Here is a 55777-nt window from a genome sequence, read left to right as displayed (position 1 = left end):
TCTATATGTGCGGGATCGTCGGCTATATCGGCAAACGCGATGTTGCTCCGCTGCTCCTCGAGGGGCTGCAGCGTCTGGAGTACCGCGGCTACGACTCGGCGGGCATCGCCATCCACGCCGGCGGCGCCGGCAAGGCCGCGGGCCTGAAGACCGCCAAGGCCAAGGGCCGGGTCCGTGAGCTGGAGTCCCGGCTGCCCAAGCGGTTCGCGGGCACCACCGGCATCGCGCACACCCGCTGGGCCACCCACGGCGCGCCCACCGACGAGAACGCCCACCCGCACCAGGACGTCACCGGCAAGGTCGCGGTCGTCCACAACGGCATCATCGACAACGCCGCCGAGCTGCGCGCCCGGCTGACCGCCGACGGGGTGGAGTTCGCCTCCGAGACCGACACCGAGGTCCTGGCCCATCTGATCGGCCGCTCGAAGGCCGAGAAGCTGGAGGAGAAGGTCCGCGACGCGCTGCGGCACATCGAGGGCACCTACGGCATCGCCGTCCTGCACGCCGACTTCACCGACCGCATCGTCGTCGCCCGCAACGGCTCCCCGGTCGTCCTCGGCATCGGCGAGCACGAGATGTTCGTCTCCTCCGACGTCGCGGCGCTGGTCTCGCACACCCGCCAGGTCGTCACCCTGGACGACGGCGAGATGGCCACCCTCAAGGCCGACGACTACCGCACGTACACCACCGAGGGCTCCCGTACGACGGCGACGCCGGAGACCGTCGAGTACGCGGCCGAGTCGTACGACCTGGGCGGCCACGACACGTACATGCACAAGGAGATCTCCGAGCAGGCGGACGCGGTGGACCGCGCGCTGCGCGGGCGGATCGACGACCGCTTCTCCACCGTGCACCTGGGCGGCCTGAACCTCGACGCCCGCGAGGCGCGCGGGGTGCGCCGGGTGAAGATCCTGGGCTGCGGCACGTCGTACCACGCGGGCCAGATCGGCGCGCAGATGATCGAGGAGCTGGCCCGGATCCCCTCGGACGCCGAGCCGGCCTCCGAGTTCCGCTACCGCAACCCGGTCGTGGACCCCGACACGCTCTACGTCGCCGTCTCCCAGTCCGGTGAGACCTACGACGTGCTGGCGGCCGTCCAGGAGCTCAAGCGCAAGGGCGCGCGGGTACTGGGCCTGGTGAACGTGGTCGGCTCGGCGATCGCCCGGGAGACCGACGGCGGCATCTACGTGCACGCCGGCCCCGAGGTCTGCGTGGTCTCCACCAAGTGCTTCACCAACATGGTGGTCTCCTTCGCGCTGCTGGCCCTGCACCTGGGCCGGATCCGCGACCTCTCGGTCGCGGACGGCAAGCGGATCATCGAGGGCCTGCGCAAGCTGCCCGGCCAGATCGACGAGATCCTCAAGAGCGAGGAGGACATCAAGAAGCTGGCGAAGCAGTACGCGGACGCCAAGTCGATGATGTTCATCGGCCGGGTGCGCGGTTACCCGGTGGCGCGCGAGGCCTCGCTGAAGCTCAAGGAGGTCTCGTACATCCACGCCGAGGCCTACCCGGCCTCCGAGCTCAAGCACGGCCCGCTGGCGCTCATCGAGCCCGCGATGCCGACCGTGGCGATCGTCCCCGACGACGACCTGCTGGAGAAGAACCGCGCCGCGCTGGAGGAGATCAAGGCCCGCCACGGCCGCATCCTGGCGGTCGCGCACCAGGAGCAGGAGAAGGCCGACCACACCATCGTGGTCCCGAAGAACGAGCCCGAGCTGGACCCGATCCTGATGGGCATTCCGCTCCAGCTCCTCGCCTACCACACGGCGTTGGCACTGGGCCGGGACATCGACAAGCCCCGGAACCTGGCAAAGTCGGTCACGGTCGAATAATTCCGCCCGTTCGACCGAAGCGGTAATTGAGCAACCCCCGCGGCGAGCAACCACCTCCGCGAAAGCGGCGCCGGTTCAGGCGCAAAAGCAGCTGCGTCGCGTGCGTGCCACCTTACGCACGCGACGCCGCTGCCTCCCCTGTGCCGGCGTTGCCCATACGCCGGCGGGATGCCGCCACCCCGGAGACCGTCACCTCCCGGTGGGCAGCACGTCGGTGCCGCGAACCATGTGACGGTCTTTTACCCCTCACCCGGGTGCAATCCACCTCTGCGGGCCGCCGGCCGTGCGGGCTGCCCACAATCCTCATGACGCCCCCTCAACTGTGCGCAAGCCGAGGAGAAGCGATCAGGGGATGACGATCACCGGGCGCTGCGCACGCCGCGCCAGCCGGCCCGCCACCGAGCCGAAGATCCGGCCGACGAGGCCATGGGTGGACCCGACCACGATGGCGTCGGCCTCGTACTCCCGGCCGACCTCCTCCAGCTCGTGGCAGATGTCCCCGCCGCGCTCGACGAGGATCCAGGGGACCTCGGAGAGGTGGTCGGCGCAGGCGAGCTCCAGCCCCAGCACCTCGGTGCGGTGATCGGGGACGTCGACGAAGACCGGGGGCTCGCAGCCCGCCCAGACGGTCGTCGGCAGCCGGTTGGCCACGTGGACGATGATCAGCCCGGAGCCGAAGCGCCGCGTCATACCGATTGCATACGCCAACGCGCGTTCGCTCGACATGGAACCGTCGAAGCCGACCACGACGCCGTGGCGGAACGCGGGGTCGCAGGAGCGTCGGGTCTCTTCCGCCGCTTCGAGGTCCGCCATCGGATCGGCGACCTGCTTGCGGTCCGCGGGTTCGGGGAATTCGTGACCGGCCATTGGTGTCTCGGCGAGGACGTCCTCTTGCGGAGGGGCGAACGGGGAACGGCGATTGACTTGATCCGGCAGTTGACTGAGCTGGCTCGATCGCGGAGCGGGAGCCATAGTTCAATGAGGAACGATACGACTGGGAATCATCTTCCCAAGCCGATACCCCAAGAGTACGGCGCCACTCCTCCGCTGCCCAGATCCCGCCGCAGGCGCGGGGCGCCCGCCGAGGGGGGTCAAGGGCCTCGAACGTTCCCCGGAGCATGCCGGAGCGTGGCGCCGATGGCAATGCCCCGCCCTGCCCCCGTACGTACCCATCGCGGTGACCCATGATCGCCCGCGGCGTTGTAGTACCTGCCCGCCGGAAGGGAGCCCGCGATGCCCGCGCCGTCCAAGAGATCACCCGACTCAGTGAGCGATGTGGTGCGCTGGGGCGCGTTCAGCTGTGTCGTGGTGCCGTGCGTACTGATCATGAGCGGCGGCTCGGTCGGCGGCGCGGCCGGCGCGGCCGCCGGTCTCGCGGCGGTGACCTGTGCCTCCCGCGCACTGCTGCGGCAATCCGAACGGACCGCCGCCAGAGTCCGGGTCCGCGAGGTCGGACGGCACCGGGACAGAAGCGGACGTATGGGACCTGGGGCGCACGGAAGCGGTCGCCACTGCGACCGGCGTACGCCGGTCAATTGAGACGCCCGCAAGTGTGCGCGCGACCGTTTTCAGCCAACTTCTAGCCGGGATCCACCCCTTGCCCCCACCACCCCCCAACCTGGGTGTGAGCAGGGAGGAAAGGACCGCTGGGCATGGTTGTGCCCTACTGCGAACGGGCAGAGCCGAGACGCGTACTTCCCATGCAGGCCTGACGAGTGGAACGCTTCGTGATCGAATGCTTCGCGCCAAGTTGCCATATCGACATACCAGCGGGTGGTGAACTTGGCACTCCATCCTCACGGGACACAGTAGATTCGATCTTGGTAGCTATGGCGGGGGAACTGTGCAGGACCGCGAGGGCGAGACGACCGAGGGGGGCTTAAGTGCCATGAGCCAGGACTCCGCTGCCGTACCAGATGCCGCACGCAAGCTCGCCGCACGACGACGCCGCGAAATAGTCGCGGTGCTCCTCTTCAGCGGCGGCCCCATTTTCGAGAGCTCCATTCCGCTCTCGGTCTTCGGCATCGACCGACAGGACGCCGGCGTTCCGAGGTACCGGCTGCTTGTGTGCGCCGGCGAAGATGCGCCTTTGCGCACGACCGGGGGGCTCGAACTATCCGCGCCTTACGGGCTGGAGGCGATCGCCCGCGCCGGGACGGTCGTCGTACCGGCCTGGCGATCCATCACCCAGGCCCCGCCGCCCGCCGCGCTCGACGCGCTGCGGCGCGCGCATGAAGAAGGGGCCAGAATCGTCGGGCTGTGCACGGGGGCGTTCGTCCTCGCCGCGGCCGGACTGCTCGACGGCCGTCCGGCCACCACTCATTGGATGTACGCGCCGACGCTCGCCAAGCGTTATCCGTCCGTCCATGTGGATCCCCGTGAGCTCTTCGTCGACGACGGCGATGTGCTCACCTCCGCGGGGACGGCGGCCGGTATCGACCTGTGTCTGCACATCGTGCGGACCGACCACGGCGCCGACGCGGCCAACGCGCTGGCCCGCCGACTCGTCGTACCACCGCGCCGTACCGCCTCCGATATGGGGCACCAGCGCTACCTGGACCGGTCTTTACCAGAAGAGATCGGCGCCGACCCGCTGGCCGAGGTCGTCGCCTGGGCGCTGGAGCACCTCCACGAGCAGTTCGACGTGGAGACCCTGGCCGCGCGCGCCTATATGAGCCGCCGCACCTTCGACCGGCGCTTCCGTTCCCTTACGGGCAGCGCTCCGCTGCAGTGGCTGATCACCCAGCGGGTGCTCCAGGCGCAGCGGCTGCTGGAGACCTCCGACTATTCGGTGGACGAGGTCGCCGGGCGCTGCGGATTCCGGTCGCCGGTCGCGCTGCGCGGCCACTTCCGACGGCAGCTGGGGGCCTCGCCCGCGGCCTACCGTGCGGCCTACCGCGCGCGCCGGCCGCAGGGCGGTGCTCCCGAGCCCGCGCTGCGCCCGGAACGGAGCGAGCGGCCGGAGCGGCCGGGGCCGGTGGCCGGGGGCCCGGAGCGGTTCGCCGCGATGGCCGGTCACGGCGCGGCAGCGGCGCTGGCCGCCGCCGCGGAGGCGGGCGACGCCGGGAAACCGACGTCGGACGCGTTCGCCGCCCGGCTCCCGGAGGCGCCGGTCCCGCGCGGTGCGGGCCGCCCCGTGCTGCCCAGCCAGCGGGAACGCCCCGTAGGGTGAGACGCATGAACGATCGCATGGTGTGGATCGACTGCGAGATGACCGGACTCTCGCTGGCGAATGACGCACTCATCGAGGTGGCCGCGCTGGTCACCGACTCGGAGCTGAATGTGCTGGGCGACGGGGTGGATGTGGTGATCCGCCCTCCGGCCGAGGCACTGACCACCATGCCGGAGGTGGTGCGCGCCATGCACACCGCCTCCGGCCTGCTGGACGAGCTGGACCGGGGTACGACGCTCGAGGACGCCGAGGCGCAGGTGCTCGCGTACATCAGGCAGCATGTGCCGGAGCCTGGGAAGGCCCCGCTGTGCGGGAACTCCGTCGGCACCGACCGCGGCTTTCTGCTGCGCGACATGCCGACGCTGGAAAACTATCTCCACTACCGGATCGTCGATGTGTCGTCCGTGAAGGAGCTGGCCCGGCGCTGGTATCCGCGGGCCTACTTCAACAGTCCGGACAAGAGCGGCAATCACCGGGCGCTGGCCGACATCCGCGAATCCATCGCGGAATTGCGGTACTACCGGGAGGCGGTCTTCGTGCCGCAGCCGGGCCCGGACTCCGACACCGCCAGGGCGATCGCGGCGAAGCACGTCCTGCCTGCCGAACCGCAGGCCACACCGGAGTGACGCAGCTCGCTCCCGGGCCCGCGAAACCCGGGAGCGAGCACCCCTCAAGACCCTGTACACTTTTTCTCAGCCGGTGGGGAAAAAGAACCACACAGCACCGGTCATGGTGGGTATAGCTCAGCTGGTAGAGCACCTGGTTGTGGTCCAGGATGTCGCGGGTTCAAGTCCCGTTACTCACCCCACTGTCAAGGCCCCCGACCTCAGGTCGGGGGCCTTGAGTGTTCTCCGGGTGCGTTCAGTAGCCGACGGTGAAGCGCTCGCCCACGTGCTGCGGCCGCTCGATCTCGTCGACGACCGCAACGGCGTAGTCCTCGGCGGAGATCCGGCTGGCGCCCTCGGCGTCGATGATCAGGTCCTCGGTGGCGGTGCGGTAGCTGCCGGTGCGCTCGCCGGGCTCGATGGTGGCGGCCGGGCTGAGGTTGGTCCAGCGGACGTCGGAGACGGTGCGGTAGTAGTCCAGGGCGTCGCCGTGGGCGTGCATGATCCCCAGCAGGAACTCGGGCAGCCCCTCCTTGTCCCAGACCTGCTTGCCGTCAGGAGTGCGCAGCGAGCCGGCGCCGCCGACGGAGATCAGCCGGGGTGCCGCGTCGCCGAGCCCGCGCAGCGCCTCGACCAGCGACTCGGCGGCGGGCCTGATGGTGGCGACATGGCCCTCGGCGCCCCCGCCGCCGACCGCGCTGACCACCACGTCCCGGCCCTTGGCCACCGCGGCGACGGACGCCGCGTCGAGGACGTCGCCGGTGGTGACGGTCAGGTTCGGGTGGGTCGTGGTGATCTTCGCGGGGTCGCGGACGACCGCGGTGACCTGGTGACCGCGGCTCAGGGCCTCGTCCAGGATGCGGCTGCCGATGGTGCCGTTGGCCCCGAAGAGAGCGATCGTGGTGGACATGGGGGTCTCCCAGCTGTGGTGTACGTCCGGCGCTCGGAGCTACCGGACTTCCGCTTTCCGTCAGCGGTTGTGCTGACGTCTTCTACGCTAGGGGCAGGAGCGGGGCATTCCGGGGTAGCAAGGAGACCGGCGATGGTCAAAAAGCGACAGGAACGGCAGGAGGGTGGACGGGCCGTACCGGAGATCCGGGAGGTGGCATTCTCCGCGCCCGCGGGACGGCCCGCCGGTGTCGAGGTACTGACCCTCGCCGAGCTGCGCGACCGCGCGGACGCCTGCCGGCTGTCCACGCCGCACCGCCCCGGCTTCCACCACCTGCTGCTCCTGGACAGCGGGCGGCTGGTGCACTGCGTCGACTTCCGCGAGCACGTCCTCGCCCCCGGCGATCTGTTGTGGTCGCGCCCGGGGCAGGTGCAGCACTTCGGCGATCTGACCGGCGCGGAGGGGCGGCTGGTGCTCTTCGAGGCCGGTTTCCTGGACGCGGCGACCGCCGCTGCGGCCCGGGTGGAGGACTGGTACGGACCGGCCGTACGCCATCCCGAGGGCGCGGCGGCGCGGGCGGTGGACGCCGCGATGCGCGCCCTGCACCAGGAATTCGGCGAGCTGGGCGGGCTGCCGCTCGAGATCCATCTCGAGGTGCTGCGGCATCTGCTGGCCGTGCTCGTCCTGCGGGCCGCGCATCCGGGCGGGCAGCCGGGCGGCGGCGACGGGACCTGTGAGGGGAACGCGACGTATGTGCGTTTCCGGGACGCGGTGGAGCGGGACTTCACCCACAGCCGCCGGGTCGCCGACTACGCCCGTTCGCTGGGCTATGCGCCCCGTACCCTCTCCCGGGCCACCGAGGTCGGGGCCGGGGTCGGTGCGAAGGAGTTCATCGACCGCCGGGTCGTCCTCGAGGCCAAGCGCCTCCTGGCGCACGGCGACCAGTCCGCGGCCCGTATCGCGGACCGCCTGGGCTTCGCCGACGCCACCAACTTCAGCAAGTTCTTCCAGCGGCGGGCCGGGACGACGCCGATCGCGTTCCGGGAGGCCGTACGGGGCGGGGCCGGCGGCGCTGGGTGAGGACCGGGGCGAGGGCGGTGCGCAGATCCCCGACGCCGCGGAAGTGCACGCCCGTCATGCCGAGCGCGGCCGCGGCGTCGACGTTCTCCTGCCGGTCGTCCACGAAGAGGCAGCGGCCGGGGACGGCACCGGCGCGTTCGGCGGCGATCTCGTAGATGCGGTGGTCCGGCTTGGCGATGCCCACCCGGGAGCTGTTGACGACGTGGTCGGCGAGGCCGTCGAGGCCGAGCGCGGCCAGGTCCTCGTCCAGCCATACCGGGGCGTTGGTGACAAGGACGAGCGGGCAGTGCCCACGGACCCGGCGCAGCAGGTCCACGACCGGCTCGTCGGCCCGGAAGCCCGCGTGGCTGAAGGCGTGGGCCAGGGCCTGGGCGCGGTGCAGCGGCACGCGCGGGGTGAGGCCGCGGACGATCGACGCCGCCCACTCGCGCCGGGTGATCCTGCCGAGCAGCAGCGGCAGATCGTTCTCCGGGGCGTAGCCCACCGCCGCGGTGCTGCCGGGCGGCAGCCCGGCCGCCTGTTCCAGGCGCGTCACTTCCGTCATGTCGTAGAAGCGGATCACCCCGTCGAGGTCGCAGAGCACGGCATCGAACGACCGCTCGCGGGGGTGTGGCGGGGATGCTGGCGGGGGCTTCGGCACACCGCACAGCGTAGGAGGCGGGGCGCAGCGGGTGGGGGGTAGGCGCTGCGCCCCGCCGGGGGACGGTGGTCCGGGACCGCCGGTGGCCGGACCGCCGGTGGGGGTCAGCCGGTGTAGGCGCCGAAGGCCGCGGTGAAGGCCAGCGGCTTCTGGTCGATGGAACTGCAGGTGGGCTGGGCGGAGTTGCCGCCGCCGGCGCAGGGCTTGTCGCGGGTGGCGGACCACATCGACAGCCAGCCCAGGTGCTTGGCCCGCGCGAACTTCACCAGCTCGGTGGCGTCATCGACCTTGAAGACCTCGTTCTGCACGTCGTTGACGCCGATCATGGGGGTGACGGCAACGGTCTTCCACGCCGCCGCGTCGCTCAGCCCCAGAGCCTTCTTGACCTGGCCCTGAGTGGCGGTGGCCGCCTTGGTGGCGTACGTACCCATGTCGCCGTCGTAGGAGGCCCCGTAGTCCATCGCCATGATGTTGACGGCGGAGACCTTGACGCCGTTCTTCTTGGCGTCGGCGACGAGATTCACCCCGTCCTGGGTCAGGCCTTCGGGCATGACGGGCAGGGTGAAGGAGACGTCCAGCTTCGGGTGCTTCTTCTGGAGCTGGGCGATGGCCTGGGCGCGGCGGGTGTTGGCCTCGGTGTTGGGCAGCGCGCCGCCCTCGATGTCGAAGTCGACCTTGGTGAGCTTGAACTGGTCGATGACCTTGCCGTACGCGGCGGCCAGCTGGTCCGCCGACGTACAGGCCAGGCCGAGCTCGGAGCCGTTGGCGCCGCCGAAGGAGACCCGGACGTCGCCGCCGGCCTTGCGCAGACCGGGTATCTGCTTGGCCACCGGGTCGTTGCCCAGCTCGCCGGAGCCGCCCCACTTGGGCTCGCAGCCGCCTCCGGAGGTGACGAAGGCGAGGTTGAAGGTCTTCACGCCGGTCTTGTGGGCGGTATCCACCAGGTCGTACGCGGGGGTGAGGGAGGTGTCGACGTACGGGGAGAATCCCGCTCCGGCCTTCGCGGCGGCGCCGCCGGTCTGCGGTGCCTTGCCCGGTGCCTTGTTCGCCATGGCGGAACCGGCGATGGCGAACGCACCGCCGGCCGCAACGGCAACGGCGGCGCCGGTCACGATCAGCTTGGTGGTACGGCTCTTGCGCCGACGGTGTGCCGAGGGGGTCATGGGTGCCTGCCTGTCGTCACGTGGGGGGCTGGGTGCATGGGTGCACTGGGGGTGCATCCGGGTGTGTCCCGCACGCTAGCGGCCCGGAAACGGACAATTGCCGGTATTGGGGCGGTGGTTGGCGGAATTATGGGTGGCTTAAGGACGCGGAAGGGGATGGTTAAGCCCGGGTGGCGGGTGAAGCGCCGGTTCGGGTGCGGCTGGGCAACTCGCCGAACCAGCGGGCGAGTTCGTCCGGCACACCCATGAGGACACCGCCGAGCTGTTCGCGGTGCCCCGCGGCGTCGAACGCTGCACGGTGGCCTACGGGGAGACCGCCGTTCTGCCGCTGGAACCGGCCGGGGCCCGCGACACGGGCGCCTACGCGCCCCCGGCCCGTACGGCCCGCCGCCCCCGGCCGCCGAGCCTGCGCCGCAGCCGGTGGCCGCGGCGGACGCCGTGCTCGGACCGGGCGTCGCCCAGCGCGAGCCAGACACGGACCTCGGTGCCGCCCAGTACGGAACGGCCGATACGGACGTCGCCGCCGGTGGATTCGGCCAGCCGGCGGACGATGTCCAGGCCGAGGCCGGTGGAGCCGTCCCCGCCGCCGCTGTGGCCGCGGCGCAGCGCCGCGTCGGGGTCGGCGATGCCCGGCCCGGCGTCCGAGACCAGCACGATGACGGCCTCCTCGGCGTTGTGGACATCGACGGCGAAGGCGGTGCCCTCGGGGGTGTGGCGGAAGACGTTGCCGAGCATCGCGTCGAGGGCGGCGGCGAGTTCGGGGCGGGCGACGGGGAGGCGTACGGGGCGGTCGGCGCCCGCGATGCGGACCGTACGGCCCTCGTCCTCGGCGAGCGCCGACCAGAAGGCCATCCGGTCGCGGATCACCTCGGCCGCATCGCAGCCCGCCGCGGCGGCCGCCTGCCGGGCGTGGGCCTTCTGCTCGCGGGCGGTGCGGATGATCTGGTCGACCTCGCGCTCCAGTTGGGCGACGGCGGCGCGGGTCTGGTCGGCGGCGGGGGTGTCGCCGAGCGAGGCGGCGTTGAGGCGGAGGACGGTGAGGGGGGTGCGCAGGCGGTGCGAGAGGTCGGCGGCGAGTTCGCGTTCGTTGGCGAGGAGCTGGACGACCTGGTCGGCCATGGAGTTGAAGGCGATGGCGGCGGAGCGCAGTTCCTTGGGGCCGTCCTCGGGGACGCGTACGCCGAGTTGGCCCTTGCCCAGGTCGTGCGCGGCACCCGCCAGCCGTTCGGCGGGGCGGACCATGCGGGTGCCGAGGCGGTCGGCGACGGCGACCGAGCCGATGATGAGCGCGAGGCCGACACCGGCCAGCACCACCCAGGAGGTGGTGACGCCGTTGGTGAGCGCCGCCTCGGGGACGAAGACCTCGACGACGGCGATGCCGGAGGCGACGGCGGTGGGCTGGAGGAGGGAGGAGCCGCCGGGGACCGGCGAGATGGAGGCCCGGCCGAGCTTGACGGCGGCGGCCACGTCCTGCGGTGCGGCCCGCCGGGTGCCGATCTCGGCGGGGTGGGTGCGCTTGCCGCTCGCCGGGACATGGACGCCGATCCGGCCGCCGGAGCCGGTCTCGGCGCTGGCGACGGCGCGTTCGAGCTGCGTGCGGTCGGTGGTGATGGCGAGGACCGGGCCGATGGTTGCGGCCTGGCGCTCGGCGTTGGAGAAGGCGCGGTCGCGGGCCATCTCCTTGACGACGAGGCCCAGCGGTATCGCGAAGGCGACCACGACCATCACGGTGACCGCCAGCGCCACCTTGACCAGGGCCCATCTCACCGCGGTGGCTCCAGTTTCACGCCCACACCCCGAAGGGTGTGCAGATACCGGGGCTTGGCGGCGGTTTCGCCCAGTTTACGGCGGAGCCAGGAGAGATGGACGTCGATGGTCTGGTCGTCCCCGTACGACTGCTGCCAGACCTCGGCGAGCAGTTCCTTGCGGGCCACGACGACGCCCGGCCGCTCCGCGAGGAAGGCCAGCAGGTCGAATTCCCGGCGGGTGAGATCGAGGGCCGCACCGTCCAGTTCCGCCTGGCGGCGCAGCGGATCGATGGACAGGCCGCCCACGCGCATCACCCGGGAGGGCGGTTCCGCACCGGCGCCGCTCGCACGGGAACGGCGCAGTACGGCCGCCATCCGGGCCGAGAGGTGCTCGACGGAGAAGGGCTTGGTGAGGTAGTCGTCGGCGCCGTCGTTCAGCAGCCGTACGATTTCGGCCTCGTCGTCCCGGGCCGTGGCGATGATCACCGGGACATCGGTGATACCGCGCAGCATCTTCAGCGCCTCGGAACCGTCCAGATCCGGCAGCCCCAGGTCGAGAATGACGACGTCGAAGCCGACATGCGCCACCTCGCGCAGCGCCTCCAGGGCGGTGCCGACGCTGCGTACCGTGTGGGAGGCATCGGTCAGATGCCGGATGAGGGCCGAGCGTACGAACTGATCGTCCTCGACGACGAGCACACGTGCCATGGGCGGCACCGTACGCCATACGGGCCGTTTTCTTTACCCGAGGTTGACGCCGGGCGAGGGTGGCGGGCGTCATGAGCGGGCTGCAACGGGGCGGGCCGGTGGTGCAGTATGAGCCAAATGCAACGAGGACTGGTTCACGCTCTGGCCTGGACGCTGGCGACGGGCGCCGCGGTCACCTTGTCGTGGTTCGGCGTGCACACGGTGCTGTCCGGTACGGCCTATGACGCGCCGCGGGCGCTGCCGCTCGCCGACCAGGCGGCCGCGTCGGGGGCCCGGGCGGATGCCTCGCCCCGGGTCTCCTCCACCCACCGGCCCAAGCCGTCCGCGTCCCCCTCCGACACCTCGCAGCCGTCCGCGCCGTCCGGCACCGGCGGCACACAGTCCCAGCGCCCCTCCCCCGCCCCGCCGGCCAACTCCTCGGCGACCGACGGCCGGATCAGGAGCTACGCCACGGCGGGCGGCCGGGTCGTCTTCGACATGGGCGCGCAGTCCGCCGAACTGGTGTCGGCGACGCCCAACTCGGGGTGGGAGATGCAGGTGTGGAAGCAGGACGGGTGGATCCGGGTGGACTTCACCGGCGGCGCGGCGCGTACGTCGGTGATCTGCACATGGAACGGGCATCCGCCGATGGTGCAGAGGAGTGATCACGCCACCTAGGCCCTGGCGATGCCGAGTGGCCGGGCGGGGCCCGGGCGCTGGGGGCGCCGCCCGGACGGGCCTCAGTGCACGCAGAACTCGTTGCCCTCCGGGTCCGTCATCACCACCCACTCGCCGCCCGGTCCCTTGACGTGGTTCCGGACCCGGGCGCCGAGGGCGCAAAGGCGCTCAACCTCCGTGTCCTGCTTGCCCGCAGGGCCGTGCAGGTCGATGTGCAGGCGGTTCTTGGCCGTCTTGCGCTCCGGCTCCGGCACCCGGTTGAAGAGCAGCCGGCGCCCCAGTCCGGCGCCGCTCTCCGCGTCGTACGGGTCGTCGGGATGGCGTACCGCCGCCGCGTCCCGCCAGGCGCGCCGGCCGTGGTGGTCGGTGAGGATCTCGGGCGGGACGGTGCCGAGGCCGAGCAGCTTGCCGATGAGGACGCCGTGGTCCTCCACCTCGTAGCCGAGGGCGGCCGCCCAGAAGTCGGCCTGGGCGTGCGGGTCGTGGGCGTCGACGACGAGCTTCCAATGCAGGGGAGTTGAGGTCATGGTCACCACTCATAGCCCACCGCACTGACACACGGGGACCACGTGGCCGCGGATGCCGGGGTGTCCCCGCCCCGTCAGTCGAACGCCCCGTCCGGCGGAGCCGGTGACGCGATCGCCGTGGCGTCGGTGACCGGGGTCGCGCCGCCGGTGAAGTCCAGCAGCGCCCGGCCGTGTTCGACCCGGCCCGCGTGGGGGTCGCCGGCCGCCCGGCGGGTCAGTTCGGCGACCGGCAGGGTCCGGTCGGAGGCGAGCAGTACGGCGTTGCCGAAGCGTCTGCCCCGCAGGACGGCCGGGTCGGCGGTCAGGCACAGCTCGGGGAAGACCGTACGGACGGTGGCGATCTGGCCGCGCAGAAAGCGCAGCGGCGGCCCGTCGGCGAGGTTGGCCGCGTAGCAGCCGCCGGGCCGCAGCGCGCGGCGTACCTCCGCCACGAATTCGGTGCTGGTCAGATGCGCGGGCGTGCGGGCCCCGCCGAACACATCCGCGATGATCAGGTCCGCCCAGCCGTCCGGGATCTTCGCCAGCCCCGCGCGGGCGTCCGCGCCGCGCACCCGGATGCGCCAGCCGCTCTCCAACGGAAGCCGGCTGCGGACCAGTTGGACGAGCGGTGCGTCGATCTCCACCACCTGCTGGGTGGAGCGCGGCCGGGTCGCGGCGATATAGCGTGCCATGGTCAGCGCGCCGCCGCCGAGATGGACGGCCTGCAGCGGCTTGCCGGGCGGCGCGGCCAGATCGGCGATATGGCCCAGGCGGCGCTGGTAGGAGAACTCCAGGTACGCCGGGTCGTCGAGGTCCACATGCGACTGCGGGGCGCCGTCGATCAGCAGCGTCCAGCCGCGCGGCCGGTCCCGGTCGGGGCGCAGCTCGGCGACGCCGCCGGCCACCGTCTGCGTGACGGATTCCGGGCCGCCGCGCCCCCGCCTGCTCTTTGCCATGCCACAAGTATCGGGCGGGCACCGCACCTCCGGGCGCGGGCCCCCTGTCCACGGCGCAGCGGCAGGCCGCCCCGGACCGATGTCCGGGGGACCTGCCGCAGCACACCATGACCCGTGCCGGCCCGATGCCCTTCCGGGCCGGCGCACCGGTCACTTGTTGATGCAGATGTTCCCGAAGGCCGGGTTCAGCACCGCAATGAAAATGTCGACGGTGTTGCCGCACACATTGATCGGAATGTTGATCGGCACCTGGACGACATTGCCGCTGAGAACGCCCGGGGAGTGCACGGCAAAGCCCTTCGCCTTCGCACCGTGACCGTGGCCGTGGCCGCCCTGCATCTTGTAGTGACCGCCCTGGGTCTTGAAGTGACCGGGGCGGCTGGGGTGGCTCATCTCGCCCCCGCCCTGCGCCGCGGAGACACCCGCACTGCCCAGAACCATGGTGCAGCTGACCGCGGCAAGGGCGGTGTTCTTGACGAACCGCTTCATCACCTTTCTCCTTTCAGTTCGCGAATGGGGCATCGGTCACAACGAGCGAATTGGTTCAGGGATGCGGTCGTTCCGCCTTCCGGGAAAACATTCGCCCGTCCGGGACTTCTTCCGCAGCTCAGCGCGGCGCGGTATTCCGCTGATCGGCACAGCCGGGCCGCCGACCGGCGTGCCTGCCGGGATTTCCTACAGGCTTTCTGTCAGAGTGCTCTCCGGTTTGACCGATGGAAGTCCGTAGAGACCGGGGCCCGGAGCGACTGCTGGAATCGGAGAGGGCGGCATGCGGAAGTCGAGGGATCGCAGCGGGCGCGCCGCCGTATGTGCTCCGGCGGAATCCGCACGAATTCCGTTCCGGGCGGAGGACGGCGGACGGGTGCCGCCCGCCGCGCCCGGAGGCCCGTACGAAGCAAACCGCTGCGCCCTTTCGACGGCCCGGAAAGCGCTGCGGATTCCGGCGCATGCACCCGGCAGTGCGGGCCCCCCGGCAGATGCCGGCCGGCGCGGCACCGGAAATGACTCGCTTTCGGCGCGGGCCGGGCGACGGCAAAAGTTCCCGGCAGCGCTACGGGATGCCGCCGATCCGGCTAATGATGTGATGAATTCCGCCGTCGCCGATTTCGGCCGGTACACCGCCCGGCGGCCCGCGTATCGCAACACCGCGGGATTTGATTCCGAGGTATTCGGCCCCGGGCCCGCAGTGCGGTCCGGCGGTGACCGTCTCACGTTCCGGTTCACCACCCGCGGCGAGGGATATCGGCTCGGCGCGCCCTTCGTCCAGACCGACACCGGGCGCTGACCGGCGCGCCCCGGAATTCCCGCGGAGATTTCTGCCGGCCCGGTTATCAGGGGAACAGGGAGCAGTACGTGATGAAGGTCCTGCATGTCATCACCGGCCTGGAGGTGGGCGGCGCAGAGCAGCAGCTGCGGCTGATGCTGCGGCGGCTGCCGGCACGGTGCGAGGTCGTCACCCTCACCGGCCCCGGCCCGGTCGCCGACGGCATCCGGGCCGACGGCATCCCCGTCACCCATCTGGGCATGACCGGCAACCGGGACCTGCGGGCACTGCCCCGCCTCACCCGGCTCATCCGGGACGGCGGCTACGACCTGGTGCACACCCACCTCTACCGCGCCTGTGTCTACGGCCGGATCGCCGCCCGGCTGGCGGGCGTGCGGGCCGTGGTCGCCACCGAGCACTCGCTGGGCGACGCGGTGATCGAGGGGCGCCGGCTGACCCGCGGCGTACGCCTGCTCTACCGGGCCACCGAGCGGCTCGGCTCGGCCACCGTCGCGGTCTCCGACACCGTCGCCGCCCGGCTGCGCCGCTGGGGCGTGCCGGAGCAGCGCATCCATGTGGTCCCCAACGGCATCGAGGCGCACCGCTTCCGGCACGATCCGCTCGTCCGCTCCGGCGTCCGCAGCCGGCTCGGCATCCCGGTGGACGCCTTCGTGGTCGGCGGCGTCGGCCGGCTCGTCCCCGCCAAGCGGTTCGACGTGCTGGTGCGCGCGGTCACCCGGCTCTCCGGTGTCCATCTGCTGCTGGCGGGCGAGGGTCCCGAGCTGGAGACGCTGCGCAGGACGGCGGAGCAGTTCGGCTCGGCCAACCGGATCCATCTGCTGGGCGCACTGGGGCCGGACAAGCTGCTGGACGTCCCCGGCCTGCTGGCGGCGCTGGACGTCTTCGTCGCGCCGTCCCAGGACGAGGCGTTCGGGCTGGCCGTCCTGGAGGCGCTGGCCGCCGGGCTGCACGTCCTGTACGGCAGCTGCCCGGCCATCGACGAACTCCCCGCCGACCAGACGCCGGGCGCCCGCCGGATCAGCCCCGTCGTCCACGAAGTGACCACCGCGCTGCGCGAGGTGCGGCGCGGCGGAGCGGAACGGCTGCCGGTCCCGCCGGTGGTGCGGCGCTATGACATCGCGCGCAGCGCCGAGTCCCTGATGTCCGTCTACGAGGCCGCCGTGGCCGCCGCCCCGGACCGCCGGGCGGCCCGGCCGCAGGCCGCCCGGGCAGCGGCACCGGCATCGGAGAGCCCCGCAGCGCACACCCCCGGACCGGAACCGGCCCCGCCCCAGGTCTCCCTGCCCGAGCCGGCCCGCTCCCCCGCCCCGTCCCAGGGCGGCCACTCACTCTCGAAGCGGTGAGCCGGAGCCCGTCCGGCCGCACGGTGCCGCGCCGGGGTCACTGACAGCGGTCGACGGCCTCGATCGTGCGCGCCGCCTCACCGAGCGCCGCCCGCAGCACGACCGGGTCGGTGGCGTCGGCGTACGCCCCCTCCGGCGGCACCAGCCAGCCGGTGCCCGACACCGGCGGCTCCGGCTCGGCGTCCTCGGCGTCGCACTCCGCCCCCAGCGCGAGTCCCCGCCCGTAGGTCTGGGTGCAGGCGCTGCCCGGCACGTCCCAGCCGTCCGCCGTGCCCGGCGGCACCAGGAAGCCCAGGGTGTGACAGGCGCCGTCGTGCAGGACCGGGCCGACGCCGTCCCGCAGCCGCAGGATGTCGACGGCCTCCAGCCCCTGCCGGGCGGGCACCGTGACGAGGTCACAGGGCGCTGCGTCGTCCTGCGGCGCGTTCTGTCCGGATCCGGATCCGCCCACGCCCCTGCTCACGCCGGTCTCCCACATGGAGAACCCCTCCTCATGCACGCGCCGCGCCCTTTACACCGAGTTCAACGGCTTCGTATGTCAACAGCTACGGCGGCGTAACGCTGCAAAGGATGGCACTTCATGGCAGATCACGTGCGAGATGGGCGGTTTGTGGCCAAACGCTGGGTATCGCGCCCCTCGTTGCCGGTACCGTCGTCCCGCCGCACCGCCAGGAAGCGGCACCGCCACAAGATGGCACGGAAAGGCCACGGAGAGGGTCCGCCATGGCGTCGCCAGCAGCAGAATCAGCGTCGTCCCGCACCGTACCCGCCCGCCCGAACACCGCTTTCCGACAGCTGCGCGGCAGGCTGTCCCCGGGCGAGTTCGCGGCGGCGGTCCGACGGTCCGCCCGTGAGATCGGAGAGCAGGTCTCGTGCGACGCCCGCTATGTGGGCCGCGTCGAGTCCGGGGAGATCCGCTGCCCGAACTACGCCTACGAGCGCGTGTTCCGGCACATGTTTCCCGGGCTGTCGCTGCCGGACATGGGCTTCGCGCCACGCGAGACGGTACGCGGACGGGGGGCGCGTACGGCGGTGAACGCCGCGCCCCTGGCATCCGTACCCGACCACAGCGATACCTGTATCCAGATCTGCGAGGAGAGCGACGTGCTACGTCGCGCGTTCATCACCGGCGGCCCGGCGGCCGCCCTGGGCATCGCCGCCCTGCCCCCCGCCGGAGCCGCCGCCGTGCCCGGCCCCCGTGCGCCCGTCGGCCGGGCCGGTACGGCCGAGGCCACCGCCGTCGAGGAAGCCGTCCGCCGGATCCGGCTGCTGGACGACCGGCACGGCGCGGAGGGCATCTACCACCGCGCCACCCAGCCGCTGCGCGCCGCCTACGACCTGCTGGACGCCGATGTCCAGCGCCGCTCGGTCGCCGACCGGCTGCACTCCGGGGCGGGCGAACTCGCCATCACGGTGGGCTGGCTGGCGCACGACTCGGGGCGCTTCGAGGACGCCCGTTCGCATTACGCCGAGGCGCTGGCCACCGCCCGGGTGTGCGGGGACGCGGCCCTGGAGGCGCACGCCTTCTGCAACACCGCCTTCCTGGCCCGCGACGCCGGCCGCCCGCGCGAGGCGGTACGCGCCGCCCAGGCCGCGCAGCACGCGGCCAGGCATCTCGGCTCGCCCCGTCTGCTGTCGCTGCTGGCGCTGCGGGAGGCGGGCGGCTGGGCGGTACTGGCCGACCGCAGCGGCTGCGAGCAGGCGCTGGCGCGGGCCGAGCGGCTGTTCGCGGGCGGGCCGCGGGACAACGACCCCGAGTGGATGACGTTCTACGGCGAGGCGGAGCTGGCGGGCCTGGAGGCGCAGTGCTGGGCGGCACTGGGCGAGGGCGAGCGCGCGGCGGATCTCGCCCGGCGGGCGGTGAGCCTGCAGGATCCTCACTTCACCCGGAACATCGCCCTGTTCACCGCCGAGCTGGCCGGTGACCTGGCGGACAGCGGGTCACCGGAGGAGGCCGCCGCGGCCGGGATGCGTGTCCTGGCGCTGCTGGACCAGGTCCGCTCGGCCCGTATCCGCGCGATACTCGACCGCACGGCCGGCCGGCTGCGCGGCCACCGCGGCACCGGCGCGGTGGCCGAGTTCCTGGAACGGCACGCGGCGTCGGCGGGTTCGGCGGCGCACTGACCGGCGGGCCTCACCGCACCGGCAGGGTCTCCTGCGCCCACGTCGCCAGCAGCCGCAGCGCGGTCTCGGACGGGGAGCCGCTCTCCACGGTGTGCGCGATCAGCGCCTGGTCCGGGTCGTCGGGCAGGCGCAGGGTTTCGAAGCCGAGGTCCAGCGTGCCGACCACCGGGTGCCGGTAGACGTACCGGCCGTGGGTCTTGTCCTTGAGCCGGTGTTCGGCCCACAGTCCGGCGAACTCCGGTGCTGCGGCGGTGAGTTCGGCTATCAGTTCCGCGGTCCGCGGATCGTCGGGGTGGCGTCCTGCGTCGAGCCGGAGGTAGGCCGCCACATCGCTCGCCTTGCCGTGCCAGTCGGCGTACAGGCTGCGCATCCCCTCGTCGAGATAGACCAGGCGGGCCAGGTTGCGCTGCCGGGGCGGCAGCGCGCCGAAGTCGGTGATCAGGGCGGCGGCGAGGCGGTTCCAGGCCAGGACGTCGGTGTTGCGGCCGACGATGTACGCGGGGACGTCGGAGGCCGAGTCCAGCAGCCGCTGCAGCCCGGGGCGGACGCGCTGCGGCTCGGGTGCGCCGTCCGTACGGTCCGGGCCCGGCCAGGGGCGGGCCAGCCGGTAGAGGTGTTCGCGCTCGACGGGCTCCAGGCGCAGGGCGCGGGCGACGGCGTCCAGGACGGCCTCGGAGAAGTGCAGGGTGCGGCCCTGTTCCAGGCGGATGTAGTGGTCCGCGCTGACGCCTGCCAGCAGCGCCAGTTCCTCCCGGCGCAGCCCGGGCACCCTGCGGCGTCCTCCGTGCTCCGGCAGTCCCAGTTCCTCGGGCCGCAGCCGGGCCCGCCGGGACCGGAGGAACTCACCCAGTTCTGCGCGTCTGTCCAGTGCCATACGGGAAGTATCGCGGCCCCCGTGCGCCCCGGCACCGTCCCAGCCTGGTCATGCCGTGCCCAGGCAGCGGCAGCCACTGGGTAACGCGCGGCGCGGCGGCGAGAGTTGAGGGCACCGGCCGGGACCGCCAAGGCCCCGGCACCGCAACGCGACTTGGAGTACCGCGATATGACCGCCACCCACCTTCCCACCCGTCCGCTCGGCACCACTGGCATGGACATCACCCGCGTCGGCTTCGGCTCCTGGGCGGTGGCCGGATCCGGCTGGTTCTTCGGCTGGGGCGCCACGGACGATGCCGAGTCCGTCGCCGCGATCCGCCATGCCGTCGCCTCCGGCGTCAACTGGATCGACACCGCTGCTGTCTACGGCCTCGGGCACTCCGAGGAACTGGTCGGCAAGGCCGTCGCGGGTCTGCCGGAGGACGAGCGCCCGTATCTGTTCACCAAGGCCGGGTTGGTCTGGGACCCGGATAATCCGTCGGCCGCGCCTCGGCGGATCATGAAGCCGGCCAGCGTCCGGCGCGAGGTCGAAGACTCGCTGCGGCGGCTGGGCGTCGATCACATCGATCTGTACCAGGTGCACTATCCCGACACCGGCGAATCGCTGGAGTACGCCGGTGGCGGCTTCGGAGCGGTGTCGCCCAACGCCACGCCGCTGGAGGCGTACTGGCAGGTCATGGCCGACCTGAAGGCCGAAGGCAAGGTACGGGCGATCGGGCTGTCCAATCACACGCCCGACCTGCTCGAGGCGGCCGAGCAGATCGCTCATGTCGACGTCATCCAGCCACCGTTCTCGGCGATCAACCGGTCGGCCGCCGCTGAGATCGCCTGGGCGCGCGCGCACGAGACCGGCGTGATCGTCTACTCGCCGCTGCAGTCCGGGCTGCTCACCGGCGCCTTCTCCGCGGAGCGGGTGGCGGGGCTGCCCGCGGACGACTGGCGCACCTCGCACCACGACTTCACCACGGGGCTGACGGCCAACCTCCGTCTGGCGAAGGCCCTGGAGCCGGTCGCCGCGCGGCACGGTGCCACCGTCGCCGAGGTGGCGATCGCCTGGGCGCTGGCCTGGCCCGGCATCACCGGGGCGATCGTCGGCGCCCGCACGCCCGGCCAGGTGGACGGCTGGATCGGGGCGGGCGCGGTGCAGCTGGCCCCGGCCGACCTGGACGGGATCGCCGAGGCGATCACCGCCTCCGGCGCGGGCTCCGGCCCCGCCCGCCCGTGACCGCCGCCCCCGCCGTACCCGGCCCCCTACTCGTACCCGTAACCCGTCACCCAAGGAGACCGCAGCGTATGTCCCTCATCGTCGTCGCCGAATGCCTGGCCGCACCCGGCAAGGAGGACCGGCTCCGCACCGCCCTGGAGGCGATGATCGAACCGTCCCTGGAAGAGCCCGGTTGCCTGGCCTATCAGCCGTACGCGGACCCCAACCGGCCCGCCCGCATGGTGATCGTCGAGGAGTGGACCGGCCCGGTGGCCCTCGCCGAGCACTTCGCCACACCGCACTTCCGGCATGTGCGTCAGGTGCTGGACCTGGTGCTCGCCGAGCCGATGACCCTGCGGAAGCTGGTGGCGGCACCCGTCGGCTGACCCGCGCCGCCCGGTGCCGCCGGGCGGCCGTCAGCCCAGGTGGCCGGTGTCGTTCCACCGCTCGATGGCCGGCTCGCCGTAGGCCCAGCCCAGGATCGACAGGGAGGTGGGCTCCAGACGGATACGGGCGCCGAAGGAGATGTCCAGGCCCAGCCAGCGGGCGCCGAGGGCACGCAGGATGTGGCCGTGGGCGAAGAGCAGGACGTCCCGGTCGGCGGCGCGGGCCCAGGCGATGACCTCGTCGGCCCGCGCGGTCACCTGGGCGAGGGTCTCGCCCTCCGGGACGCCGTCGCGCCAGATGAGCCAGTCGGGGCGGCCGGCCTTGATCTCGGCCGGGGTCAGACCCTCGTACGCGCCGTAGTCGAACTCCATCAGCGCGTCCCAGTCCCGGGCCCGGCCGCCGAACCCGGCCAGTTCACAGGTCTCCTTCGCGCGGACCAGGGGGCTGGTGCGGACCTCGACGTCCGGCAGACCGTTCCAGGGGGCGCGGTGCAGGCGTTCGCCCAGCAGCTTGGCGCCGTGGCGGCCCTCGTCCAGGAGGGGGATGTCGGTGCGCCCGGTGTGCTTGCCGGAGCGGGACCACTCGGTCTGTCCGTGCCGGGCCAGGAATATGCGCGCTGCCATGGTCGTGCCTCTCGCCGATCGCTCGGAGGTGGGTTGATCGTTTTCTCGGCGCGGGCGGCGTTGACCGCGGTACTGCTCCATCATCGCCCATGGGGTGGATTTGTCCGTAACCGGGGACCCGGTGACCACCGGACCGGACCTCAGCGGCCGCCGAGGCACCGTACGCCGCGGTGGACCGGGGCGGGAGCTGTTGCCGGTTGCCGTCCAGCGCGGGGCGACCGGCTGATCCGGCATGGATCTTCGGGTGGTTGCCCCGCATGTCAGTGCTGGATGCGAGACTTTCGCGGGTGAACGTTTCCCGCGACAGTCGACCCGCGGCGGCCGCTCCGCCCGCGGGGCAGCAGACGCCGACACCGAGCCTGCGCCGGAGGCTCACCGAGCTGCGCGGCCCCGGCGTACGGCCCCGTTCGCTCGACGCCCGGGCGCTCGCCGCGCTGGCCGCCAATCCCGGCTGCCGGCGCCGTGCGCTGCTGGACGGTGCGGGCATCGACAAGGGGGCCCTGGCGCAGGCGCTGGGCTCGCCCGCGACATACGGCCAGTCCCAGTTCGCGATCATGCGTGGCATCACCTTCGAGTCGCGGGTCAAGGCCGACGGCGGCGCGGCCCTGATGCGGCTGCTGCACGAGCGCCTGCGGACGGACACCGCACCGCCGGAGGGCGAGGAGGTGGCCCTCCCCGATCTGTCCGCCGCCGGTCCCGAGGGCCGCGCCGCCCGTACGGCGCTGGCGCTGCGCGAGGCGACCGCGGCCGGCGGCTGGGCGCTGCTGGACCACCCGATGCTGGCCGTCGAGGTGGCCGGTTCGCCGGTGTATGTGGAGCCGGATGCGGTGGTGGTGCATCCGGACGGCAGCTGGACGGTCGTGGAGATCAAGTCCTTCCCGATGATCGACGGCGCGGCGGACGCCTCCAAGGTGGGCGAGGCGGCCCGCCAGGCGGCGGTGTACGTCCTCGCGCTCGAGAACGTCGCCGGGCATGTCACCGCGCGCACCGGGCGCGAGGTGCGGGTGCGCGACCGGGTGCTGCTGGTCTGCCCGAAGGACTTCTCCAACCTCCCGACCGCCGCGGCCGTCGACGTCCGCAAGCAGCTGGCCACGACCCGGCGGCAGCTGACCCGCCTCACCCGCGTCGAGGAGATCGCCGCATCGCTCCCCGAGGGGACCACCTTCGATCTGCGGCCCGCGGAGGACGGCAGGCCGACGCGGCCCACCGGGGAGCTGTCCGAGGCGGTGGAGACGGTCGGCGCGGCCTACTCCCCGGAGTGCCTGGCCTCCTGCGAGCTGGCCTTCCACTGCCGTAAGCGGTCCCGTGAGCAGGGTGCGGTGGAGACGCTGGGGCGCGGGGTGCGCGGCGAGCTGGGCGGGCTGCGGACCGTCGGGGAGGTGCTTGCGGCGGCCGCCCCCGAGGCAGCGGAGGAGGCGGCGGAGGACCGCGCCGAGGGCCCCGGCCGACCTGACGATCCCGCCGTGCTCGCCCTGCGCAGAGCGGCCGCGCTACGTGCCGAGGCGCTGGCCGGGGCGACGGGCGGGGCGGCGCGGCCGGCCGAGGAGCGGGCATGTCGCTGATCCAGACGCTGGCCCGGATGGAGGCGGTGGCGTCCGGCCGCGCCGCCCCCCTGACCACGGTGCGCCACCGCCATCTGTCCGAACGGCCGCTGGTCCTGGTCCCGATGACGACCGCGGGCGAGGCCGGCGCCCCGCTGGGCGTGCTGGTCGGCACGGACCGCGAGAAGCCGCAGCTGCTGGCCGTACCGCAGCCGCGCGACCGCGAACTGCGGTTCGCGTTCCTGGCGGAGCTGGCCGAGTCGGTGCTGCCGTATGTGGACGGCTTCGCGGACGCCGTCGAGTGGGAGGAGCGCAAGGAGACCGACCCGGAGACCGGCAAGCGGGTCGCCGTGCAGGTCGAACTGTGCGCGGACGCCCCGCAGTTGATCGTGCCGAGCACCGCGGGCATCGATTTCGTACGGCTGCTGGGGCGCTCGATGCGGTTCCGGCGGACGGCCGAGCAGGAGCCGGAGACGCCGTATCCCGCGCCGCCCCATGTCCCTTTGCTGGGCCGCTGGTTCACTCATTTCGGTGAACGTTCCCGGGTGCCGGGGGCCAGTCTGCTGCTGGCCATGACCGGGCTGCTGAGCCGCCACTGGGCCACCGGGCAGAGCATGCTCGAGGACCAGCATCTGGGGGCGCTGCTCGCCTGGATCGATCCGCCGCCGGGCGAATCGGGCCAGGTGGCGGCCGAGCGCGCGGAGACGGGGCGCGACGCGGACGGCCAGTTGCTGTGCCCGCCGGCCGGCCCGGCCACGGACCCGGCGTTCGACAACCGGCTGCTCTCCCCCGCGATGGCGCGCTACGACGCCGGGCTGAGCGGCGCCGAGGAGGAGGTCCGCGCCCTGATAGAGGGCCAGTTGCGGCCGACCTGGGACGCCGTCTGGCAGGGGCTCGACCTGCTGCGCGCACTGCCGCCGGGGGCGCGGGTCGCCGACCGCTGGAAGCGCGACCGCTGGTCCTACACCGCGCACCGCGACCGGGTCCGCGCCGGGGAGCCGCCGCAGCCCCGGCGGGACGACGCCGTCACCGCCGCCCAGAAACTGGCCTCCCGGGAGACCGCACAGGCCCAGCTCGACGCCCAGGAGGCCCTGGACGACCCGCTGGTGATGGCGGGCCGCCGGCTGTCCGGCGAGGCGATGTGCGGCACGGTCGTCCATGTCGAGATGGCGTACTCCGAGAGCAGGCGGCCGACGCCGCGCCCGCTGGTCACCCTGCGCACGGAGGACCGCCCACAGCTGTCCGAGAACGTCAAGCTCTACCGCCCCCTTCCCGACGGGCGCACCCAGCCCGCCGAGTTCGTCTCGTACGCGGCCGGGGGCGGCCTGGTCGTACGGCTGACGGGCGGCATGGGGCGCGGCAAGGAGCCGGAGCCCGGTTCGGTGCCGGAGGCGGACGACGCGGTGACCTGGACGCTGTTCGAGCATTCCCCGCGCGGCGGCCCGGAGTTGCCGGACCCCGAGGACACCCCCTGGACACACGGCGGGCCGCCGGCGGCCGCCGCCGCGGGGGCGCCCGCGGACGCCCCCGACCCCGTGACCGCGGAGGATTTCCTGTGACCCGGCCCGACGGGCGTACCTCCCTGCCCGCCCAGCGGGGGGAGCGCTCCTTCGACCCCGCGGCGGCGGCCGCCGCCGCGACGGACGCGATCCTGCACGACACGCTGCACGGCACCCGGCGCGGCGTGGTCGTCGACTCCCCGCCCGGTGCAGGCAAATCCACCCTGGTGGTCCGCGCGGCCCGGGAACTCGCCGCCGCGGGGCGTCCGTTGATGGTCGTGGCGCAGACCAACGCCCAGGTCGACGACCTCGTTCTGCGCCTCGCCGACAAGGACCCCGGGCTGCCGGTAGGCCGCCTCCACAGCAGCGAGGCGAACGCCTTCGACCCGGCGCTGGCCGAGCTGCCCTCGGTCCGTACGTCCGCGAAGATCGCCGACCTGGCGGGTATGGACATCGTCGTCTCGACGGCCGCGAAGTGGGCCTACACCAAGGTCGACACGCCCTGGGGGCACGCCATCGTGGACGAGGCGTACCAGATGCGCTCCGATGCGCTGCTGAGCGTCGCCGGGCTCTTCGAGAGGGCGCTGTTCGTCGGCGACCCGGGGCAGCTGGACCCGTTCAGCGTGGTGGGCGCCGACCAGTGGGCCGGGCTGGCGTACGACCCTTCCTCCAGCGCCGTCGCCACCCTGCTGGCCCACAACCCCGACCTGCCGCAGCACCGCCTCCCGGTCTCCTGGCGCCTCCCGGCCTCGGCCGCCCCCCTCGTCTCCGACGCGTTCTATCCGTACACCCGGTTCCGCAGCGGTACGGACCACGGCGACCGCCGTCTCGCCTTCGGGGTGGCCGGGGACGGCTCGGGCGTGGACCGCGTCCTGGACGAGGCCGCCGAGTCCGGCTGGGGCCTGCTCGAACTCCCCGCCCGCCATACGCCGCGTACGGACCCGGAGGCGGTCCGCGCAACGGCCCTGGTGGTGCGCCGGCTGCTCGACCGCGGCGGCGCCGCGACCAGCGAGAACTCCCCGGATCCGGTGCCGCTGACGGCCGACCGGATCGCGGTCGGCACGGCCCACCGCGACCAGGCGGCCGCGGTCCGCGCCGCGCTCTCCGACCTGGGCGTGCACGGCGTCACGGTGGACACCGCCAACCGCCTCCAGGGCCGCGAGTTCGACGTCACGGTCGTCCTGCACCCGCTCTCCGGCCGCCCCGACGCCACCGCCTTCCACCTGGAAACCGGCCGCCTGTGCGTCCTGGCCTCCCGCCACCGCCACGCCTGCATCGTGGTGTGCCGCGAGGGCGTCGCCGAGCTCCTGGACGAACACCCCTCGACCGAGCCGGTCCAGCTGGGCGTCACGGTCAAGTTCCCGGACGGCTGGGAGGCGAATCACGCCGTCCTGGCACATCTGGCGGAACACCGGGTGCGCTGGAGGCCGTGACCGACGCCGAGCCCCGCGTCACCGGGGGCGCTGGAGGCCGCGGGACGGAGCGGGGTGACCGTCCCTATATTCCTCTGGCCCTATGGCCCACTTGCGCGAGGCGGGACAATGGAATGCGGCACACGATCCTGGAGGTACGTACATGTCCCAGCCGCGTCCGGCTTCCGACTCCGGCTCCACGGCGCCGGCTCCCCGGCGGAGGAGGCCCGCGTCGCTGGTCTTCGAGCCGCCCGAGGCCGTCGCCGACCCCGAGCACTTCTTCGACCTGGAGTCGATGGACGACCCGCGCGAGCTGCTGCGCCGTTCCACGGAGCTGGCGCTGGCCTTCCGCGTGGCGGCCGACCGCGCCACGGAATACCAGGCGATCGCGGCGGCCCAGCTGGCCGATCCGCGACGGTTCGACCGGATGCCGCTGGCCACGCTGGCCGAGCAGGCGGAGTGGTCGCAGGACTACGCGCTGAAGATGATCGAGTTCGGCCGCGGACTGCTGCAGAACGGCGGCAGCCACATCGAGGACGCCGACTGAGGGGACCTCGGCCGCGCGCCGACGCGCCGCTCCCCCGTATCGCCCCGGCCGCACCACTCGTCACAGGCACCCCAGAAGGGCTCATGTTCCACGACTATGAGCCCCTGGCATATGCGAAGCGGGCAAGATACCTGGTCGCGCCCCGCACCGTCCTGGTTTCCGGCAATCCGCATAACCACTAGGTGGGGAATGGGTAGACCTGTCCCCATGAGCGACTGGCTGCCCGACACTCCCCGGACCCTCACGTTCCCGACAGCGGCGTACGTCACGCTCGCCGGCGCCGAATGGCTCGCCTCCGCCAGTCCTCATCCGCACTCCGTCCAGACCCTGTGGGCCACCCATCCCACCGCCCCCAGCGTGCTGCCGTGCGGCACCGCCTTCGACGTGATCAACGCCCCGGCGCTGTTCGGGCGCCGGATGGTCGACCGCTTATGGTCCGCGGGCCCCGGCTCGGGGCCGGTGGCGGCGCACCGCGGCCGGATCCTGCTGTTCGCCTCTCCCGGGACCGCCCAGCGGCTGCCGTCGCTGCTCGGCTGGGAGGAGTGGGCGCGGGCCGTGCCGCCGCTGCTGTGCCACGGCGGCGGGGACGCGGTGACGGTCCCGCCGCTGCACCCCTGCCACGCCACCACCGAGGGCGCGGAGGAAGCCGACGACGCCGCCGCCCCGGCCGCCTCCCGGTGGCTGGTCGCCCCGGACGTCCGCACTCCCTGGCTGCCGGGCCCCGACGTGCTGCTGTGGGCCTGTGTCCGCGCGGCTCGCTGGGCCGCCGAAGAGGACCACGAAGAGGAGCACGAAGCCGCACCTCAGGGCCCTGTGCCGGCGCTGACCACCGGCTGAGAGAAACCGATTTTTGCCCTCCCCGGACCGGGTGCTACTGTTTCCTCCGTCAGCAGGCGCCGCTAGCTCAGTTGGTTAGAGCAGCTGACTCTTAATCAGCGGGTCCGGGGTTCGAGTCCCTGGCGGCGCACAGACGGTCGAAGGCCCTCACCTCGGTGGGGGCCTTCGGCGTACCCGGACACCGGGACGACCGGAGACCCGGGGCGTCAGCCGTTGCGGCTCACCTTGACCGTCCACTCCCCGTCGGCGCCGCGCCCCTCGACCTGGATCCGTACGCCGTCGGCCGCGTCGGTCAGGCTCTCCCCCACGCCCAGAGGCGCATCCGCGAGCGGCGGATAGACGGAGGTGCCCCAGCAGGCCGCGGTACCGGGATGGCCGTCGAGGACATGGACCGGCCCGGATCCGGAGGCCGTATCGCTGTGCACGCGGTAGGCCAGGACGCCCTGGCTGCACACCGAGCTGTCGTTGCCGCTCGCTTCGCGCGCCTCCACGGCGAGGGCACTGTCCGGGCCCGTACGGACCACCAGCAACCGCGGGCGGCGGTCGTCGCCGGGCTCCGCGCGGGCGGACAGGGCCCGCAGCGGGTGCAGCGACGGCGAGCGGCTCAGCGTGGCGCAGTCGACCTGGTTGTCGCCGAGCCAGCCGAGCTTCCACTTGTGCCAGGCAAAGGGGTCGGGCGCCAGGCCGAACTGGCTGCCCATGAGGTCCCAGTCCCCCACATAGGTGTCCCAGTCGCCCTTGCCGTTCCCCGGCCGGTGGTAAAGGTCCGGCAGGTCGAAGACATGGCCGGTCTCGTGGGCGAGGACATTGCGGTCGGGCGGGTTCTGCTCGAAGACGGTCACGAAGCGGCGCAGATCGGTGTGGTCGGCGTGCATCGGCTCGTCCAGGTTGACGACCTTGGTGGCGTCCGAGTCGACCCCGGGGGCGTCCGGGTCGGCGACGAAATAGACCAGGTCGTAGCGGCTGAAGTCCACGGAGGAGTCCGCGGCGGCGACCGCGTCGCGCAGATAGGCGGAGCGGCGGCCGGAGTCCCAGTCGCGCTGTATTCCGTACGCGCCGGACGGGTGCGGCATCTGCACCCACTTCGCGTGGAGGTGGGAGCGCAGCCGGAATTTGCCGTAGGAGGCGCGGTCGAAGAAGCGCGAGGTGGCCGGGAAGTAGTCCTTGGAGAGTTCGCCCGGCCGGGCTATGGGGCGGGAGTCCGGGAAGGACAGAAAGATCATGACGGCGTCGAGGGAGCCGGCGGGGTGGGGATAGGTGCCGTTCCAGCTGTCCAGGCCCTCGGAGTGGTGGGCGTCGGTGCGTCCCAGCGCGCAGGGGAGGGCGGCCTCGGAGGCGGTGGCGGGTCCGGCGACGATGGACGTCGCGACCAGCGCGCTCAGCGAGGTGGTGACGGCTGCGAGACGCCGCAGACGACGGCGCTCCACCCCGCCGGGTGTCCGGTCGCGCGGCACATCGACCTCCAGGGACGGATGCGAAAGTCCTCCCCCACCCTGTGGCGTTTAGATCCGTTCGTCCTGTTCGGGCGCCCGGACGGGTGATCGGCGCGTCGCCGCTACGCCGTAACGGAAAGTGACAAACGAGCAACCTTGCAATCGGTGCGAACACAGCCGTGCAGAAATGGCTGAAGTTCCGTCATGGGCGCCGATGATCACGGCTGCGTCGCTGGATCGGCCGTTGCACCAGCCTCTATGATCGCCACACTTTCCAGCGCGGGATCCAACCTCCATCACGAGACAAGCGCCATGCGGGAGCGAGCAGTGAGCGGACACCCCGACAGCACGGGCCGCACGCCCGGAGCGACGCTGCCATCCGTGACGGAACGTGACGGATGGCCCAAAGGATCCGGCGGCGGCAGACGGCACCGTCCGCTCGGCCGCTGCGACGACACGGCCGCGTCGCTCGCCGACTACCGCGCCGCCTTCCACGCCGCCCGGCTGCCGATGGCCGTCCTCAACCGCGACGGTCTGGTCCTCGCCGCCAACCCCGCGTTCGGGGAGCTGGTCGGCACCGACCCGGACGAGCTGGTCGCCGCCACCGCCGCGGACCTCACCGACCTCGGGGCCGACCCCCGGGTGTGGACCGCCTACCGCGAGGTACTGTGCGGGCGCAGCGACCGGCTGCGCTGCACCCGCCGCCTCAAACACCCCGACGGGCACTCCGTCTGGGTGGAGGTGACCGTCGAACCGCAGACGGGTGAGGACGGGGTGCTGCTGTCGGTGGCCGACATCAGCGACCGCCACGATCTGCTGGCCCGGCTGCGGCACCTCCAGATGCACGATCCGGTGACCCGCCTCCCCAACCGGGCGCTCTTCTTCGAGCGGCTGTCCACCGCCCTGGAGGCGGCCGCCTTCGAGCCGGCGGGCACCGGGCGGATCGGGCTGTGCTATCTCGACCTGGACGGTTTCAAGGCCGTCAACGACACCCTCGGGCACCGCGTCGGCGACCGGCTGCTGAGCGCCGTCGCCCAGCGGCTGACCCGCTGCGCGGAGACCGTCGGCGACCGGGGTCCCGGCCCCGGCGGCCATCTGGTGGCGCGCCTGGGCGGTGACGAGTTCGCGATCCTGGTGGAGGACTCCACCGGCACCGACCAGCTGGCCGAGCTGGCCCGGTGTGTGCTCGACGCGCTGCAGCGGCCCTTCGACCTGGCCGGGCAGCGGCTGTCGGTCTCGGCGAGCATCGGCGTCGTCGAGCGGGCCGCGGCCGGCACCACCGCCACCGGGCTGATGCAGGCCGCGGACACCACGCTGTTCTGGGCCAAGGAGGACGGCAAGGCCCGCTGGACCCTCTTCGACCCCGAGCGCAACGCCCACCGCATGACCCGCCAGGCGCTCTCCAGCACGCTCCGCCCGGCCGTCGACCGCGGCGAGTTCACCCTGGAGTACCAGCCGCTGGTCGGTCTGGGCGACGGCCGGGCACAGGGCGTCGAGGCGCTGGTGCGCTGGCGGCATCCGCAGTTCGGGACGCTGTCGCCGAATCGGTTCATCGCCCTGGCGGAGGAGAACGGCGCCATCGTCGAGCTGGGCCGCTGGGTCCTGGAACGGGCCTGCCACCAGGCCCGCGCCTGGCAGCTGGCGCACCCCGGCGGCCAGCCGCTGTTCGTCAGCGTCAATGTGGCCGTACGTCAGGTGTGGGACTCCGACCTGGTGGCGGACGTCGCCGGCATCCTGGCCGAGACGGGCCTGCCGCCGCGCCTGCTCCAGCTGGAACTGACCGAGTCCGCGGTGATGGGCTCGGCCGGCCGGCCCCTGCAGGCCCTCCAGGCGCTCAGCGACATGGGCGTCCGGATCGCCATCGACGACTTCGGCACCGGCTACTCCAACCTCGCCTACCTCAGCCGCCTCCCCGTCTCCGTCCTCAAGCTGGACGGCTCCTTCGTCCACGGCTTCCGCTCCCAGGAGCACCCCAACCCCGCCGACGAAATGATCGTCGAGGCGCTCGTCGCCCTCGCCCACCGCCTCGGCCTCACCGTCACCGCCGAATGCGTCGAGAGCGCCGAACAGGCGGAACGTCTCCGCCGCATCGGCTGCGACACGGGTCAGGGCTGGCTCTACTCCCGCCCGGTGGCCCCGGACCGGGTCGAGGCGCTGCTGGACGCGGGGCGGCGGACGGGGAGCTGAGCGCGGCTACCCCTGAGGGAATCCGTACGCGTCGGCTATGAGTTCGTACGACCTGAGCCTGGCCGCGCTCCCGTGCGCATTGGCCGTGATCATCAGCTCGTCGGCGCCGGTGCGCTTGGCGAGGTCGTCGAGGCCCTGGCGGACGGCGTCGGGGGTGCCGTGGACGACGTTGCCGAGCCAGGTGTCGACGAAGTCCCGCTCGCGGTCGCTGAAGTCGTAGGCCTCGGCCTCCTCGGGGGTGGGGACCAGGCCGGGCCGGCCGGTGCGGAGGCGGATCATCGACAGGGCGCCGGTCATGACCTGGCGGCGGGCCTCGCGCTCGTCCTCGGTGGCCAGGGCCGACACGCCGATCAGGGCGTAGGGCTCGGCGAGCACCTCGGAGGGGCGGAAGGAGGAGCGGTAGAGGTCGAGCGCGGGGACGGTGTTGGCCGCGGAGAAGTGGTGCGCGAAGGCGAAGGGCAGGCCGAGGGAGCCGGCGAGCCGGGCGCTGAAGCCGGAGGAGCCGAGCAGCCAGAGGGGCGGTCGGTGCGGGGACTGCACCCCACCGGGCGAGGTGGCCTGCACCGGGCCGGGGACGGCGTGGATCTTGGCGTACGGGTGGCCGTCGGGGAAGGAGCCGTCCAGGAAGCGGGTCAACTCGAGCAGCTGCTGGGGGAATTCGTCGGCACCCTCGTGGAGACGCTCCGTGCGGCGGAGAGCCGCCGCGGTGGCGCCGTCGGTGCCCGGCGCGCGGCCCAGGCCCAGGTCGATACGGCCGGGGGCCATCGCCTCCAGCGTGCCGAACTGCTCGGCGATGACCAGCGGTGCGTGGTTGGGCAGCATGACGCCGCCGGAGCCGAGCCGTATCGACGAGGTGTGTGCGGCCAGATGGGCGAGCAGCACGGCGGGCGAGGAGGAGGCGACGCCGGGCATGGAGTGGTGCTCGGCGACCCAGTAGCGGTGGAAGCCGCGGCGCTCTGCCGTACGGGCGATGCCGACGGCGGTGCGCACGGCGCCGGAGGCGGTGTTGCCGGCGCCGACGGTCACCAGGTCGAGCACGGACAGCGGGACGGGCGCGCTGCCCCGGGCGGTGCCCCGGATGCCGTCGTCGCTGCCCGGGGTCTCGCCGACCGGGGTCTGCTCCACTTCGCCACTCACGGTGTGGGTCCTCCTCGCGTTGCGCTGATCTGCGAGGGGGTCAACCGGAGAGCTACTCCGATTATTCCGGGGCGGGCCGGCTTCCCGGGGGGCGGCCCGCCGTACGGCTATTCCCGCGCGGCCCGTGCGAAGAGCGTGCCCAGCGGCGGGCAGGCGATCTCGCGGTCGATCAGCCGCAGCCCTTCCCAGACCGTGACCTGATTGGCGGTGAGGACCGGTTTGCCGAGCTCGGCTTCGATGTCGGGGAGATACGCGGCGGTGTGCAGGGCGGTATCGGGCAGCAGCACCGCCTCGGCGTCGGGGTGATCGCCGGCCCGCGCGAGCGCGAGCACCTCCGCGCGGCCCCACGTGCCGACCTCGGCGGCGGTGATGATGCCGCTGCCGCGGGTCGAGACGACCTCGGCCCCGGCCGACTTCAGGAAGGTGCGGAAGTGCTCGGCCACGTCCTCCGGGTAGGTGGCGGCGATCGCGACCCGGCGGGCGCGGAGCGCCCGGACGGCGTGCGCGAAGGCGAAGGACGTACTCGAGGCGGGCAGACCGGCCGTGGCGGACAGCTCCCGCACCTGTTCCTGCGCGCCCTCCCAGCCGAAGACGAAGCTGGCGCTCGTACAGGCCCAGACGACGGCTTCGGCGCCGCGCTCCTTGAGGTCGTCGACACGGGCCGCGAGCCGCGCCGCGGAGCCCATCTCCAGGAGCGCGTCGACCCGGTGGGCGTCCTCGCCGATATCGGTGTGGACGAGCGGGAGGCGGACGCCGCCGCCCAGCAGCGATTCGATCCGGGGGTAGTCGTCCTCGGCGGAGTGGCCGGGGTAGAGGAAGCCGACCGATGCCATGCAGATCTCTCTTTCGTGTACGGCGGTGGGTACGGGAGTGCGGGTGCGGGCTGCCGGCGGCGGGGCCGCCGGCAGCGCGGGAGGGACGAGGGGAACGACGGCGAGGAGCCGGGTCCGGACCGGCCTCACACCGGGGGCTGGGATCCGGGATCCTCGGGCAGGAAGGGCGGCGGCTCACCGCCGTCACCCGCCTCCCCGTCAGAAGGCGCGGGCGGCCCGGCGAACGCGGCCTCGGGGGTCACCCCGGGCCGGCTCTCCGGCACACCGTTGCCGGACCCGGTCATCGCGGCCGGGCCGCGCCGCGCCACCGGGTCGAGCAGCGCCTGGTACGGGCCTACCGCGTAGACGCCGATGGCGCGCAGCGCGGCCCACATGGTGACCTGGTTGGCGGACAGCACGGGCATCCGCAGCTCGGCCTCCAGCTGCGGGATGACGTCGTAGGTCGGCAGGTTCGTACAGCTGATGAAGAGCGCGTCGGCCGCGCCGACCACCGCCGCGCGGGCCATGTCGACGACGTCGCGGTAGGGCACCTTCCAGATGTGCCGGGTCAGTCCGAGGTAGGCGCGGCCGGTGACCGTGATGCCCGCCTCGCCGAGATAGTCCTCCAGGGAGTCGGTGACCGATTTGGTGTACGGGGTCACCACCGCGATGCGCCGCGCGTCGATCTCGCGCAGCGCCTCGAGGAGTGCGCCCGATGTCGTGAGGGAGGGCACCTGCCCCGCCTGGACCATGGCGGCGCACATGGCCCGCTCGCCGGCCATACCTCCGACAAAGCTGCCGGAGGTGCAGGCATAGGTGATGACCTGCGGGGATACCGCGCACAGCGCCTGTACGGCGGCATCGAGCGTTTCGTGCTCGCTGACCAGACGGGCCAGGTCGAGGCTGACCTCGACGGGCACGAAGGGAGTCCGGGTGAGGTGGAGGGACACGTCGTCGGGAACCCATCGCCACAGTTCCCGGTCGAGCGCGAAGTCGAAGGGAGCGACAACGCCCACGCCGAGCTGAGGCTGTGGGCCCCCCAGGAAGGAGACGTCCATGAAGGCCCCTAGAAAGAAACGCAGGGGTGGAGTGGCCAGGCCAGTGGCCGGGGATGTAGTGCAGCCGGTACATGCCGGGACGTCGGGACAGAGCCGTTGTTGACACGGTAGATACGACTTCTTAGCGTGGTCAATCCTCGCATCTCAGGCATCTGCCGGCGCCCCTTTCTTTCCTATCCGGCACACGTTTCGAAACGGTTTCTGGCCTATGTCCGAAAGCACCGTCCTTGTCCTGGGTTCCGACCCCCCGCCGAAGCTGGACCGGCTGGCCGGCCGGGCGCGGGTGATCTATGCCGACGAGACCTCGCTGGCCGGCCTACTCCCCACCGCCGATGTGCTGTTGGCCTGGGATTTCACCTCGGACGCCATCCGCGAGGCCTGGCCGGAGTCAGGCCCCAGGCCTCGGTGGGTGCACACCGCCAGCGCCGGCGTGGACCGGCTGCTGTGCCCGGCGCTGATCGCCGACGACACCCTGGTGACCAATGCGCGGGGCGTCTTCGAGCAGCCGATCGCCGAGTACGTCGCCGGGCTGGTGATCGCCATGGCCAAAGATTTCTACGGAACTTGGGAGCTCCAGCGGCAGCGGCGCTGGCAGCACCGCGAGACCCTGCGGGTGGCCGGCACCCGTGCGGTCGTCGTGGGCTCCGGCCCGATCGGCCGGGCCATCGGCACCACCCTCACGGCACTGGGTGTCAAGGTCGATCTGGTCGGCCGCCGGGCCCGCGCGGACGATCCCGAATTCGGCCTCGTCCACCCGAGTGAGGCGCTGAACGGCCTGCTGCCCGAAGCCGATTGGGTGGTGTGCGCGGCGCCGCTGACGGAGGCCACCCGCGGTCTGTTCGGCAAGGAGGCGTTCGCCCTGATGCCGTCCCGGGCGCGGTTCGTCAACATCGGGCGCGGGCAGCTGGTCGTCGAGAAGGATCTCGTCGAGGCGCTGCGCGGCTGGCGGATCGCGGCCGCCGCGCTGGACGTCTTCGAACAGGAGCCGCTGACCGCCGACAGCCCGCTGTGGGACGTCCCCCATCTGATCGTCTCGCCCCATATGAGCGGGGACACGCTGGGCTGGCGGGACGCGCTCGCCGAGCAGTTCCAGGACAACTTCGACGAGTGGGCGGCCGGCCGGCCGCTGCGCAATCTCGTCGACAAGCGGCTCGGATACGTACCGGTGCAGTGACGGCGCGGGCCGCCAAAGGACCCGGCACCCGCCCGCCGCCTCGCCCCGGGGCGGCCAACGCTCGGAGGACGCATGACAAACGGACCGACCCCGACCCCGGCTCCGACCCCGGCTCCGGCCTCGCCCCCGGCCCACCTCGCCGACCTCACCGCGACACGGCTCGTCGCCGGGTACGCCGCCGGCGAGTTCTCCCCCGTCGAGGTCACCCGGGCCGTCCTGGAACGCGCCGAGGCGGCCCAGGCCCGGACGAACTGCTTCACCCGGATCACCGCGGACGAGGCGCTGGCCGAGGCCGGGAAGTCGGCGGAGCGCTGGCGGTCGGGGACGCCCGCGGGTCCGGTGGACGGGGTGCCGGTCACCGTCAAGGACATCCTGCTGACCCGCGGCACGCCGACACTGCGCGGTTCGCGGACGGTACGGGAGGAGGGCCCCTGGGACGAGGACGCGCCGTCGGTCGCCCGGCTGCGGGAGTCGGGCGCGGTGTTCGTGGGCAAGACCACCACTCCGGAGTTCGGCTGGAAGGGTGTCACCGACAGCCCACGGCACGGGGTGACGGGCAATCCCTACGACCCCGGGCGGACCGCGGGCGGCTCCAGCGGCGGCAGCGCGGCGGCGGTGGCGCTGGGCGCGGGCCCGCTGAGCCTGGGCACGGACGGCGGCGGATCGGTCCGCATCCCGGCCTCCTTCTGCGGGATCTTCGCCGTCAAGGCGACCTACGGGCGGGTCCCGCACTATCCGGCAAGTCCCTTCGGGACGCTGGCGCACGTCGGGCCGATGACACGTGACGCGGCGGACGCGGCGCTCATGCTGGACGTGATCTGCCGGCCGGACTGGCGGGACTGGTCGCAGCTGGAGCCGGCGGCCGGATCCTTCCGGGCGGCGCTGGAGGAGCCGGTGGCCGAGCTGCGGGTGGCGTTCAGTCCGTCGCTGGGCTGGGATGTGCCGGTGGCCGCGGAGGTCGCGGCGGCGGTCCGCAGGACCGCGGAGACGCTCGCCGGACTCGGGGCGGTGGTCGAGGAGATCGACCCGGGCGTCGCCGACCCCGTGGAGGCCTTCCACACGCTGTGGTTCAGCGGCGCGGCGCGGGTCGTACAGCGTCTGGACGCGCCGCAGCGCGCGCTGCTCGACCCGGGACTCCGGGAGATCTGCGAGCAGGGCGCGCGGTACAGCGCGCTGGACTATCTGGCGGCGGTCGACACCCGGATGGCGCTCGGCCAGGCGATGGGCCGCTTCCACAGCGCGTACGACCTGCTGGTGACCCCGACCGAGCCGATCACGGCCTTCGCGGCGGGCACCGAGGTACCCCCCGGGTCCGGCCACACCCGCTGGACGGGCTGGACGCCGTTCACCTACCCCTTCAACATGACACAGCAGCCCGCCGCGACCCTGCCCTGCGGGCTGGACGGCGACGGGCTGCCGATCGGCGTACAGCTGGTGGGACCGCGCCACGCCGACGCCCTGGTACTGCGCACCGCGCACGCCCTGTACGAAGCGGGCGCCGCGGAGATCCCGGCGCCCCCTGCCCCTTAGCCGGACCGCGCCTGGCCTCCCGCCGCTCACCGCACAGCTTTCCCGCCGCTCACCGTGGCAGCCACGGCCTCGCTCGCCGACGACGCGGTCAGCCACGGGAACACCGCCCCCGCCCGCCACGTTGTGGCCTGCAAGGGGCGCTCGCATCCCCTAGGGGATCTGTTCGAACGTCCCCTAGGGGATGCGAGCGCCGGCGCCCCTAGGCCCGGCGGAAGTTGAGGGTCTCCCCCAGGGCGCCGGCCCGCCACAGGTCCTGGCAGGCGTCCGCCATCCGGTCCAGGCCGTCGACGACCGCGCCCCACACGATGCCCGGCACCCAGCCCGCGTCCCCGTTGATCAGCAGGTTGTTGCGCTCGTAGAAGAGGGCGAGGTCGACGACGGTGGTGCGGCCCTGGTGCTTGGCGTCGTGCTCATAGCCGTAGGACGCGGTGGCCAACTGGGTCTCGCTGAAGGTGAAGTAGCACAGATCGCCGGGGATCGGGGTGATGGTCGGGTTCTCCAGCGGCGGCTCCTGAGGAGCGAACGGCGGGACGAGGGCATAGATCTCGTTGCGGGCGTATTTGGCGTGGTAGACATCGCCGCCGAGCGGGAGCGCGTCCCAGACGGCGTTACAGGTCATCGGAGCGCGGTCGTCGAGCAACTTGGCCGTACAGCTGACGCCGCGCTTGTCCAGGGAGACTTCGATGAAGCGATCGGTCATGTCCAGATCGTAGGCGGGCAATACCGGCTTACGGAACAAGTCTCACCGCTCGTATCACCCTCACCGGTATTGCCCCCGCCGATATCAAGGGCCGGAAACGATCGGCATATCTTCCAAGGGTTTCGGGTAGTCGCGCGCCCATGGCTCCACCACAGGGGAACACCTCAGATATCAAACGACCATCGACGGGCGGCATCCGTCGCCGCTCGCTGCTCGCGGGGGTAGCGGCGCTCGGCGCAGCAGGTGCGATAGGGGCGACCAGCTCCTGCAGCCGCGTGTCGACCGCCCAGGCCCAGGACGGCGGGCATCTGCTGGAGCGGCTGCGCGCGAAGGGCTCGGTGACGCTGGGACTGGCGGGCGAGCAGCCGTACGGCTACATCGGCGAGGACGGCAAGATGACCGGCTCGGCACCCACCATCGCCAAGGTGATCTTCAAACGGCTCGGAGTGCCCAAGGTCGAGCCCTTTCCGACCGATTTCGGCTCGCTGATCGTCGGGCTGAATTCCCAGCAGTTCGATGTGGTCGCGGCCGGGATGTACATCAATCCGGAGCGCTGCGAAAAGGTCATCTTCGCCGATCCCGAATACCAGATGCTGGACGCCTTCATCGTCCCCAAGGGCAATCCGCTGGGTCTGCACACCTACAAGGACATCGCCCGGAAGGGGGCGAAAATGGCGACCGGTGTGGGATATGCGGAAATCGGCTACGCCGAGGAGGCCGGGGTCAAGCACATCACCACGCTGCCCGACCAGCTGGCCGGCCTGCTCGCCGTCGAGCAGGGCCGGGTGGACGTCTTCGCCGGTACGGCCGTGACCGTACGCAATGTGGTCCGGCAGTCGAAGACCACCAAGGCCGAGGCGACCGGCGAGGTCACCCCGTATGTGAAGGGCAAGCCGGTCATCGATGTCGGCGGCTTCGCGTTCCGCACGCCGGAGACGCATCTGCGCGATGCGTTCAACCGTGAACTGCACAAGATGAAGAAGTCCGGCGAACTTCTGGACATCATGCGGCCCTTCGGGTTCACGAAGGAGCAGATGACGGAGATCACTGCCAAGGAGAAGTGCCGGCCATGAGCGATATCAGCTGGGGTTTGTGGGAACTCCTCCTCAACGGCGTGTGGATCACCGTCCAGTTGACCGTCTACAGTGCGGCACTCGGCGTGGTGGTGGCCTTCGGGATCGGCATCGCACGCACCCACCACCTGCGGATCGTCCGGTTTCTGTCCGGGGCCTATTTCGAGATCTTCCGTGGCACCTCCGCGCTGATCTTGATGTTCTGGATGTTCTTCGTGCTGCCGATGGGTTTCGGCTGGCAGCTGATCCCGATGTGGGCCGCGGTCCTGACACTGGGCCTGACCTACGGCGCGTACGGCTCCGAAGTCGTACGCGGGGCCATCGCGGCGGTCTCCCCCGGCCAGCGCGAGGCGGGCATCGCGCTCAGCTTCTCGCCCACGCAGCAGCTGCGGAAGATCGTCCTGCCGCAGGCCTGGCCGGAGATGATCCCGCCGTTCAACAACCTGCTGATCGAGCTGCTCAAGGGCACCGCACTGGTGTCGATCCTGGGTGTCCCCGACATCGCCTTCGGCGCGCAGCTGGTGCGCAATGCGACCACCCAGAGCGCGCCCGTCTACACGATCATCCTGGTCATGTACTTCGTACTGGCCTTCGTCCTGACCCGGGGGATGCGTGTGGTGGAGCGGCACGCCAAGGCAGGTATCGGCCAGGCCCCGCCGAAGCGGGCCGGTCTGACAACGAAGTTGAGCATCGGCAAGCAGTCGCGTCCGATCGGCCCGGTGGCCCGTACGGCCGCCGGCCCGGCCGTCGATGCCCCGGCGGAAGGTGATGTGTGATGACGTTCGACTGGTCCGCGGTCGGCGACTTCATGCCGATGTTCTGGCGGGGTGTCGTGGTCACCCTCGAGGTGCTGGCGCTCGGCTCGCTGATGGCCTTCGCGCTCGGTCTCGTATGGGCACTTGCCCAGCGCTCCTCTCTCAAGGTGGTGCGCTGGCCGGTGACCGCGGTCACCGAGTTCGTACGCAACACCCCGCTGCTGGTACAGCTGTTCTTCCTCTACTACGTCATGCCGGAGTGGGGCATCACGCTCACCGCCATGGTCACCGGTGTGATCGGGCTGGGCCTGCATTACTCGACGTACACCGCCGAGGTCTACCGCGCCGGCATCGACGGTGTGCCGGCCGGGCAGTGGGAGGCGGCGACCGCGCTGAGTCTTCCGCGCAGCCGCACCTGGATCGCGGTGATCCTGCCGCAGGCGATCCGCCGGGTCGTGCCGGCACTGGGCAACTACGTCATCGCGATGCTGAAGGACTCGCCGATGCTCTTCGCCATCGGTGTGCTGGAAATGCTGGGCGAGGCACGGCAGTTCTCGTCCGAGACCTTCCAGACCGTCGAGCCCTACACCGTCGTCGGTATCGCCTTCATCCTCATCGCCTACCCCGCTTCTCTTCTCCTGCGAGCCCTGGAGCGTCGCCTTGTCCGCTGACAGCACTCCCAACACTCCCAAGAACACCGCGAACGGGCAGGAGGTTGCATCCGGGTCCGGCTCGGGCGAGAGCACCAACCCCGCGGTCGACGGCAGCGAACTGATCCGCTTCGACAAGGTCACCAAGCGCTTCGGCTCGCACACCGTCCTCGACGCGCTGGACATGAAGGTCTACTCCGGCAAGCACGTCACCCTGATCGGCCCGTCCGGCTCCGGCAAGACCACGATCCTGCGCCTGATGATGACGCTGCTGAAGCCCGACGAGGGCACCATCATGCTCAACGGCGAATACCTCACCCACGAAAAGAAGGGCGACAAGCTCGTCCCGGCGAGCGACAAGCACAGCCGTCAGATCCGCAAGAACATCGGCATGGTGTTCCAGCAGTTCAACCTGTTTCCGAATATGAAGGTGCTGCGGAACATCACCGAGGCGCCGGTGCACGTCCTGGGGCTGGACAAGGACGCCGCGGAGGAGAGGGCCCGCGAGCTGCTGGACCTGGTGGGCCTGAGTGCGCACCTCGACAAGTACCCCACCCAGCTCTCCGGCGGCCAGCAGCAGCGGGTCGCCATCGCGCGGGCGCTGGCGATGCGGCCGCAGGTGCTGCTGCTGGACGAGGTGACCTCCGCGCTCGACCCGGAGCTGGTGGCCGGTGTGCTGGACGTCCTGCGGGACATCGCACACACCACGGACATCACGATGCTCTGTGTGACGCACGAGATGAATTTCGCCCGGGACATCTCCGACTGCGTGATGATGTTCGACGCCGGCCGGGTCATCGAGTTCGGCCCCCCGGAGCAGATCTTCACGGACCCCGAGCACGAGCGGACGCGGGAGTTCCTCAGCGCGGTGCTGTAGCGGGCGGCGTCCTGGAGGGCGGTCGGGGCGGCGGGCGCCCGGTTCGGTGAGCACTCGGTCCGGTGAGCACTCGGTCCGGTGGGCACGCGGTCCGGTGAGCACGCGGTCCGGTGCATGGCCTGCCTGGCCCTTTCCCTGGAGGGACGTCCGGCCGGATGGGATCCCTGCGACCACGGGGACTCGTGCGACTGATGTGACCGCGGCCCCCGCCAGTGCCACCGATGCGCCCCCCGCGCACGCCCACGCGCCTTCACATGCGCCCCCGTGCCGCGTACAACGGAGCCCGGCCCCCGCCGAAGGGCCGGGCTCCGGCACGTCGTGGGACATCACCCCGGCGCACCGTCAAACCCGTACCATGCCGCTGGCATATGCCAAGGAAACTATCCCCTGCACAGACGCGTGAACGGCATCGTCTTTCGGTCAAGACCCCCTCCATCGAAGGCCGTTGACCGCTATCGTGATACAAGCCCCGTTGCCGGGCACGGTCTGCGCACTGCGCTGCCGTGACCGCCGACGAGGTTTGACGACGCAAGCGGTAACAACCTGCTAGGGGGACACCGTGGCGCTGAAGCCCGAGCCGACCGCGCCGTTCCATTCGGTGCAGTGCGCCCTTCGCGTGCTCGAAACGATCTCCAGGCACGCCGGCGGCGTGACCGACGTACAGATCGCACGCGAAACCGGACTGCCCACGGGCCACCTCGCCCACATGCTGTCGATGCTGCGCCACGAGGGCTATGTGGAACAGGTCTCGGACGGCGCCTATGTCGTCGGCGAATCGCTGCTCCTGCTGGGCTCCGGCGCCGACCGGGACCACGCCCTGCGGGACAAGCTGCAGGTCACCCTCGACGAGCTGCGCGATTCGGTGGGAGCGGCGGTCTACATCAGCCGGTACATCGACGGCGAGGTCAAGATCCTGCACTACGCCGACGGACCGCTGGCCCCGAAGGTCAACGAATGGGCCGAATTCCGTCGTACCGCCCACGCCAGCGCGGTGGGCAAGTGTCTGCTCGCCCAGCTCGACCACGATGGCCGGAAAGACCACATCTCGCGCCACAAGACCGCCCGGCTCACCTCCCGGACGATCACCAACGAGAAGGTCCTCTTCCACAAGCTCGACAGCCAGCCGCCGACGGTCCCGGTGCTCGACCTCCAGGAGTACGCCGTCGGTACGGTCTGCGCGGCCGTGCCGATCACCGCCGGTTCGACGGTCGGCTGCCTCGCCCTGTCCATGCCCCTGGAGCACGCACACCGCCTGCGCCAGGCCGCCGACGCCCTCAACCGCAGGGCCGCTCCGGTACTGCTGTCGCTGGCGATCTGAGCGGGGAGGCGGGCGGCCGGGGTTCCCGGCATCTCCCGTGGCCCTTCGGTGGCCTGGGGGCGGCTCGTCCGGGCGTGGTCAGAAGCACCCCTTCGGACCAGGTAGTATTTCTTTCGTCAGCGCGCGCCGCTAGCTCAGTTGGTTAGAGCAGCTGACTCTTAATCAGCGGGTCCGGGGTTCGAGTCCCTGGCGGCGCACCTGTGAAGTGGGCGTTCTCGGTTCTCCGGGGACGCCCACTTCGGCGTTCCCCCGCGCCGGCCCTCACCTCTCCAGGAGGTGGGCGCGATCGTGTGCGCGATAGCCGGCCAGCAGCGCGGCACGGTCCTCCCCGGTGAAGCGGCGGTACGAGCTCCCGGCGGACGCGGCCGGTCCGGCGGCCCCCGGGCGGCCGAGCCCCATCGGCGTCCACCAGACCGGTTCAAAGCAGCGGAATCCGGCCCGGCGGAGGGCGACACGGTGCACCTTGCCGGTGGCCGTCACCGGGAGCTCGGCCACGGTCCGTACGAAGCGGGGCGCCATCTTCGTACCGAGATCGGGCTGGGCGGCGAGAAAGGCCACGAAATCCTCGGGGTCGAATACCGCGCCGTCCCGCAGCGCAAGGGTCGCCATCACCTGGTCCCCGGCGACGGGGTCGGGCACGGCGTACACGGCCGCACCGGTGGCCGGGGCGTAGCGGGCGAGGATGTTCTCGATCATCGCGGTGGCGAGATTCTCGCTGTCGACCCGCAGCCGGTCGTCCGTACGGCCCGCGAAGTGGAAGAACCCCTTGGTGTCCCGGAAGAAGAGATCGCCGGTCCAGTACCAGCCGGCACCGACCCGGCCCTCCAGGCGGCCGCGGGTGCGGGCGGCGGTGGCCTCGGGGTTGCGCCAGTAGCCCTCGAAGGAGCTGCGGCCCCGGTTGACCAGCTCGCCTATGGCCTGGTCCCCGTTCAGCAGCCGGCCGTCGGCGTCGAGGCGGGCGCGCGGCAGCTCGGCGCCGGTGTCCGGGTCGACGACGGCGAGATCGTCGTCGGGCGCGGGCCGTCCGATGGCACAGGGCGGGGTGTCCGGCGAGCGCTGGAGTGCGGCGCCGCCCTCGGAGGAGCCGTAGCCCTCTATCAGGCGCACCCCGAACCGGTCCGCGAAGCGGGCGGCATCGACGGCCCCCGCCTCGGTGCCGAATCCGGTGCGGAGCGGGTTGTCGCGGTCGTCGGGCGCGGCCGGGGTGGCGAGCAGGTACTGGACGGCTCGGCCGACATAGGTGAAGTACGTGGCGCCGTAGCGGCGGACATCGGGGAGGAAGGCGGAGGCCGAAAACCGGCGGCGCAGGGCGACGGCCGCGCCGCCGGCCAGCGCCGGGGCCCAGCCGGCGATCACCGCGTTCCCGTGGAACATCGGCATACACAGGTAGTGGACGTCGTCCCGCCGCACCCCGAGATACCCGACCAGCGAGTGCCCGGCGGCAGCCAGCCGCCCCTGTGTGCAGATGGCTGCTTTGGGTGCGCCGGTGGAGCCGGAGGTGAAGTAGAGCAGCATCCGGGAGGCGGGGGTGGGTGTGGTGGTGATCTCGTCGGGACGGGTGCCCTCGTACGGCTCGACCAGCGCGCGGTAGGCCGGGTCGTCCACGACCAGGACGCGCTCGGGCGGGACGGTGAGGCTCAGACCGGCCAGCAGGGGCAGGTGGGCGCGTTCGGTGATCAGCACGGCGCAGTCGGTGTGGGCGATGTCGCGGGCGAGCTCGGGGCCGCGGCGGGTGGGGTTGATACCGGCCACGGCGGCCCCGGCGAGCGCCGCCGCGCCGAGCCACAGCGGGTACTCGGGAACGTTGTCGAGCAGCACCCCGATGTGCGGCTCCGCCCCTCGCGGCAGCAGATCCCCGAACAGCGCCGCCCGTGCGGCCGCCCCGGCAGCCGTCTCATGGCGGGTGAGCGTGCCCTCGCCGGACTTCACGCCGGCCCGGTGATCGCCCCACTGCGCCCGTATCAGCTCCGCGATGGTCGTGGGGCCGCCGGCGCTTGGGGCGTTGCGGCTGGTGGTGATGGTGGTGGCTGCCATGGCGCCGGAGCGTAATTGACATAGCGTCAGATGTGGACCGTGCGGCGGCACCTCGTATCACCCGATTCGCCTCTCGAGTCACCTTTCGAGACACCGTCACGCCGCATCAAACCGTGGGTCCACAGGCAGGCCTCACGATGTCCAACCCACGGGTTGACGCCCCGAAATCGGGCCGGTCGTACCGTTGTTCACGTTCGAGCGAAGACACGGGAGTGCACCAGAGCGTGCGCAGGAACGGGGGATGCAATGACGGCGGTACGGGCGGCGGGAACGGGTCTGGCGGCGCATCGGGGGGCCTCCCCGGGGGAAGGCAGGGAGGCCCCGACGGGCGATGTCAGGAGAGATCGACGTCCGAGCAGGCGTAGAACGCGTTGCCCGTGTCGGCGATGTTCCATACGCCCAGGATGATGTGGCGCCCCGACTTCTGGGTGGGCACGGTGCCCTGATGCTGCACCGTCTCCCCCGGCCGTGCGCCGCCCATCGGCACGGTCATGAACGGCTCGGGTTCGAGGTCGGCGCGGGTGAGCGGCTTGGTGGGGTCGTAGCTGTCCTTGGTGATGAAGTACTCGAAGTCCGCGGTGGAGTGACGTGCGGTCAGGCGCCAGGTGAAGGTGTAGCCCTGGCCCGGGGTGAGCTTGGTGCCGGGCCACTTGCCGCCGCGGGGGTCGTCGAGTTCGGCGAAGTTGTCGTGCCCGCCGGAGCAGATCTTCCCGTCGGCGGGCCCGCCGGCCGGGAAGCCCTTGGGGGCCTCAACGCTCTGCGGTTCGTACTGAATCGCACCGCAGTCCTTGACCGTCCCGTTGGCGCAGAGTGCCTGCCGGCTGGGAGGGGCGTCGCTGTAGCCGTGACTGGAGGCGCTGCCCGTCGAGAGAAGGGAGACACCGACGACGCCGAGGCCGATCACGGCAGCACTGATCCTTTTGCGCATGCTTCGCTCCTGAAGAACGTGGGGGGAGTTCCATGAGCTCGTGATGTGCGGTCTAGACCAAACGGCAGATTAATGAGGGGAGTTGAGCATGTCCATACCAATGACAAGCAAGGGCGATGAGAGACGGCTGATCTGTGCCTTTGGCGTCGGCCGATCTCGCCTTGGGCGTCGGCGGCCCTGGAGGAGGGCACCACGTTTACCGGGAGCGTTCAGCGACCCTTGCCCTTGGTCCTTGGGCTCTTAGCCCTTGCCCCCTGCCCCATCGCTCCGCGCCTCCCGCTCCCCGCCCCGCTCCCCTCCGGGACCTACGGCCCCGCTGGCAGCCGAGTGGCGCTATGCCGCAGCAGGGACGGAAGTGGCTGGTGCCGGGTGGGCGGCGGTGTGGACGAGAGAGCTGTAGGTGCGGCGGAGGGCTATGAGGGATTCCTGGGCCTCGCGGTAGGTGGCGGCGTCGGGGCCGCCCCGGTGGGCGAGGGTGCGGACCGGGGCGCAGTGGCGGTCCATCGCGCTCAGCCAGGCGCGATGGGGTGCCGGGAGGTGGCGGCGCAGATGCTGACGCCTGCCGTCGCCCGGTCGGCGGCCGCCGACGCCCAGTACCGCGTCGGCGGCTTGGAGGACGGGCGGCTCCAGGGCGCCCTGTTCGGCGAGGGCGGCGAGGACCGCGCGCTGTTGCGGGGTCGTGGGGGCGGCTGCCAGCTCCGCGGCCTCGGAGCGGAGCTGGGCGCGCAGGGCGTGCTGGACGCGGACCAGGCGGCGCAGGGCCGTCGGAGTGGAGGAGTCGTCGGGGGCCCGGCCGGCGAGGGTTTCGGCGAGCCGGAAGAGCCAGATGCCGTGGGCCTCCAGGCGGGTCGCAGCCAGCATCAAGCGGTCCAGGCGGCTGAGCGGCTGTCCCTCCGGTGCCCAGCGGACGATCGGTACGAGCGGTTCCGTGCGGGCCAGTTGGTCGATGGGGATGTGCTTGCGCGGTTTGCGTTCGGGGGCCCAGTTGCGGAGCGCGAGGGTGGGCAGCGCGACGAACTGGTCGTGGTCGATGCGATGGGCGACCGCCGCCCACAGGTCGAGGAACGCCTCGTCGGCGATCCGGCGGGCGGCCGGGGCCTGCGGGTCGAGGCCGTTCCAGCCGCAGGAGACCGCGATCACGGCAACGCGCATCGCCGCGGCCTCCGCGTTGCGCGGCGAAAGGCGGGAGACGCGTTGCCGCAGAGCGCTCAACTCTTCGGCGTGGTGGGCGCGTTCCACGATGGCGATGGCGGCCTCGCGGCCGGGGGCGAGGGCCGCGGCGCGGGCCAGGGCGTCCAGCCGGGTCCAGGTTCCGATCATGGAACGGACCGGGGGACGTTCGGGAAGGAAGCCGTGTGCACGGGCGTCGTGCGGCGAGGATCCGCACGGTGGCGAGGAAGGAGAGGAGGTGGTGTCCGCGTCGGCGTCGGTGACGTCGTCCGCGGGGCGTCGCAGGGGGGTTCGCTGCGTGGGCGGTATGCCGAGGCGAGGACCGGTCGCGGTCGTCGTGTCGGGGCCGGCCGGCATCGCGAGGCCGGGGTCTGTCGTCGTCATGGTGGTCGTCATCAGTGCTTTCCCGCGAGGAGCCGGGCCAGGTGGGTGTCTATGTCGAGGTATTCGTCCTCCCGGCCGGGCGGAACGATGGCCGCGGTCTGCTCGAGCCATGCGGTCAGCTCCGTTGCCCGTGCCGACAGCTCGCAGACGCTGTCGTCGGTGGACAGTTCGATGTGGATGCGGCGCTGCCCGCCCGGTTCGCGGAACGGCCACACCCGTACATCTCCTTCTCCGGTCTCGTCGCGCAGGCCGCCCAGCAGCAGATCGCGGGCGAACAGCCAGGTGGCGACCGACCGGCCGCGAGTTATGAAGTCGACCTCGACCTCATACGGGCGGTCGCTGCGGTAGCTGAACCGGCCGGCCACCGGGACCGCGTCGTGCGGTCCTATGAGGAGCTGCATCTCAAGGGTGCGCTTGGCTGTCGACACCACGACGATCAACCTTTCCGAGGAGGGGCGAGTCCCGGGAGACCCGTTTCCGGGGCGCGCGTCCTAGCAGACGTTGACGCGCGCGGTGGGGTTGCTAGAGGTGGAGGAGGAGTGACGGACGCCATCCGGGGACGGCATCCCTGGAGTCCCCGGATGGCCGGGGCACGGGGGCGGGCCCGACGAGGTCGCGCCGTCGTCGGGACCGTCGTACGCGCGCCCGGGGGAGATCGGCCCGGCCGCGGCGGGAGGGGAAACCAGCGGTCCGGGGCCAGGGGGCCGCGGGCCGGTGAGCCGAGCGCCGGCGAATTCGGGCCCGGTGATTGCGCCGGAAGTGGGCGTGGCGCAGGCTTCCGGGGGCCGCCGTCCGCGACCGTCCCGGTAGCCGCTCCGGCGGCTGCCTGTGACACTTCCCGGCGCTGCCATGCCAGTTCCCTCCGGGCTCGTCGAGGCTTCCCGTACAGCTGTCACCTCGGCTTCGGGGACCGCTTGCCGCGGCGACGGCCTCAGCCTCTCAACCGGCGGTGGAGAGCGCACGTTGACGGGCAAGCGGCGATCTACGGCGACGGACTCGATCTTCACAGGCCCCTTCGGACGTGGCGTTGGCCGAAGGTCCCGACATCACGGGACTTTCGGCCGGGCGAACCGAGGGCGCGACCGCGCGCGTGTCGCAGGTCACACACGCTGTGCGTGTGGGTGGTTCGGACGTGGGTACGGAGCACCCCCGAAGTTCGTGTAAAGTTCTTCAGGTCAGCGCGCGCCGCTAGCTCAGTTGGTTAGAGCAGCTGACTCTTAATCAGCGGGTCCGGGGTTCGAGTCCCTGGCGGCGCACGTAAGACTGAGGCCCCTCGCCATGCGAGGGGCCTCAGTCATTGGGGCCTCAGGCCTCAGGCCTCGCGCCCGCCGGTCACGGCGGTGGCGAGCGGGACGAGCGCGGCCGCGACGGCCGTCCAGACGCGCCAGCCGCCGTCGGCCGGGAGCAGCAGCGCGCCCGTCGCGGCTGCCGACAGGGTCAGGCCGAGGAGTGTCCGCCGCGGCACGATGCGCGGCCAGAGGCTGCCGAAGTCCAGCAGACGGACCCTGCGACCGGCATCGACGGGGACCGGGCCGCGGGGCAGGACGGCGACCCGTACGGCCTCGGCGCAGGGGACGCGGCCCGGGAGCTGCCAGCCGTCGTCCGCGACGAAGTCGGCCGCGCACTGTCCCTTGGGCTCGGCGGCCGCTTCCTTGGACGCGGCCGGGCGCCACAGCAGCCAGCCATCCACGCCGACGAGCAGCGGGGACGCCAGTGCGTGCGAGGCGATCAGCCTGAGGGGGACGTCGCCCGCCTCGGTGCGCAGGGTCAGGCAGTCGTAGCGGTCCGGCTTCTGCTCCTCCCCCTTCGCGGTGCGGGTGCGGGGTTCGACGTACTCGGCCGTGCCGGTCACGGTGGCGCGCAGGGCGAGCCAGCCGGCGTCGACGCGCCGCCTCCGGTGCTGGGCTCCGAGGCCCGTTCCCAGAAGGAGCCCCGCCAGGCCGAAGAAGGCCCAGAAGGCGACGAAGAAGCCGGCACCGCCCGGCTGGGTACGGCCGGCCAGCTGGGCCTCGACGGTCGACCGGGCCGTGGCGCCCACCGCGCCCAGTCCGGGCCGCTCGGGCGCGTAACCGACCAGGAAGGTCTCCCCCGCCTCGCCGACGCCGTTGTCGACCTCCGCCCGGAAGGTCGCGGGCACGCCCTTGCCGCCGTCGGGTGCGGGCAGCCGGACGGTGTAGTCGGCCTCGGAGTCGGCCCGGGGGCTGCTGCCCGCGCGCTCCACGTTGCCGACCGCGACAACCGGCAGCTCCTTGATCACATAGCCGGCGGCGGCGATGCGGCCCGCGGTGGGGCTGCGGTCCGGTTCGGCGGCCGCCAGGGCCCAGAGCAGAATGACGGCCGTGGGGACGGCGATGCCCACGGCGACGAACCGCGCGGAGGTCCACCAGGAGGCGGCGAGCTTCGCGGGCACCGGTGCGCCGGGGCCGGCCGTGGAGGTGCGGGCCGCGTCCAGCGCCAGCTCGTACGCGCGCTGCGGTGTCACCCGGCCGGTGGCCAGGGCATGACCGGTGAGGGCCAGCAGGCAGGCGGCAAGCGCCGCGAGGGCGGCCCATACGACGGCGGTGCGCAGCGTTCCCACACCGAGGAAGAGCCAGCCGGCGGTGAGCACGAGGAGAGCGGGCGGACCTAGCGCGACGGCGCACCGGCCGAGCCATACGGCGCCGGGGTGCCCCGGGCCGGGTGGGGAGGACCGCGGCAGGGCCTCCGCTTCAGCGTTGTCCCTGTGTATGCCGTCCGCCACGACGCCCCCCCGTTTCCGTCGGCCCGGCGAGGGATCCGGGCGTCCCCGCGCCGGTCCGCCGGGCCCCGCGATGTCCAGTGCTGCCGGCCGGAGGCGGACTTTACCAACGCCAGGCCATAGCTTTACCGGTCGGGGACGGCGGTGCAGCCTCCTCAGCTCTCGTACCCCTCTCCTCAGCTCTCGTCCCCGCTGCCCCCGCCGTCCCGTTCGCGCCGGAGCCGCAGCCGCAGCCGCAGCAACTGCCCCGCGACAACCAGGAGCGCGCCCCCGGCCAGGACGAGGCCGACGGCCGACGTGCTGCTCAGCTCGCCGTTGGCGGCGGCCTGTTCGGAGAACGGTGACCGGTGTGCCGGGCGGCCGGGGGCGGTGGCGGCGCGGCCGGCCCGTACGGAATCGGGGGAATGAGGGACGGCGGTCCGGGTGCCCCGGGCCGTCGCGGTGGCGGGGGTGACGGAGACCGTGCCGGTCCTGGTGCCGTTCTCGGCCCCGGCGTACGCGGGCGCCGTCGTCACCACACATGCCGCGACGGCGGCACAGAAGGTCAGTTGCGGTGAGCCCATGGTGCACCTCCGAATACTCCGAAGGTCCGCCCCTGCGAGGCGGTCCGCATCCGGGACGGCCCGGCACTGCACCGTTCAAGTGAGTGTCCGGGGCGTCCCGCCGGGCGGGCAGGCCGGGGCGGCTCAGACCAGGTCGATCAGGTCCGCGATGGAGTCGACGACGCGGGAGGGCCGGAACGGGTGCCGGTCGACCTCCTCGGGCCGGGTCAGACCGGTCAGCACCAGGAACGTCTCCATGCCCGCCTCCAGACCGGCCAGCACATCGGTGTCCATCCGGTCGCCGATCATGGCGGAGGTCTCGGAGTGGGCACCGATGACGTTCAGTCCGTGGCGCATCATCAGCGGGTTGGGCTTGCCGACGAAGTACGGCTCGACGCCCGTCGCCTTGGTGATCAGGGCGGCCACCGAGCCGGTGGCGGGCAGCGGCCCCTGGGGGGAGGGGCCGGTCTCGTCGGGGTTGGTGGCGATGAACCGGGCGCCGTCGTTGATCAGCCGGATCGCCTTGGTCAGCGCCTCGAAGCTGTACGTGCGGGTCTCGCCGAGGACGACGTAGTCCGGGGCGTGATCGGTCAGGACGTAGCCGATGTCGTGCAGGGCGGTGGTCAGACCCGCCTCCCCGATGACGTGGGCGGTGCCGCCGGGCCGCTGCTCGTCCAGGAACTTCGCGGTGGCCAGCGCGGACGTCCAGATCGACTCCCAGGGCACGTCCAGCCCGATCCGGCTCAGCCGGGCGTGCAGATCACGCGGGGTGTAGATGGAGTTGTTGGTCAGCACGAGAAAGGGCTTGCCCGAGTCGCGCAGCCGCTTGATGAATTCGGAGGCCCCGGGAACCGGCACGCCCTCGTGCATCAGCACGCCGTCCATATCGGTGAGCCATGACTCGATCGGCTTGCGCTCTGCCACTGCCGGACTCCTGCCGTACGTGTAGACCCGTTGCGCCGGCCGCCCGCCGTGGGCCACCCGGTGACCCACGGCTCGTACACGCGGACGACGTGCCCACCCTAAGTCAGGGGGCCGGAACCATGCCCCCGCAGATCACGGGGAATCCGGGGCGGCCGTGCCGAGCCGGACCCCGTCGAGCGCCCAGTACCAGTTGTTGCCCCCGGTGTAGCGGAACCGGAATTGGACGGTCCGGGCCCCGGCCGGAATCCCGAGCTCCAGCGTCTCGGACCGGGCCACGGCGTCTGCGGTGTACGTCTTGAGGGAGACCGCGGGGCCGCCGTCGTAGGAGACCAGGACCTCGGCCTTCTGGCTGCCCTCCTGGAGGTAGTGAGTGGTGTAGGTGAGGGCGGCCGGGGTGGCGCCGGTGAGCGGCCAGGCCGGGGTGATGAGGGTGGAGTCGAAGGTTCCGGTGACGGGTCTGTCGGACCATTCGTCGCCGTCGGCGACCGCGAAGACGCCGCGGGCGCGGACGTTGGACTCGCGCTGCTGGTCAGGGGCGGCCTTGGTCCAGAACTCGTCGGTGGTGAAGGACCAGCCGCGCCACTCGGTGACGCCTCCGCCGCCCATGGTGCGGTTGTCGACCGACCAGCCGGCGGGTGGAGTGTGGGTGAAGCCCCGTACGGAGCCGTCCACGCCCGTTTCGTCGACGGCCTTGCCCAGTTCGGGGCGCAGGGCATCGAAGTCGTCGGCGAAGGATTCGTGGAGGGGGCGGCCGTCCAGCTTCCAGGCGGGGTCGGCGGGGATGCCCAGGTGGTGGAGGGCGGTGGCGGCGATGTCGACGATTCTGACGTCGTGGCGGAGGGTGCCGGCGGGAAGGCCGGCACCGGCGGCGATCACAAAGGTCTGGCGCTCGGCCCAGGTGGAGCCGCCGTGGCCGCCGGAGTCGGTGTGGCCGTGGTCGGCGGTGACGAGGACGAGCCAGCTCTCCCCGGCGTGGGCGGGGCGGGACTCCAGGGCCGCGAGCAGCTCGCCGATCTGGGCGTCGGCCTCGTGGAGGGCGTCCAGATACGCCTGGCTCGCCGCGCCCGAGGAGTGGCCCGCGTGGTCGACGTTGTCGAGCTGGACGAAGACCGCGTCGGGGTTGCCGTCCCTGAGCTGGGCGACGGCGCGGGCGGTGGTGCCCTTGTCGTACTCCGCGCCCGGGGTGGCGACGCGGGTGTCGACCTCGGCGGAGAAGATCCGGTCGGGGATGGGCGCCCAGGAGGCGATGGCGTAGGTACGCAGGGCCGGGCGGGCGCGTTCGATGCGGGTGAGGAAGTCGGGGTAGGTGGTGTAGTCGGCGCCGGTGAAGCTGTTGTCCTTGACGCCGTGTTTGTCGGGCCAGACGCCGGTGATGATCGTCGACCAGCCGGGGGCGGATTCCGTCCGGGCCATGGGGTTCGCGTAGAGGCTGGTCGGAGCGGTGATACCGGCGGCCATCAGGCCGTCGAGGGCGGGGGTGTCGGCGTCCTTGACGCGGTCCAGGCGGCCGGCCCCGTCCAGGCCGATGACCAGGACCTTGGGGGTGGCCGAGCCGCGGGCGGCGGCCCGGGAGAGGCCGGCGAAGGGGCCGGTGGCGAGGGCGGCGAGGGCCAGCCCGCCGGTCGCACCGGTGAGCCAGGCCCGGCGGGATATCGCTGACGACATGGGGATCCTCCGAGGTGTGGAGAGTGGGCGGCGCACTCGCGTGGGCGCGCAAGTTGCGCATGTCGCGCATACGCCAACTCCCTGGCGAAGCAGGGGAGTTGGTACGGGCTGGTGCGGACCTCATGGTGGATGCGAGCCCGAGGCGTGGACCAGACCCGTTACGTTTTCGTGACCAACAGTCGCCGTTCAGCTGCCCGTAGCCGTCTTCCAGGCGTCGATGTAGCTGTCCAGGTTCTTGTCGATGTCGTTCCAGTCGGGCCGGAAGATCTCGACACCGTTCATGATCTTGGCGAGGGCGGTGGCGTTGGCGTCGGTGGCCTCGATGTCCGTGCGGGCGGCGAAGCCGCCGCCGACCGAGGAGACCTCCTTCTGGACGTCCTCGGAGAGCAGATAGTCCAGGAACTTCTTGGCGTTGGCGGCATGCGGGGCGTTCTTGACCAGGCCCGCGGCGTAGGGGAGGGCGAAGGTGGTGGGCGCTCCGCCGGGCTTCGCGGCGGGGAAGAAGATGCCCTGGTGGGGCATGGACTTCAGGTTGGCGTAGTTCATCTGGACGTCGCCGTTGGCGACCAGGAGTTCGCCCTTGTCGGTCTTGGGGGCGAGCTGGCCGGTGGAGGAGGACGGGCCGACGTTGTTGGCCTGGAGCTTCTTGAGGAACGTCATGGCGGGGCCCTGGCCGCCGAAGTCGTGCATGGCCTTGATGAGTACGGCGGTGCCGTCGCCCGCGACGCCGGGGGTGGAGTACTGGAGCTTGTCGCGGAACGCGGCGTCCGTCAGATCGGCCCAGGTCTTGGGGGGCTGCTGCAGTTTCTGCTTGTTGTAGATGAAGCAGAAGTAGTTGTTGACGACGGAGGTCCACTTGCCGTTCGGGTCCTTGTCGGCGGCCGCGACCTGGTCCGAACCCTTGGGGCGGTAGCTGTCCAGGAGGCCCTTGCCGTCGGCCTGTTGGATGAACGGGGGCAGGGTGACGACGACGTCGGCCTTGGTGTTGGTGCGTTCGCGGGCCACCCGCTGGACGGCGGCGCCGGAACCGCTCTCGACGTAGTCGACCTTGATGCCGGTCTTCTTCTCGAAGTCCTTGAAGACCTTGTCGTAGAAGCCGTCGCCCTTCTCGCTCTTGAGGCCGTCGGCGCTGTAGACGGTGATCTCCTTGGCGTTCGGGTCGGCGGAGGAGGCGCCGCCGCAGGCGGTGAGGGACGCGCCGAGGACGAGGGCGCCGCAGCAGGCGGCGAGCGGCTTGCGGAGGGGGCGGGACATGAGGGGGCGGGACATGCCGGTGCAACTCCTAAGAGGTTCACGGTGTTCAGAAAGGTGAGGAGGAAGGAGAGAAAGGAGAACGGGAGGGGGGAAGGGATGGCGAAGCGGGCTAGCGGTAGGAGGCCCTGGTGCGGATGCGGGAGACGGCGAGAAGGACGAGGAGGGTCGTGGCCATGAGGGCCACGGCCAGCGCGGCGCCGGTGAAGAGGGAGCCGCGGTCGGTCGCGGCGAAGACATGGACCGGGAGGGGCATCCAGTCCGGGGGATAGATCATCATCGTGGCGCTCAGCTCGCCCATGGAGAGCGCGAAGCAGAGGCCCACGGCCGCGGTGAGGGACGGCAGCAGCAGCGGGAGCTTGACCCGCCACAGGACGTACGCGGGGCGGGCGCCGAGGCCGGCGGCGCACTGTTCGTACGCCGGGTCGAGGCGGGCCAGGGCGGCCGTCACGGACTGGTAGGCGAAGGCGGTGACCAGCACGGTGTGGGCGATGATCACGATCCCCGGGGTGCCGTTGAGGAGGAAGGGGCGCTGGGAGAAGGCGACGAGCAGGGAGAGGCCGACCACGACGGAAGGGACGGCCACCGGGAGGAGGAAGAGGGCGTCGAGGAGACGGCTGGTGCGCCGGCCGAGCTTTTCCGCCGCCAGGGCGGCCCAGGTGCCGGCGGTGAGGGCGGCCGCGCCGGCGGCGAGCGCGGTCAGGACGCTGGTGATCAGGGCGTGGAGGGAGTCGCCCCGTGCGATGTCCTGATAGTGCGTCAGGGTCAGGCCGGAGGGGAGGGCACCGCTCCAGCTGGTGGCGAAGGACGCCCCGACGATGACGAGCAAGGGGAGCGCGAAGACGGGAACGAAAAGGAGGAAGAAGAGGGCGTGGACGGCCCGGCGGGCGGCCTTGCTATGCACCAGCACGACGCGGCTCACCTCCTGTGCGTGACGGTGTGCGGGACGGGGATCCCGCGCTCGTACGGGACGCCACGGCCCGGTAGAGGGCGTAGAGCGCGACGGACAGTGCGATGTTGAGGACGGCGACGACGCAGGCGCCGGTGTAGTCGCCGTCGAGGATGGCCTTGGAGTAGACGAGCACGGGGAGGGTGACGACGTCCTTGGCGCCGGTGAACAGCACGATCCCGAACTCGTTGAGGCACAGGACCAGGACCAGCGCGCCGCCCGCGGCCAGCGAGGGCAGTGCCTCGGGCAGGATCACGGCCCGGACGATCCGCCAGGGCCGGGCTCCCAGTGACGCGGCGGCCTCCAGCTGTCCGGTCTCCACCTGGGAGAAGGCGGCCAGCAGGGGGCGCATCACGAACGGGGTGAAGTAGGTGACCTCGGCCAGGAGCACTCCCCAGGGGGTGTGCAGAAAGTTCAGCGGGCCGCTCGCCGCGCCCGTCACGTCGGTCCACAGGCCGTTGGCCACGCCGACGGTGCCGTAGAGGAACAGCAGCGCGAGGGTGATCAGGAAGGAGGGGAAGGCGAGGAAGAGGTCGGTGAAGCGGCTGAGGGCCTTGCCGCCGGGGAACGGCACAAAGGCGATCACCAGGGCGAGCGCCAGGCCCAGGAGCAGGGCGCCGACGGTCGCACCGACGGCTGTCAGCACGGTGTTGGTGAGGGCTTCGCGGAAGGAGGCCTCGGCGAGGACGGTGGCGTAGGGGGCGTACGAGGCCGTGGAGGGGCCGCCGTCTTCCGGGGTGAAGGACTGCCGTACCACCAGGGCGAGGGGGTAGAGGAAGACCAGTGCGAGGGCGGCGACGGGCGGGAGGGCCCACAGAGTTCGCCGGGCTGCCCTGCTGCGGGACGATCGGGCCGGGT

At 71.9% G+C, this 55777-nt stretch carries 52 protein-coding genes and 4 tRNA genes (1 of these 56 running past the window's edge); 28 read left to right on the top strand and 28 right to left on the bottom strand.

From position 1 onward, the window contains the following. Positions 1–5: 5 nt before the first annotated feature. Complete coding sequence (glmS, locus tag ADL29_RS10000) at positions 6–1832, top strand: glutamine--fructose-6-phosphate transaminase (isomerizing) (protein WP_053923308.1); 1827 nt, start codon at positions 6–8, stop codon at positions 1830–1832. 345 nt (positions 1833–2177) lie between these two features. Here glmS and ADL29_RS09995 read toward each other — a convergent pair whose 3' ends face one another. Beyond that, a complete protein-coding gene (locus ADL29_RS09995) occupies positions 2178–2699 on the bottom strand; it encodes a universal stress protein (protein WP_046927917.1) in 522 nt (173 codons plus the stop codon). Positions 2700–3065: 366 nt separating this feature from the next. On the opposite strand from ADL29_RS09995, the gene ADL29_RS09990 reads away from it, so the two are divergent. From ADL29_RS09990 to ADL29_RS09975, 4 genes are all read left to right on the top strand, one after another. Continuing rightward, a complete protein-coding gene (locus ADL29_RS09990; RefSeq protein WP_053923307.1) occupies positions 3066–3371 on the top strand; it encodes a hypothetical protein in 306 nt (101 codons plus the stop codon). Between the two features lie 349 nt (positions 3372–3720). After that, the gene (locus tag ADL29_RS09985) at positions 3721–5004 is read left to right on the top strand and encodes a GlxA family transcriptional regulator (protein ID WP_053923306.1); all 1284 of its coding nucleotides are present in this window, start codon (positions 3721–3723) and stop codon (positions 5002–5004) included. A 5-nt stretch (positions 5005–5009) separates the two neighbouring features. Next, on the top strand, positions 5010–5630 hold the full coding sequence (orn, locus tag ADL29_RS09980) for an oligoribonuclease (protein ID WP_046927915.1): 621 nt from the start codon (positions 5010–5012) through the stop codon (positions 5628–5630). Between the two features lie 106 nt (positions 5631–5736). Next, positions 5737–5812 (top strand) — tRNA-His (locus ADL29_RS09975). Positions 5813–5865: 53 nt separating this feature from the next. On the opposite strand, the gene ADL29_RS09970 is transcribed toward ADL29_RS09975, so the two are convergent. After that, positions 5866–6519, bottom strand: a complete 654-nt coding sequence (locus ADL29_RS09970; protein WP_046927914.1) for an NAD(P)-dependent oxidoreductase — start codon at positions 6517–6519, stop codon at positions 5866–5868. Between the two features lie 132 nt (positions 6520–6651). On the opposite strand from ADL29_RS09970, the gene ADL29_RS09965 reads away from it, so the two are divergent. Further along, entirely contained in the window at positions 6652–7578 is a 927-nt protein-coding gene (locus ADL29_RS09965; protein ID WP_053923305.1) for a helix-turn-helix domain-containing protein, read from the top strand. On the opposite strand, the gene ADL29_RS09960 is transcribed toward ADL29_RS09965, so the two are convergent. The 4 genes from ADL29_RS09960 to ADL29_RS09945 all read right to left on the bottom strand — a co-directional run bounded on the left by ADL29_RS09960 (position 7493) and on the right by ADL29_RS09945 (position 11837). Continuing rightward, positions 7493–8218, bottom strand: coding sequence for an HAD family hydrolase (locus ADL29_RS09960; protein WP_053923304.1), 726 nt, complete (start codon positions 8216–8218; stop codon positions 7493–7495). The two genes, ADL29_RS09965 and ADL29_RS09960, sit on opposite strands and share 86 nt — an antisense overlap. 104 nt (positions 8219–8322) lie before the next feature. After that, complete coding sequence (locus ADL29_RS09955) at positions 8323–9381, bottom strand: chitinase (protein ID WP_053923303.1); 1059 nt, start codon at positions 9379–9381, stop codon at positions 8323–8325. 360 nt (positions 9382–9741) lie between these two features. After that, positions 9742–11148, bottom strand: coding sequence for a sensor histidine kinase (locus ADL29_RS09950; RefSeq protein ID WP_053923302.1), 1407 nt, complete (start codon positions 11146–11148; stop codon positions 9742–9744). After that, positions 11145–11837 carry a response regulator transcription factor gene (locus tag ADL29_RS09945; RefSeq protein WP_211274279.1) on the bottom strand — a complete coding sequence of 231 codons (693 nt, stop codon included), beginning with the start codon at positions 11835–11837 and terminating at the stop codon, positions 11145–11147. Before ADL29_RS09945 ends, ADL29_RS09950 begins: the two co-directional genes overlap by 4 nt. 108 nt (positions 11838–11945) lie before the next feature. On the opposite strand from ADL29_RS09945, the gene ADL29_RS09940 reads away from it, so the two are divergent. After that, the gene (locus tag ADL29_RS09940) at positions 11946–12494 is read left to right on the top strand and encodes a hypothetical protein (protein WP_107094926.1); all 549 of its coding nucleotides are present in this window, start codon (positions 11946–11948) and stop codon (positions 12492–12494) included. A 62-nt stretch (positions 12495–12556) separates the two neighbouring features. Here the strand turns inward: ADL29_RS09940 and ADL29_RS09935 are convergent, their stop codons facing one another. From ADL29_RS09935 to ADL29_RS09925, 3 genes are all read right to left on the bottom strand, one after another. Next, complete coding sequence (locus ADL29_RS09935) at positions 12557–13021, bottom strand: VOC family protein (protein WP_053923301.1); 465 nt, start codon at positions 13019–13021, stop codon at positions 12557–12559. A gap of 74 nt (positions 13022–13095) precedes the next feature. Further along, a complete protein-coding gene (locus tag ADL29_RS09930) occupies positions 13096–13956 on the bottom strand; it encodes a spermidine synthase (RefSeq protein ID WP_053923300.1) in 861 nt (286 codons plus the stop codon). Positions 13957–14106: 150 nt separating this feature from the next. Continuing rightward, a complete protein-coding gene (locus ADL29_RS09925; RefSeq protein ID WP_053923299.1) occupies positions 14107–14445 on the bottom strand; it encodes a chaplin in 339 nt (112 codons plus the stop codon). Positions 14446–15040: 595 nt separating this feature from the next. Here ADL29_RS09925 and ADL29_RS09920 point away from each other — a divergent pair. Together ADL29_RS09920 and ADL29_RS09915 are read left to right on the top strand one after the other, a co-directional pair. Next, positions 15041–15241 (top strand): hypothetical protein, encoded by a 201-nt coding sequence (locus ADL29_RS09920; protein WP_053923298.1) that lies wholly within the window; start codon positions 15041–15043, stop codon positions 15239–15241. Between the two features lie 71 nt (positions 15242–15312). Next, positions 15313–16584 carry a glycosyltransferase gene (locus ADL29_RS09915; RefSeq protein ID WP_053923297.1) on the top strand — a complete coding sequence of 424 codons (1272 nt, stop codon included), beginning with the start codon at positions 15313–15315 and terminating at the stop codon, positions 16582–16584. A 37-nt stretch (positions 16585–16621) separates the two neighbouring features. Here ADL29_RS09915 and ADL29_RS09910 read toward each other — a convergent pair whose 3' ends face one another. Then, positions 16622–17062: a hypothetical protein gene (locus tag ADL29_RS09910; RefSeq protein ID WP_053923296.1), complete on the bottom strand. Its 441-nt coding sequence runs from the start codon at positions 17060–17062 to the stop codon at positions 16622–16624. Positions 17063–17307: 245 nt separating this feature from the next. Between ADL29_RS09910 and ADL29_RS09905 the strand changes: the two genes are divergently transcribed. Continuing rightward, positions 17308–18708: an NsdA family TPR-like regulatory protein gene (locus ADL29_RS09905; RefSeq protein WP_053923295.1), complete on the top strand. Its 1401-nt coding sequence runs from the start codon at positions 17308–17310 to the stop codon at positions 18706–18708. 10 nt (positions 18709–18718) lie between these two features. On the opposite strand, the gene ADL29_RS09900 is transcribed toward ADL29_RS09905, so the two are convergent. Continuing rightward, a complete protein-coding gene (locus ADL29_RS09900) occupies positions 18719–19582 on the bottom strand; it encodes a helix-turn-helix transcriptional regulator (protein WP_053923294.1) in 864 nt (287 codons plus the stop codon). Between the two features lie 168 nt (positions 19583–19750). Between ADL29_RS09900 and ADL29_RS09895 the strand changes: the two genes are divergently transcribed. Both ADL29_RS09895 and ADL29_RS09890 read left to right on the top strand, forming a co-directional pair. Then, entirely contained in the window at positions 19751–20806 is a 1056-nt protein-coding gene (locus tag ADL29_RS09895) for an aldo/keto reductase (protein ID WP_053923293.1), read from the top strand. 68 nt (positions 20807–20874) lie between these two features. After that, on the top strand, positions 20875–21171 hold the full coding sequence (locus ADL29_RS09890; protein WP_053923292.1) for a putative quinol monooxygenase: 297 nt from the start codon (positions 20875–20877) through the stop codon (positions 21169–21171). A gap of 30 nt (positions 21172–21201) precedes the next feature. Here ADL29_RS09890 and ADL29_RS09885 read toward each other — a convergent pair whose 3' ends face one another. Next, positions 21202–21795 carry a histidine phosphatase family protein gene (locus ADL29_RS09885; protein WP_046927900.1) on the bottom strand — a complete coding sequence of 198 codons (594 nt, stop codon included), beginning with the start codon at positions 21793–21795 and terminating at the stop codon, positions 21202–21204. Between the two features lie 287 nt (positions 21796–22082). On the opposite strand from ADL29_RS09885, the gene ADL29_RS09880 reads away from it, so the two are divergent. From ADL29_RS09880 to ADL29_RS09855, 6 genes are all read left to right on the top strand, one after another. Next, a complete protein-coding gene (locus ADL29_RS09880) occupies positions 22083–23357 on the top strand; it encodes a hypothetical protein (RefSeq protein WP_053923291.1) in 1275 nt (424 codons plus the stop codon). Further along, complete coding sequence (locus ADL29_RS09875) at positions 23348–24895, top strand: hypothetical protein (RefSeq protein WP_053923290.1); 1548 nt, start codon at positions 23348–23350, stop codon at positions 24893–24895. Before ADL29_RS09880 ends, ADL29_RS09875 begins: the two co-directional genes overlap by 10 nt. Next, complete coding sequence (locus ADL29_RS09870) at positions 24892–26268, top strand: AAA domain-containing protein (protein WP_245689268.1); 1377 nt, start codon at positions 24892–24894, stop codon at positions 26266–26268. Before ADL29_RS09875 ends, ADL29_RS09870 begins: the two co-directional genes overlap by 4 nt. Before the next feature lie 142 nt (positions 26269–26410). After that, positions 26411–26794, top strand: coding sequence for a hypothetical protein (locus ADL29_RS09865; RefSeq protein ID WP_046931199.1), 384 nt, complete (start codon positions 26411–26413; stop codon positions 26792–26794). Positions 26795–27001: 207 nt separating this feature from the next. After that, on the top strand, positions 27002–27631 hold the full coding sequence (locus ADL29_RS09860) for a bifunctional DNA primase/polymerase (protein ID WP_053923289.1): 630 nt from the start codon (positions 27002–27004) through the stop codon (positions 27629–27631). A 56-nt stretch (positions 27632–27687) separates the two neighbouring features. Continuing rightward, positions 27688–27761: transfer RNA gene (locus ADL29_RS09855), tRNA-Lys, on the top strand. A 76-nt stretch (positions 27762–27837) separates the two neighbouring features. On the opposite strand, the gene ADL29_RS09850 is transcribed toward ADL29_RS09855, so the two are convergent. Beyond that, entirely contained in the window at positions 27838–29085 is a 1248-nt protein-coding gene (locus tag ADL29_RS09850; RefSeq protein WP_046927896.1) for a M6 family metalloprotease domain-containing protein, read from the bottom strand. A gap of 360 nt (positions 29086–29445) precedes the next feature. On the opposite strand from ADL29_RS09850, the gene ADL29_RS09845 reads away from it, so the two are divergent. Then, positions 29446–31251 carry a putative bifunctional diguanylate cyclase/phosphodiesterase gene (locus tag ADL29_RS09845; protein ID WP_053923288.1) on the top strand — a complete coding sequence of 602 codons (1806 nt, stop codon included), beginning with the start codon at positions 29446–29448 and terminating at the stop codon, positions 31249–31251. Positions 31252–31257: 6 nt separating this feature from the next. On the opposite strand, the gene ADL29_RS09840 is transcribed toward ADL29_RS09845, so the two are convergent. The 3 genes from ADL29_RS09840 to ADL29_RS09830 all read right to left on the bottom strand — a co-directional run bounded on the left by ADL29_RS09840 (position 31258) and on the right by ADL29_RS09830 (position 34258). Continuing rightward, positions 31258–32388: an LLM class flavin-dependent oxidoreductase gene (locus ADL29_RS09840; RefSeq protein WP_053923287.1), complete on the bottom strand. Its 1131-nt coding sequence runs from the start codon at positions 32386–32388 to the stop codon at positions 31258–31260. A gap of 107 nt (positions 32389–32495) precedes the next feature. After that, positions 32496–33221, bottom strand: coding sequence for a maleate cis-trans isomerase family protein (locus ADL29_RS09835; protein WP_053923361.1), 726 nt, complete (start codon positions 33219–33221; stop codon positions 32496–32498). Positions 33222–33346: 125 nt separating this feature from the next. Next, entirely contained in the window at positions 33347–34258 is a 912-nt protein-coding gene (locus ADL29_RS09830; protein WP_053923286.1) for a maleate cis-trans isomerase family protein, read from the bottom strand. 208 nt (positions 34259–34466) lie between these two features. Here ADL29_RS09830 and ADL29_RS09825 point away from each other — a divergent pair, with 208 nt between their 5' ends. Together ADL29_RS09825 and ADL29_RS09820 are read left to right on the top strand one after the other, a co-directional pair. Beyond that, positions 34467–35432 carry a D-2-hydroxyacid dehydrogenase gene (locus ADL29_RS09825; protein ID WP_046927892.1) on the top strand — a complete coding sequence of 322 codons (966 nt, stop codon included), beginning with the start codon at positions 34467–34469 and terminating at the stop codon, positions 35430–35432. A gap of 72 nt (positions 35433–35504) precedes the next feature. After that, positions 35505–36962, top strand: coding sequence for an amidase (locus ADL29_RS09820; protein ID WP_053923285.1), 1458 nt, complete (start codon positions 35505–35507; stop codon positions 36960–36962). A gap of 199 nt (positions 36963–37161) precedes the next feature. Here the strand turns inward: ADL29_RS09820 and ADL29_RS09815 are convergent, their stop codons facing one another. Further along, complete coding sequence (locus ADL29_RS09815; RefSeq protein WP_053923360.1) at positions 37162–37662, bottom strand: DUF3830 family protein; 501 nt, start codon at positions 37660–37662, stop codon at positions 37162–37164. A gap of 140 nt (positions 37663–37802) precedes the next feature. Here ADL29_RS09815 and ehuB point away from each other — a divergent pair, with 140 nt between their 5' ends. The 6 genes from ehuB to ADL29_RS09785 all read left to right on the top strand — a co-directional run bounded on the left by ehuB (position 37803) and on the right by ADL29_RS09785 (position 42532). Beyond that, positions 37803–38735 carry an ectoine/hydroxyectoine ABC transporter substrate-binding protein EhuB gene (gene ehuB / locus ADL29_RS09810; RefSeq protein ID WP_053923284.1) on the top strand — a complete coding sequence of 311 codons (933 nt, stop codon included), beginning with the start codon at positions 37803–37805 and terminating at the stop codon, positions 38733–38735. Next, positions 38732–39511 (top strand): ectoine/hydroxyectoine ABC transporter permease subunit EhuC, encoded by a 780-nt coding sequence (ehuC, locus tag ADL29_RS09805; protein ID WP_046931196.1) that lies wholly within the window; start codon positions 38732–38734, stop codon positions 39509–39511. Before ehuB ends, ehuC begins: the two co-directional genes overlap by 4 nt. Next, complete coding sequence (gene ehuD / locus ADL29_RS09800; protein ID WP_046927889.1) at positions 39511–40161, top strand: ectoine/hydroxyectoine ABC transporter permease subunit EhuD; 651 nt, start codon at positions 39511–39513, stop codon at positions 40159–40161. The genes ehuC and ehuD overlap by 1 nt, the downstream gene beginning before the upstream one ends. Before the next feature lie 100 nt (positions 40162–40261). Then, positions 40262–41017 carry an ectoine/hydroxyectoine ABC transporter ATP-binding protein EhuA gene (gene ehuA, locus ADL29_RS09795; protein ID WP_046931195.1) on the top strand — a complete coding sequence of 252 codons (756 nt, stop codon included), beginning with the start codon at positions 40262–40264 and terminating at the stop codon, positions 41015–41017. Positions 41018–41576: 559 nt separating this feature from the next. Continuing rightward, the gene (locus tag ADL29_RS09790; RefSeq protein ID WP_053923283.1) at positions 41577–42335 is read left to right on the top strand and encodes an IclR family transcriptional regulator; all 759 of its coding nucleotides are present in this window, start codon (positions 41577–41579) and stop codon (positions 42333–42335) included. 123 nt (positions 42336–42458) lie between these two features. Then, positions 42459–42532 (top strand) — tRNA-Lys (locus tag ADL29_RS09785). A 64-nt stretch (positions 42533–42596) separates the two neighbouring features. Here ADL29_RS09785 and ADL29_RS09780 read toward each other — a convergent pair. The 4 genes from ADL29_RS09780 to ADL29_RS09765 form a co-directional block, all read right to left on the bottom strand. Beyond that, positions 42597–44369 carry an AMP-binding protein gene (locus ADL29_RS09780; RefSeq protein ID WP_053923282.1) on the bottom strand — a complete coding sequence of 591 codons (1773 nt, stop codon included), beginning with the start codon at positions 44367–44369 and terminating at the stop codon, positions 42597–42599. Positions 44370–44703: 334 nt separating this feature from the next. Beyond that, on the bottom strand, positions 44704–45297 hold the full coding sequence (locus ADL29_RS09775) for a lytic polysaccharide monooxygenase auxiliary activity family 9 protein (protein WP_046927886.1): 594 nt from the start codon (positions 45295–45297) through the stop codon (positions 44704–44706). Positions 45298–45630: 333 nt separating this feature from the next. Further along, positions 45631–46863, bottom strand: coding sequence for a hypothetical protein (locus tag ADL29_RS09770; protein ID WP_245689264.1), 1233 nt, complete (start codon positions 46861–46863; stop codon positions 45631–45633). Continuing rightward, positions 46863–47282: an SsgA family sporulation/cell division regulator gene (locus tag ADL29_RS09765; protein WP_046927885.1), complete on the bottom strand. Its 420-nt coding sequence runs from the start codon at positions 47280–47282 to the stop codon at positions 46863–46865. Before ADL29_RS09765 ends, ADL29_RS09770 begins: the two co-directional genes overlap by 1 nt. 751 nt (positions 47283–48033) lie before the next feature. Between ADL29_RS09765 and ADL29_RS09760 the strand changes: the two genes are divergently transcribed. Then, a tRNA-Lys gene (locus ADL29_RS09760) sits at positions 48034–48107 on the top strand. A 56-nt stretch (positions 48108–48163) separates the two neighbouring features. Here ADL29_RS09760 and ADL29_RS09755 read toward each other — a convergent pair. The 7 genes from ADL29_RS09755 to ADL29_RS09725 form a co-directional block, all read right to left on the bottom strand. Next, positions 48164–49591: a hypothetical protein gene (locus ADL29_RS09755; RefSeq protein WP_157878435.1), complete on the bottom strand. Its 1428-nt coding sequence runs from the start codon at positions 49589–49591 to the stop codon at positions 48164–48166. A gap of 173 nt (positions 49592–49764) precedes the next feature. Next, on the bottom strand, positions 49765–50151 hold the full coding sequence (locus ADL29_RS09750) for a hypothetical protein (protein WP_053923280.1): 387 nt from the start codon (positions 50149–50151) through the stop codon (positions 49765–49767). A gap of 123 nt (positions 50152–50274) precedes the next feature. Next, entirely contained in the window at positions 50275–51054 is a 780-nt protein-coding gene (locus ADL29_RS09745; protein WP_046927882.1) for an HAD-IIA family hydrolase, read from the bottom strand. A 132-nt stretch (positions 51055–51186) separates the two neighbouring features. Continuing rightward, positions 51187–52719 carry an alkaline phosphatase family protein gene (locus tag ADL29_RS09740; protein WP_053923279.1) on the bottom strand — a complete coding sequence of 511 codons (1533 nt, stop codon included), beginning with the start codon at positions 52717–52719 and terminating at the stop codon, positions 51187–51189. 186 nt (positions 52720–52905) lie between these two features. Continuing rightward, positions 52906–53988 (bottom strand): 2-aminoethylphosphonate ABC transporter substrate-binding protein, encoded by a 1083-nt coding sequence (locus tag ADL29_RS09735; RefSeq protein ID WP_425424212.1) that lies wholly within the window; start codon positions 53986–53988, stop codon positions 52906–52908. Between the two features lie 94 nt (positions 53989–54082). Further along, on the bottom strand, positions 54083–54880 hold the full coding sequence (locus ADL29_RS09730) for an ABC transporter permease (RefSeq protein WP_053923358.1): 798 nt from the start codon (positions 54878–54880) through the stop codon (positions 54083–54085). After that, positions 54867–55777 carry the 3' portion of a 2-aminoethylphosphonate ABC transporter permease subunit gene (locus ADL29_RS09725; protein ID WP_078970861.1) on the bottom strand. It continues 37 nt past the right edge of the window, so only the last 911 of its 948 coding nucleotides appear in the window; its start codon lies beyond the right edge, outside the window; it ends in the stop codon at positions 54867–54869. Before ADL29_RS09725 ends, ADL29_RS09730 begins: the two co-directional genes overlap by 14 nt.

This window comes from Streptomyces chattanoogensis (assembly GCF_001294335.1).
Classification (GTDB): Bacteria; Actinomycetota; Actinomycetes; order Streptomycetales; family Streptomycetaceae; genus Streptomyces; species Streptomyces chattanoogensis.
The sequence above is the reverse complement of the archived record's forward strand: the minus strand, read 5'-3'. Positions and strand labels throughout refer to the sequence as shown.

Coding starts and splice junctions, on each gene's coding strand:
- ADL29_RS09890 (WP_053923292.1), top strand. CDS start 20,875: ATGTCCCTCATCGTCGTCGCCGAATGCCTGGCCGCACCCGGCAAGGAG.
- ADL29_RS09945 (WP_211274279.1), bottom strand. CDS start 11,837: ATGGCACGTGTGCTCGTCGTCGAGGACGATCAGTTCGTACGCTCGGCC.
- ehuD (WP_046927889.1), top strand. CDS start 39,511: ATGACGTTCGACTGGTCCGCGGTCGGCGACTTCATGCCGATGTTCTGG.
- ADL29_RS09895 (WP_053923293.1), top strand. CDS start 19,751: ATGACCGCCACCCACCTTCCCACCCGTCCGCTCGGCACCACTGGCATG.
- ADL29_RS09905 (WP_053923295.1), top strand. CDS start 17,308: ATGGCGTCGCCAGCAGCAGAATCAGCGTCGTCCCGCACCGTACCCGCC.
- glmS (WP_053923308.1), top strand. CDS start 6: ATGTGCGGGATCGTCGGCTATATCGGCAAACGCGATGTTGCTCCGCTG.
- ADL29_RS09770 (WP_245689264.1), bottom strand. CDS start 46,863: ATGACGACCACCATGACGACGACAGACCCCGGCCTCGCGATGCCGGCC.
- ADL29_RS09955 (WP_053923303.1), bottom strand. CDS start 9,381: ATGACCCCCTCGGCACACCGTCGGCGCAAGAGCCGTACCACCAAGCTG.
- ADL29_RS09995 (WP_046927917.1), bottom strand. CDS start 2,699: ATGGCCGGTCACGAATTCCCCGAACCCGCGGACCGCAAGCAGGTCGCC.
- ADL29_RS09900 (WP_053923294.1), bottom strand. CDS start 19,582: ATGGCACTGGACAGACGCGCAGAACTGGGTGAGTTCCTCCGGTCCCGG.
- ADL29_RS09865 (WP_046931199.1), top strand. CDS start 26,411: ATGTCCCAGCCGCGTCCGGCTTCCGACTCCGGCTCCACGGCGCCGGCT.
- ADL29_RS09990 (WP_053923307.1), top strand. CDS start 3,066: ATGCCCGCGCCGTCCAAGAGATCACCCGACTCAGTGAGCGATGTGGTG.
- ADL29_RS09780 (WP_053923282.1), bottom strand. CDS start 44,369: ATGGCAGCCACCACCATCACCACCAGCCGCAACGCCCCAAGCGCCGGC.
- ADL29_RS09930 (WP_053923300.1), bottom strand. CDS start 13,956: ATGGCAAAGAGCAGGCGGGGGCGCGGCGGCCCGGAATCCGTCACGCAG.
- ADL29_RS09925 (WP_053923299.1), bottom strand. CDS start 14,445: ATGAAGCGGTTCGTCAAGAACACCGCCCTTGCCGCGGTCAGCTGCACC.
- ADL29_RS09775 (WP_046927886.1), bottom strand. CDS start 45,297: ATGCGCAAAAGGATCAGTGCTGCCGTGATCGGCCTCGGCGTCGTCGGT.
- ADL29_RS09815 (WP_053923360.1), bottom strand. CDS start 37,662: ATGACCGATCGCTTCATCGAAGTCTCCCTGGACAAGCGCGGCGTCAGC.
- ADL29_RS09750 (WP_053923280.1), bottom strand. CDS start 50,151: ATGGGCTCACCGCAACTGACCTTCTGTGCCGCCGTCGCGGCATGTGTG.
- ADL29_RS09885 (WP_046927900.1), bottom strand. CDS start 21,795: ATGGCAGCGCGCATATTCCTGGCCCGGCACGGACAGACCGAGTGGTCC.
- ehuB (WP_053923284.1), top strand. CDS start 37,803: ATGGCTCCACCACAGGGGAACACCTCAGATATCAAACGACCATCGACG.
- ADL29_RS09935 (WP_053923301.1), bottom strand. CDS start 13,021: ATGACCTCAACTCCCCTGCATTGGAAGCTCGTCGTCGACGCCCACGAC.
- ADL29_RS09970 (WP_046927914.1), bottom strand. CDS start 6,519: ATGTCCACCACGATCGCTCTCTTCGGGGCCAACGGCACCATCGGCAGC.
- ADL29_RS09740 (WP_053923279.1), bottom strand. CDS start 52,719: ATGTCGTCAGCGATATCCCGCCGGGCCTGGCTCACCGGTGCGACCGGC.
- ADL29_RS09735 (WP_425424212.1), bottom strand. CDS start 53,988: ATGTCCCGCCCCCTCATGTCCCGCCCCCTCCGCAAGCCGCTCGCCGCC.
- ADL29_RS09860 (WP_053923289.1), top strand. CDS start 27,002: ATGAGCGACTGGCTGCCCGACACTCCCCGGACCCTCACGTTCCCGACA.
- ADL29_RS09825 (WP_046927892.1), top strand. CDS start 34,467: ATGTCCGAAAGCACCGTCCTTGTCCTGGGTTCCGACCCCCCGCCGAAG.
- ADL29_RS09985 (WP_053923306.1), top strand. CDS start 3,721: ATGAGCCAGGACTCCGCTGCCGTACCAGATGCCGCACGCAAGCTCGCC.
- ADL29_RS09875 (WP_053923290.1), top strand. CDS start 23,348: ATGTCGCTGATCCAGACGCTGGCCCGGATGGAGGCGGTGGCGTCCGGC.
- ADL29_RS09830 (WP_053923286.1), bottom strand. CDS start 34,258: ATGGACGTCTCCTTCCTGGGGGGCCCACAGCCTCAGCTCGGCGTGGGC.
- ADL29_RS09940 (WP_107094926.1), top strand. CDS start 11,946: ATGAGCCAAATGCAACGAGGACTGGTTCACGCTCTGGCCTGGACGCTG.
- ADL29_RS09910 (WP_053923296.1), bottom strand. CDS start 17,062: ATGTGGGAGACCGGCGTGAGCAGGGGCGTGGGCGGATCCGGATCCGGA.
- ADL29_RS09820 (WP_053923285.1), top strand. CDS start 35,505: ATGACAAACGGACCGACCCCGACCCCGGCTCCGACCCCGGCTCCGGCC.
- ADL29_RS09915 (WP_053923297.1), top strand. CDS start 15,313: ATGAAGGTCCTGCATGTCATCACCGGCCTGGAGGTGGGCGGCGCAGAG.
- ADL29_RS09835 (WP_053923361.1), bottom strand. CDS start 33,221: ATGGCATCGGTCGGCTTCCTCTACCCCGGCCACTCCGCCGAGGACGAC.
- ehuC (WP_046931196.1), top strand. CDS start 38,732: ATGAGCGATATCAGCTGGGGTTTGTGGGAACTCCTCCTCAACGGCGTG.
- ADL29_RS09965 (WP_053923305.1), top strand. CDS start 6,652: ATGGTCAAAAAGCGACAGGAACGGCAGGAGGGTGGACGGGCCGTACCG.
- ADL29_RS09920 (WP_053923298.1), top strand. CDS start 15,041: ATGAATTCCGCCGTCGCCGATTTCGGCCGGTACACCGCCCGGCGGCCC.
- orn (WP_046927915.1), top strand. CDS start 5,010: ATGAACGATCGCATGGTGTGGATCGACTGCGAGATGACCGGACTCTCG.